This window comes from Bacteroidota bacterium, assembly GCA_016715425.1.
Lineage (GTDB): Bacteria > Bacteroidota > Bacteroidia > Chitinophagales > BACL12 > JADKAC01.
Map to the genome: position 1 here is coordinate 634,388 of JADKAC010000005.1, position 57,671 is coordinate 692,058.

General features: G+C 33.6%; 49 protein-coding genes, 1 tRNA gene and 1 pseudogene (2 of these 51 running past the window's edge). 28 read left to right on the forward strand and 23 right to left on the reverse strand.

Annotated features, from left to right (window positions below):
• Nucleotides 1-1,115, reverse strand: a pseudogene (locus IPN31_08595) (arginine--tRNA ligase) (it extends 657 nt beyond the left edge of the window).
• Nucleotides 1,115-2,068: an arginase gene (locus IPN31_08600; protein MBK8681947.1), complete on the reverse strand. Its 954-nt coding sequence runs from the start codon at nt 2,066-2,068 to the stop codon at nt 1,115-1,117. Before IPN31_08600 ends, IPN31_08595 begins: the two are co-directional and overlap by 1 nt.
• A 74-nt stretch (nt 2,069-2,142) precedes the next feature.
• Here IPN31_08600 and IPN31_08605 point away from each other — a divergent pair, with 74 nt between their 5' ends.
• Nucleotides 2,143-3,543, forward strand: coding sequence for an arginine decarboxylase (locus tag IPN31_08605; protein MBK8681948.1), 1,401 nt, complete (start codon nt 2,143-2,145; stop codon nt 3,541-3,543).
• A gap of 8 nt (nt 3,544-3,551) precedes the next feature.
• Here IPN31_08605 and IPN31_08610 read toward each other — a convergent pair whose 3' ends face one another.
• Entirely contained in the window at nt 3,552-4,871 is a 1,320-nt protein-coding gene (locus IPN31_08610) for an amino acid ABC transporter substrate-binding protein (protein ID MBK8681949.1), read from the reverse strand.
• The gene (guaA, locus tag IPN31_08615; protein ID MBK8681950.1) at nt 4,858-6,399 is read right to left on the reverse strand and encodes a glutamine-hydrolyzing GMP synthase; all 1,542 of its coding nucleotides are present in this window, start codon (nt 6,397-6,399) and stop codon (nt 4,858-4,860) included. Before guaA ends, IPN31_08610 begins: the two co-directional genes overlap by 14 nt.
• Before the next feature lie 521 nt (nt 6,400-6,920).
• Between guaA and IPN31_08620 the strand changes: the two genes are divergently transcribed.
• Nucleotides 6,921-7,946: a cytochrome c gene (locus IPN31_08620; GenBank protein ID MBK8681951.1), complete on the forward strand. Its 1,026-nt coding sequence runs from the start codon at nt 6,921-6,923 to the stop codon at nt 7,944-7,946.
• A gap of 4 nt (nt 7,947-7,950) precedes the next feature.
• On the opposite strand, the gene IPN31_08625 is transcribed toward IPN31_08620, so the two are convergent.
• The gene (locus tag IPN31_08625; protein MBK8681952.1) at nt 7,951-10,944 is read right to left on the reverse strand and encodes a gliding motility-associated C-terminal domain-containing protein; all 2,994 of its coding nucleotides are present in this window, start codon (nt 10,942-10,944) and stop codon (nt 7,951-7,953) included.
• Between the two features lie 61 nt (nt 10,945-11,005).
• Between IPN31_08625 and IPN31_08630 the strand changes: the two genes are divergently transcribed.
• The gene (locus IPN31_08630; GenBank protein MBK8681953.1) at nt 11,006-11,632 is read left to right on the forward strand and encodes a CoA pyrophosphatase; all 627 of its coding nucleotides are present in this window, start codon (nt 11,006-11,008) and stop codon (nt 11,630-11,632) included.
• On the opposite strand, the gene IPN31_08635 is transcribed toward IPN31_08630, so the two are convergent.
• The gene (locus tag IPN31_08635) at nt 11,633-12,607 is read right to left on the reverse strand and encodes a polyprenyl synthetase family protein (protein MBK8681954.1); all 975 of its coding nucleotides are present in this window, start codon (nt 12,605-12,607) and stop codon (nt 11,633-11,635) included.
• 85 nt (nt 12,608-12,692) lie between these two features.
• On the opposite strand from IPN31_08635, the gene IPN31_08640 reads away from it, so the two are divergent.
• The 9 genes from IPN31_08640 to IPN31_08680 all read left to right on the forward strand — a co-directional run bounded on the left by IPN31_08640 (nt 12,693) and on the right by IPN31_08680 (nt 21,665).
• Nucleotides 12,693-14,720, forward strand: coding sequence for a response regulator (locus IPN31_08640; GenBank protein MBK8681955.1), 2,028 nt, complete (start codon nt 12,693-12,695; stop codon nt 14,718-14,720).
• A 15-nt stretch (nt 14,721-14,735) separates the two neighbouring features.
• The gene (locus IPN31_08645) at nt 14,736-15,266 is read left to right on the forward strand and encodes a response regulator (GenBank protein MBK8681956.1); all 531 of its coding nucleotides are present in this window, start codon (nt 14,736-14,738) and stop codon (nt 15,264-15,266) included.
• A gap of 119 nt (nt 15,267-15,385) precedes the next feature.
• On the forward strand, nt 15,386-15,967 hold the full coding sequence (locus IPN31_08650; GenBank protein MBK8681957.1) for an RNA methyltransferase: 582 nt from the start codon (nt 15,386-15,388) through the stop codon (nt 15,965-15,967).
• A gap of 266 nt (nt 15,968-16,233) precedes the next feature.
• Nucleotides 16,234-17,847 (forward strand): phosphoenolpyruvate carboxykinase (ATP), encoded by a 1,614-nt coding sequence (gene pckA, locus IPN31_08655; protein ID MBK8681958.1) that lies wholly within the window; start codon nt 16,234-16,236, stop codon nt 17,845-17,847.
• 141 nt (nt 17,848-17,988) lie between these two features.
• A complete protein-coding gene (locus IPN31_08660) occupies nt 17,989-18,780 on the forward strand; it encodes an SUMF1/EgtB/PvdO family nonheme iron enzyme (GenBank protein MBK8681959.1) in 792 nt (263 codons plus the stop codon).
• 22 nt (nt 18,781-18,802) lie between these two features.
• A complete protein-coding gene (locus tag IPN31_08665; protein ID MBK8681960.1) occupies nt 18,803-19,516 on the forward strand; it encodes a 16S rRNA (uracil(1498)-N(3))-methyltransferase in 714 nt (237 codons plus the stop codon).
• Complete coding sequence (locus tag IPN31_08670; GenBank protein MBK8681961.1) at nt 19,513-20,175, forward strand: DUF4159 domain-containing protein; 663 nt, start codon at nt 19,513-19,515, stop codon at nt 20,173-20,175. Before IPN31_08665 ends, IPN31_08670 begins: the two co-directional genes overlap by 4 nt.
• Nucleotides 20,176-20,271: 96 nt before the next feature.
• Nucleotides 20,272-20,730, forward strand: a complete 459-nt coding sequence (locus tag IPN31_08675; GenBank protein ID MBK8681962.1) for a response regulator — start codon at nt 20,272-20,274, stop codon at nt 20,728-20,730.
• Nucleotides 20,731-20,732: 2 nt separating this feature from the next.
• Nucleotides 20,733-21,665 (forward strand): response regulator, encoded by a 933-nt coding sequence (locus tag IPN31_08680; GenBank protein ID MBK8681963.1) that lies wholly within the window; start codon nt 20,733-20,735, stop codon nt 21,663-21,665.
• 104 nt (nt 21,666-21,769) lie between these two features.
• On the opposite strand, the gene IPN31_08685 is transcribed toward IPN31_08680, so the two are convergent.
• Nucleotides 21,770-23,278 carry a hypothetical protein gene (locus tag IPN31_08685; protein ID MBK8681964.1) on the reverse strand — a complete coding sequence of 503 codons (1,509 nt, stop codon included), beginning with the start codon at nt 23,276-23,278 and terminating at the stop codon, nt 21,770-21,772.
• 589 nt (nt 23,279-23,867) lie between these two features.
• Complete coding sequence (locus tag IPN31_08690; GenBank protein MBK8681965.1) at nt 23,868-24,824, reverse strand: hypothetical protein; 957 nt, start codon at nt 24,822-24,824, stop codon at nt 23,868-23,870.
• Nucleotides 24,825-24,833: 9 nt separating this feature from the next.
• Between IPN31_08690 and mtnA the strand changes: the two genes are divergently transcribed.
• Both mtnA and IPN31_08700 read left to right on the forward strand, forming a co-directional pair.
• Nucleotides 24,834-25,937, forward strand: a complete 1,104-nt coding sequence (gene mtnA, locus IPN31_08695) for an S-methyl-5-thioribose-1-phosphate isomerase (GenBank protein MBK8681966.1) — start codon at nt 24,834-24,836, stop codon at nt 25,935-25,937.
• 4 nt (nt 25,938-25,941) lie between these two features.
• A complete protein-coding gene (locus IPN31_08700; GenBank protein MBK8681967.1) occupies nt 25,942-26,553 on the forward strand; it encodes a class II aldolase/adducin family protein in 612 nt (203 codons plus the stop codon).
• Between the two features lie 12 nt (nt 26,554-26,565).
• Here the strand turns inward: IPN31_08700 and IPN31_08705 are convergent, their stop codons facing one another.
• The 4 genes from IPN31_08705 to IPN31_08720 form a co-directional block, all read right to left on the reverse strand.
• Nucleotides 26,566-27,393 carry a 1,4-dihydroxy-6-naphthoate synthase gene (locus tag IPN31_08705; GenBank protein ID MBK8681968.1) on the reverse strand — a complete coding sequence of 276 codons (828 nt, stop codon included), beginning with the start codon at nt 27,391-27,393 and terminating at the stop codon, nt 26,566-26,568.
• Nucleotides 27,393-28,082 (reverse strand): futalosine hydrolase, encoded by a 690-nt coding sequence (mqnB, locus tag IPN31_08710; protein ID MBK8681969.1) that lies wholly within the window; start codon nt 28,080-28,082, stop codon nt 27,393-27,395. Before mqnB ends, IPN31_08705 begins: the two co-directional genes overlap by 1 nt.
• A gap of 47 nt (nt 28,083-28,129) precedes the next feature.
• A tRNA-Cys gene (locus IPN31_08715) sits at nt 28,130-28,200 on the reverse strand.
• A 41-nt stretch (nt 28,201-28,241) separates the two neighbouring features.
• Entirely contained in the window at nt 28,242-28,610 is a 369-nt protein-coding gene (locus tag IPN31_08720) for a dihydroneopterin aldolase (protein MBK8681970.1), read from the reverse strand.
• Between the two features lie 95 nt (nt 28,611-28,705).
• Here IPN31_08720 and IPN31_08725 point away from each other — a divergent pair, with 95 nt between their 5' ends.
• Nucleotides 28,706-29,884: an acyl-CoA dehydrogenase family protein gene (locus IPN31_08725; GenBank protein MBK8681971.1), complete on the forward strand. Its 1,179-nt coding sequence runs from the start codon at nt 28,706-28,708 to the stop codon at nt 29,882-29,884.
• 323 nt (nt 29,885-30,207) lie between these two features.
• Entirely contained in the window at nt 30,208-31,737 is a 1,530-nt protein-coding gene (gene dnaB, locus IPN31_08730; protein ID MBK8681972.1) for a replicative DNA helicase, read from the forward strand.
• A gap of 6 nt (nt 31,738-31,743) precedes the next feature.
• Here the strand turns inward: dnaB and IPN31_08735 are convergent, their stop codons facing one another.
• Both IPN31_08735 and tgt read right to left on the reverse strand, forming a co-directional pair.
• Nucleotides 31,744-32,877: an LptF/LptG family permease gene (locus IPN31_08735; protein MBK8681973.1), complete on the reverse strand. Its 1,134-nt coding sequence runs from the start codon at nt 32,875-32,877 to the stop codon at nt 31,744-31,746.
• A complete protein-coding gene (gene tgt, locus IPN31_08740; GenBank protein ID MBK8681974.1) occupies nt 32,874-34,004 on the reverse strand; it encodes a tRNA guanosine(34) transglycosylase Tgt in 1,131 nt (376 codons plus the stop codon). The genes IPN31_08735 and tgt overlap by 4 nt, the downstream gene beginning before the upstream one ends.
• Nucleotides 34,005-34,098: 94 nt before the next feature.
• Here tgt and IPN31_08745 point away from each other — a divergent pair, with 94 nt between their 5' ends.
• From IPN31_08745 to IPN31_08760, 4 genes are all read left to right on the forward strand, one after another.
• A complete protein-coding gene (locus IPN31_08745; GenBank protein ID MBK8681975.1) occupies nt 34,099-35,217 on the forward strand; it encodes a glycosyltransferase in 1,119 nt (372 codons plus the stop codon).
• Entirely contained in the window at nt 35,208-35,807 is a 600-nt protein-coding gene (locus IPN31_08750; protein MBK8681976.1) for a sigma-70 family RNA polymerase sigma factor, read from the forward strand. The genes IPN31_08745 and IPN31_08750 overlap by 10 nt, the downstream gene beginning before the upstream one ends.
• A 277-nt stretch (nt 35,808-36,084) precedes the next feature.
• Nucleotides 36,085-36,978, forward strand: coding sequence for a TIGR01777 family protein (locus IPN31_08755; protein MBK8681977.1), 894 nt, complete (start codon nt 36,085-36,087; stop codon nt 36,976-36,978).
• A 93-nt stretch (nt 36,979-37,071) separates the two neighbouring features.
• Complete coding sequence (locus IPN31_08760) at nt 37,072-37,572, forward strand: VOC family protein (protein MBK8681978.1); 501 nt, start codon at nt 37,072-37,074, stop codon at nt 37,570-37,572.
• A 367-nt stretch (nt 37,573-37,939) separates the two neighbouring features.
• On the opposite strand, the gene IPN31_08765 is transcribed toward IPN31_08760, so the two are convergent.
• Nucleotides 37,940-39,139 (reverse strand): alanine dehydrogenase, encoded by a 1,200-nt coding sequence (locus tag IPN31_08765; GenBank protein ID MBK8681979.1) that lies wholly within the window; start codon nt 39,137-39,139, stop codon nt 37,940-37,942.
• Nucleotides 39,140-39,253: 114 nt separating this feature from the next.
• Between IPN31_08765 and IPN31_08770 the strand changes: the two genes are divergently transcribed.
• From IPN31_08770 to IPN31_08800, 7 genes are all read left to right on the forward strand, one after another.
• On the forward strand, nt 39,254-41,860 hold the full coding sequence (locus tag IPN31_08770; GenBank protein MBK8681980.1) for a valine--tRNA ligase: 2,607 nt from the start codon (nt 39,254-39,256) through the stop codon (nt 41,858-41,860).
• Nucleotides 41,861-41,936: 76 nt separating this feature from the next.
• Nucleotides 41,937-42,488: a hypothetical protein gene (locus tag IPN31_08775; GenBank protein MBK8681981.1), complete on the forward strand. Its 552-nt coding sequence runs from the start codon at nt 41,937-41,939 to the stop codon at nt 42,486-42,488.
• 89 nt (nt 42,489-42,577) lie between these two features.
• Nucleotides 42,578-43,357 carry an enoyl-CoA hydratase/isomerase family protein gene (locus IPN31_08780; GenBank protein MBK8681982.1) on the forward strand — a complete coding sequence of 260 codons (780 nt, stop codon included), beginning with the start codon at nt 42,578-42,580 and terminating at the stop codon, nt 43,355-43,357.
• A gap of 268 nt (nt 43,358-43,625) precedes the next feature.
• Entirely contained in the window at nt 43,626-44,417 is a 792-nt protein-coding gene (locus IPN31_08785; GenBank protein MBK8681983.1) for an ABC transporter permease, read from the forward strand.
• A gap of 1 nt (nt 44,418) precedes the next feature.
• Nucleotides 44,419-45,192: an ABC transporter ATP-binding protein gene (locus IPN31_08790; GenBank protein MBK8681984.1), complete on the forward strand. Its 774-nt coding sequence runs from the start codon at nt 44,419-44,421 to the stop codon at nt 45,190-45,192.
• A gap of 4 nt (nt 45,193-45,196) precedes the next feature.
• Nucleotides 45,197-46,150, forward strand: coding sequence for an MCE family protein (locus IPN31_08795; protein ID MBK8681985.1), 954 nt, complete (start codon nt 45,197-45,199; stop codon nt 46,148-46,150).
• Between the two features lie 38 nt (nt 46,151-46,188).
• Nucleotides 46,189-46,893 carry a hypothetical protein gene (locus tag IPN31_08800; protein MBK8681986.1) on the forward strand — a complete coding sequence of 235 codons (705 nt, stop codon included), beginning with the start codon at nt 46,189-46,191 and terminating at the stop codon, nt 46,891-46,893.
• Between the two features lie 27 nt (nt 46,894-46,920).
• Here IPN31_08800 and IPN31_08805 read toward each other — a convergent pair whose 3' ends face one another.
• The 7 genes from IPN31_08805 to IPN31_08835 form a co-directional block, all read right to left on the reverse strand.
• Nucleotides 46,921-48,006: an AI-2E family transporter gene (locus IPN31_08805; protein ID MBK8681987.1), complete on the reverse strand. Its 1,086-nt coding sequence runs from the start codon at nt 48,004-48,006 to the stop codon at nt 46,921-46,923.
• Nucleotides 48,007-48,522: 516 nt separating this feature from the next.
• Complete coding sequence (locus IPN31_08810; protein ID MBK8681988.1) at nt 48,523-50,040, reverse strand: T9SS type A sorting domain-containing protein; 1,518 nt, start codon at nt 50,038-50,040, stop codon at nt 48,523-48,525.
• A gap of 394 nt (nt 50,041-50,434) precedes the next feature.
• The gene (bioA, locus tag IPN31_08815; protein MBK8681989.1) at nt 50,435-51,709 is read right to left on the reverse strand and encodes an adenosylmethionine--8-amino-7-oxononanoate transaminase; all 1,275 of its coding nucleotides are present in this window, start codon (nt 51,707-51,709) and stop codon (nt 50,435-50,437) included.
• Nucleotides 51,688-52,308, reverse strand: coding sequence for a dethiobiotin synthase (gene bioD / locus IPN31_08820; GenBank protein ID MBK8681990.1), 621 nt, complete (start codon nt 52,306-52,308; stop codon nt 51,688-51,690). The genes bioA and bioD overlap by 22 nt, the downstream gene beginning before the upstream one ends.
• Nucleotides 52,309-52,320: 12 nt before the next feature.
• The gene (locus tag IPN31_08825; protein ID MBK8681991.1) at nt 52,321-53,244 is read right to left on the reverse strand and encodes an amidinotransferase; all 924 of its coding nucleotides are present in this window, start codon (nt 53,242-53,244) and stop codon (nt 52,321-52,323) included.
• Nucleotides 53,245-53,251: 7 nt separating this feature from the next.
• Complete coding sequence (locus tag IPN31_08830) at nt 53,252-54,139, reverse strand: 3-hydroxybutyryl-CoA dehydrogenase (GenBank protein ID MBK8681992.1); 888 nt, start codon at nt 54,137-54,139, stop codon at nt 53,252-53,254.
• Between the two features lie 22 nt (nt 54,140-54,161).
• Complete coding sequence (locus tag IPN31_08835; GenBank protein ID MBK8681993.1) at nt 54,162-56,570, reverse strand: T9SS type A sorting domain-containing protein; 2,409 nt, start codon at nt 56,568-56,570, stop codon at nt 54,162-54,164.
• Nucleotides 56,571-56,591: 21 nt separating this feature from the next.
• On the opposite strand from IPN31_08835, the gene IPN31_08840 reads away from it, so the two are divergent.
• Nucleotides 56,592-57,515, forward strand: coding sequence for a hypothetical protein (locus IPN31_08840; GenBank protein ID MBK8681994.1), 924 nt, complete (start codon nt 56,592-56,594; stop codon nt 57,513-57,515).
• On the opposite strand, the gene panB is transcribed toward IPN31_08840, so the two are convergent.
• Nucleotides 57,516-57,671, reverse strand: partial view of a 3-methyl-2-oxobutanoate hydroxymethyltransferase gene (gene panB, locus IPN31_08845; GenBank protein MBK8681995.1) — the 3' end only. Its footprint extends 672 nt past the window's final position; 156 of the gene's 828 nt are visible here — the last part of the coding sequence; its start codon lies beyond the right edge, outside the window; its stop codon occupies nt 57,516-57,518.

A 57,671-nucleotide genomic window follows, 5' to 3' on the forward strand; every position in this document is an offset into this window, starting at 1 on the left:
TTGTAATTTTTGTAATACAAGTTTTAATACTTTAAAATGATAATCCTGTTCATTGGCAACCACATATACCGAAGTATCCATTTCAAAATCTGAATAGCGTTGTTTTGCAACACCGATATCTTGTGTAATATAAACCGAAGTACCATCGCTGCGCAACAATACTTTTTCATCCAAACCATCCTCAGTTAGATCTACCCAAACAGAACCATCAGGTTTTTTATAAAAAATATTTTTTTCTAATCCTTCTAAAACAAGATCACGTCCTTTCGAAAAATTTTCTGACTCTAAATAATCTTTTTCAAATGCAACTCCTATTTTTTTGTAGGTGATATTAAAGCCTGCATACACCCAACTATTCATTGTATTCCAAAGTGCCAATACATCTTTATCTCCCGCTTCCCATTTGCGCAGCATATCTGTTGCTTCTAAATAAATGGGTGCAATCTTTTCTGCTTCTTCTTTTGTTTTACCACTTGCAATTAATGCGGTGATTTCTTTTCTAAAATTCTAGAATATTCCACATAAAATTTTCCAACAAAATGATCGCCTTTAGTATTTGTGCTTTCAGGAGTGCTGCTATTTCCTTTACGCAAATAGGCTACCATGCTTTTGCAAATTGCAATTCCTCGATCATTATAAATATTTACATGATGCACTTCATTACCTGCAGCTTGAAGAATATTTGCAGTAGAATATCCGAGCAACATATTTCTAACATGACCAAGATGCAGTGGTTTATTTGTATTTGGTCCGCAATATTCAACCACAATTTTTTTAGGGTTGAAAATGGTAATATTCCAATTGCTGATACCAGTATTTTGTTGAAGAATTGTTATCCAGAAATTATTTGAAAGTGTAATATTTAAAAATCCTTTTACAACATTAAATGAGACAACCTGATCGTAATTCGCTTTTAATGCATTGCCAATTGTATTCGCAGTGAGTTCAGGATTTTGTCTTGAAATTTTTGTGAATGGAAAAACCACAAGAGTATAATCTCCATCAAATTCGGGCGGTGTAATATCTAATCGGATATTATTTGTTTGATCACCTGCATCATAAAGTTGATTGAGTGTAGCAACAATTTTATTACGCAAAATTTCTACTGCGTGCATCACAATCTTTTTTCAATTTCCATTGTAGCTTGTTCTAATATTTCTAATGCTACCTCTGCCATCATATTTTTCTTGTTGTCCAATGTTGGATTTACTTCTGTGATTTCGATACAACATACTTTCGGATTGCGCACCAGTCCGGTCATTAATTGGAATGCTTCACTTTCATATAGGCCACTTTTTACCGGTGTGCCTGTTCCTCTCGAAACATTTGAATCCATACTGTCCACATCAAAAGAAATATAAATATGTGTGCAATGCTCCAAACGTTTCATTGCATCATCCACTACATATTGAATTCCGGTTTCACGCATTTTTTGCACAGAATAGACTTTTGCACTATTTTTTTTCAATAAAAATTTTTCTGCCTTTTCTGTATCTCTGAGTGCGATAAATACGATTTCTTTAAAAGTAACTTTTGGTGTGATGCCTCCTACTTTTTTCAATTTCTCCCAGGCTTCAATAGTTTGCTTTTCCGGTTGGTTTATTTGACATACTTTATTATCAATTGCAACAGCAGTTGCTAAAGGCATACCGTGTAAATTTCCGGAAGGTGTTGTATAAGGTGAATGTAAATCCGCATGCGCATCTACCCAGATAATTCCAATTTTTTCTTTGGGATACGCCATTTTAATTCCTGCAATTGTACCACCTGCATTGCTGTGATCGCCGGAAATTATTATTGGAAACTCACCTGCCAGTAAAGAATTTTTCACTTCATCGGAAATACGGTGATACATATCTAATATGTATTGAATTTTAATAGAGTAAGAAGTTTCAATATCGTCCAGCACTTCATCATTATTGCTGGGAACAATGGTGGGAGGATGTTCTTTAAAATATTTGCTGCCTTTTGTCCACGCCGCTACACGAATAGCATCGAAACCTAATCCTGAGCCTCGTGTGCCTGCACCTAATTCTGAATTTACTGAAATTATTTTTGCCTTCTTCATATAACTGCAAAGTTATTATTTTTACCCTGCTAAAAATATTGAACGTTTAAAACAAAAAACATCAACAACAAGAAGTGAAAAATACCTATCTTGATCTTATCCAACAAACATTTTATTTTCCACAGGATGGCTTTGAAGTAAAAGATAACTATCTGCATTTTAACGGCATTCCTTTAAAAGAACTAATTGAACGGTTTGGTACACCATTGCGTCTTACCTATTTGCCGAAAATAAGTCAGCAAATACAAAAGGCAAAGAGACTGTTCAGCAGCTCTATTGAAAAGCATGATTATAAAGGCAAATATTATTATTGCTATTGCACTAAGAGTTCGCATTTTGCGCATGTGTTGGATGAAGCCTTGAAAAATGATATTCACTTAGAAACTTCTTCTGCATTTGATATTGATATTGTCGAAAAATTATATCTCAATAAACGCATTACAAAAAATACATTTATCATTTGCAATGGATTTAAAACCAGAGAATATACACAGCGCATATGTAAATTGGCAAACCTGGATTTTAAAATAATTCCTGTACTGGATAATATTTATGAGTTACAGGAATATGAGGATATGATTATTAATGAGTGTGAATTGGGAATCAGAATTGCCGCTGAAGAGCAACCAGAATTTCAATTATATACTTCACGTCTTGGAATAAGATATTCGCAAATAAAAGATTTTTATCTGGATAAAATAAAACCTAATCCGAAATTTAAATTGCGAATGTTGCATTTCTTTATTAATAGTGGGATTCAAGATAAAATTTATTACTGGAATGAATTGGGTAAATCACTGAAAGTGTATTGTGAATTAAAGAAAGTGTGCCCTGAGCTTACGGCATTAAATATCGGTGGTGGTTTTCCAGTTCGCAATTCATTGGGGTTTGATTATGACTTTCAATATATGATTGATGAAATCATCAATAAAGTAAAACTGACTTGTGAGCAGGAGGGGGTTTCAGTGCCGGACATATTTACGGAGTTCGGCAGTTTTACTGTTGCTGAAAGTGGTGCATTAATTTTTCAAGTGCTTGCAGAAAAACAACAAAATGATAGTGAGCGGTGGTACATGATTGATAATTCATTGATGACTACAATGCCGGATGCATGGGGAATAAATCAAAGATTTATTTTATTACCAATAAATAAATGGGGCAATGAGGTACAACGTGCGAATGTGGGTGGATTAAGTTGTGATCAGATGGATTATTATAATTCTGAGATACATGCCAATGAAGTGTATTTGCCAGTGATGGATAAAAATGAACCATTGTATATTGGATTTTTTCATACGGGTGCTTATCAGGAATCAATATCCGGTTATGGTGGAATTAAGCATTGCCTTATTCCTTCACCACAACATATTCTTATTGATAAAAATGCAGATGGTTCGCTGCGTTATTCTATGTTTGCAGATCAACAAAAGGTGGAAAGTATGATGCATATTCTGGGTTACGACGGAATGCAATAATCAATAAATTAATCAGCTATTTTTTCAAACCGATAATTACTCAATCTCAATAATGTAACACCATTGTTTTCAAAATATTCAATAGAGTCAGCAGCATTTTTTACTTCTGCAAAATGCAATGGACCTAATAAATATTGAGTGGGTTTTGCTGAATTAAATCCTTTGCGAATATCCGGTCCATGTGCATTTAATAAAAATCCGGTGTATAGAGTGATATCAAATCCACGAGCTGCATAATCGTCGGGGGCTGCATTGTACTTTGCAATAAAATCATTTTTAAATCGTAATGTTCTCGGTGCCAATGGATCTATATAATAACTTTCCGGATATTGAAAATGTAATGACTCCAAATAATCCAGAGAAATAGTTTCAAAATTTAGAATACCACTCAATCCTATAACAGAAATATTTTCATTCCGGGATGCCAAAGAAATACTGCGCAACAATTTACTTATAAAAAGTTCATCGAGTGAAGCGATGAAAATAAAATTCTCCATTCCAGATTTAATACTGTCTTGTAATTCACTTATAGTTGTTGCAAGAGTTATACTTCCTGAATAGGATTTTTTCATATTTCCCTTCAATGCACTTTTAAAATCTTCTGCAAGTTTCTGTTCCAAAGCCATTCCCTCCTGATAAATTATAATGGTATTTGTTACAATTCTTTTGTTTTGTAAATAGGATGCTGTTTTTTGAAGTTGTGTGGACAATGTAGGATTCATCAACACATAAAAAGGATTTTTTTCTGTAATACTTGAAGAAGGAGAGAGCGGCGAAATAAGAAAAATTTCTTTTTCCTTTGCAAACTGTGCTGCCGGTATCAAACACTCATTAAATAGTGGACCAATTAAAACATCCATAGCATCCAATGATCCACTATTAATTAATTGCTGCATCTTGCTGCTGTCCTTAGCTATATCAAATGTAAACACTTCAAGATTCACATGCATCTTGCGCAAAGTATCTAAAGCTTGTAATGCACCTTCATAAAAAGTGATAGCCGCTAATGGTTGATAGGTGGTAACATTTTCGTTATCCATTAAATAATATAACTCTTCAGCATCAATGCTAAAGGGAAGTATAAATGCAATTTTATAACTGTCTTTTTTTGCCCATTTAGTTTTTTCTAAATCTTCTAATTTTTTAGCGATTGCAATAGAATCTTTCATTGCCTGTGTAGTATCAGGAACAATCGTTATTTCTTTTTGTACTTCTACTTTTTTTTCCTCTTCAACTACGGGCGCAGGTTTTCTTGCCTGTTGAAAAATATTACATGCACTGAATAAAATACTTATCCAAATGATGATTATGAATTTATTCCCACTCAATTGTTGCAGGTGGTTTTGAAGATATGTCGTAAACAACTCGGTTAATTCCTTTCACGTGATTAATTATATCTGATGAAATTATTGATAATAATTCGTGTGGTAAATGACTCCAGTCTGCTGTCATTCCATCGCTCGAATTTACACAACGTAAAGCAACCACATTTTCATATGTGCGTTCATCACCCATAACGCCAACTGTTTTTACAGGAAGTAATATTGCACCGGCTTGCCACACTTTATCATACCATCCTGATTTTTTAAGATGATCAATAAAAATAAAATCTGCATCCTGTGTCATACGCACTCGTTCAGGTGTGATATCGTCAATAATTCGAATAGCCAATCCTGGTCCCGGAAACGGATGCCTGTTTAAAATTTCTTTTTTAATATTTAATGCAGTACCCACTTTGCGCACTTCATCTTTAAATAAAGATCGCAAAGGCTCTATCACTTTTAAATGTAAAATATCGGGTAGTCCTCCTACATTGTGATGTGATTTAATTGTTGCCGACGGGCCGTGGACTGAAATAGATTCAATTACATCCGGATAAATTGTTCCCTGACCAAGCCACTGCACACCATCAATTTTTTTTGCCTCCTGTTGAAATACTTCAATGAAAACACGGCCAATCGCTTTACGTTTTTTTTCTGGATCAATAATATTTTCAAGTGCAGTTAAAAATTGATTGGATGAATCTATACCTACTATATTTAATCCCATATCCTTGTAGCTTGCCAGTACTTCATCAAATTCATTTTTTCGAAGCAGACCATTATTTACAAAAATGCAAGTAAGATTTTTTCCAATTGCATTATGTAATAATATTGCGGCAACAGATGAGTCAACACCACCGGATAACCCCAATACTACTTTATCATTTCCGATAATTGTTTTTAAATTCTTTACTGTTTCTTCAACAAATGATTCAGGTGTCCAACTTTTATCGCAACCACAAATAGTTACCACAAAATTTTCCAATATCTGCATACCTGAAATGGAATGTGTTACTTCCGGATGAAATTGAATTCCGAACATCGGAAATTTAAATTGATCAGGTTTACTTTGGAAAGCGGCGATATCAATACTTGCTGTACGAGCAGTAATAAAAAATCCATCCGGCACTTTGGTAACAGTATCACTATGACTCATCCATACCTGCTCTTCATTATTTACATTAAAAAATAAACTGCTTTCTTTTTCCATAATATGGAGAAAGGCCCGGCCATATTCTCTCTTGGCAGAAGACTGCACATCTCCATTAAAATGCTTCGCCATAAATTGAGCACCATAACATACACCGAGAATTGGTTTTTTATTAAACACTTTATTATAATCAAATGCAGGTAGATCTTTATTTGATACAGAAAAAGGACTACCGGAAAGAATAATTCCTTTTATGTCTTTCGTTATTTCAGGGATTTTTGTGCAGGGAGCAATTTCACAATACACATTTAATTCCCGGATTCTTCTTGCAATAAGTTGGGTATATTGAGATCCGAAATCAAGAATTAATATTTTTTCATTCATGCTCAAAGATAACCACCGGGATATTTTTTCGTGGGGAAAGTTTTGTGGGGAGACTTTCTACATTTCCACAATTTCAATTCCTCAATCTCAATACTATTCCCCAAATAAATTTTGAGGATTTTAAATTATTACTTGGCTAAAAGGAAAGGATAATTTTTAAAGGTACTTGCCAGTAAAGGACTTCATCATTTAGTAAGAATAAAATCAGGCAAAAAAAAAGCAGAGCGAATCAAAAGACTCTCTCTGCTATCCCCATGAAAACACACACGATAACATAAGATGCAAATGAAATGCCATTGAAATAAAATGGAGAAAATAAAAAAAGCAGAGTTCACGGTAGGACACCGATCCCTCTGCTATCCCCATGAAAACACAATATTTTGATGGTTATATACCAATATTTTTCAGAACTATATGGCAAATTTAAATGTCAAATAAATTAAAACAAAATATTTTACAATAATTCTTTTATTATTTGCATTATTATTTTTAAAATTATTCCATTAAACATTATTTCGATTATGCATAAGATTAAATTTGTGACTTTTTTTATTTTATTGGTAACTGCAATTGCGATGTTTAATAGTTTCAAAAGTAATACGTTAAGCATCTGGACAACCGAAACAAAAGTGTTTGATGCACTTAGAGAAATTGGGGAACCAGTTCCGATTTGGAATTTAGCACAATTTACTCCTGAAATGGTAAAGCAAGGTTATGATATGATTCATCATGGAAGAACTACAACTGCAGAGGGAAAAAAATCAGAGTACATCAGTTTATATTATATGTGTACTAATTGCCATAATAGTGGACCAGAAGATCCAATATTAAGTGTAAGTGATCCGGCATCAAGATTGAAATTTGCTTCGGAGATTCAAATTCCTTTTTTGCAAGGAACTACATTTTATGGAATTGTGAATAGGGAAAGCTGGTACAATGATGATTATTATAAAAAATATGGCGACTTAGTTATACCAGCACAAAATAATATCAGAGAAGCAATTCAACTTTGTGCAACAGAATGTTCGCAAGGTCGCCGCATAGAAAATTGGGAAATAGAATCCATACTTGCTTATTATTACAGCATCGGATATACATTTTATGATTTGGGATTTTCAGAAACCGATATTGATGCAATGAATAATGAAAAGCAAAATCCTGCAATGCATGCAAGCCTTATTGAAAAAATAAAAAAGCGCTATAGTTTAAAATCACCGGCAACATTTATTGAACCACCCTACGACAGAAATTGGGAAACAACACCAAAAGGAAATCCGGAGATTGGTAAACAGGTGTATGAACTCAGTTGTCAATCATGTCATACTTTCATGGGAGTATCAGATGTAATTTTCGATGATTCAAAAACGAATTTCAAATACATGAATAGAAAATTTGGAAAGAATTATTGGTGGTTATTTGAAATTGTGCGACATGGTACTCATCCCGAATCCGGCCATCGTGCTTATATGCCTTTATATACTGCAGAAAGAATGAGTGATACTCAAGTGGATGATTTGAAAGCGTATATTGAGAAGATGGCGGAATAAAATGTTAGCGCACTAAAGTAAGATTGCCTTGTCTGTAATATTCTGTATTATCTTTTCCTTTGCCTAAAACTACATATGCATAAGTGCCAACTTCTTGTTCCACTCCATTAAAATATCCATCCCAACCGATAGAGGAATCATTGCTTTGGAAAACTAATTGACCCCAACGATTATAAATGCGAAATTCAAAATCAGACAAGCCATAATTTACAGGCAGAAAAATATCATTAAAGCCATCACCGTTCGGGCTAAAAGCATTCGGTACATCAAGGATAGAAATTTCAAAAACTTCAATTTGTTTACAAATAGAATCTGTGCATCCATCTGCATTTGTTACAGTTTGACACACAGTGTAATTTCCAGCAGCCGGATATGCATGTGTAGGATTTTGCAGAGTAGAATTTGTGCCATCGCCAAATGTCCAATACCATGATGATGCATTAGTACTTTGATCAATAAAATTTGCGAAACCAAATACTGAAACAGAATCAGGTGTAAAAGAAAAACCTGCCTCCGGTAAATCAAATACATTTATAGTGAGATATGCTGTATCATTTGGAATACATGCATCGGAATCAATAGCTATAAGTGTAATAAAATAAGTGCCGGGAGTTTCATACACATGATTGGGTTCGGATTCTGTACTTGTTGATCCGTCACCAAAATCCCAAAGAAAATTTTCTGTTTGTGTACTTGTATTAGAAAAGATAACTGTAGAAGGAGCGCATCCGGATAATGGTATTGCACTTATTGATGCTGAAGGTCCTGTGAAGCTGAATTCAAATTTGAATACACCCAGATTACAATTAAAACTATTGTTTGTAGTGGACCATGCATCATCCGTTGTAGGGAAATCATCAAAGCCTCCACAACCTGCACACACTGCCTGATAGATAATACCTTTTTTATCGAATCTACTTGTTCCTCCATCCACATGATCTGCTGCCGAAGGACTACCAAAATAAGTGGCATAAATTAATTCATCGGCATCATTACCCAAAACGATAAAATAAAAATCACTACCATTAGAAACTGCATCATATGCATCATCAGTGATTGGCATACCCAATACATTTCCAGTAAGTGGATTAAAACTACTGTTGACTGTGCCACCCCATCCGCTTACATATAACTGATAACATTCATCTACCAAAAAAGCAGTTGGAGAAATATTCACGATAGATGAACCTGAGCCAAATACCGTGGAGAAAATTATTTCCGATAAATCTGAATTCAATTTTGTTATAAATTGTGAACTTCCCGGATTGGAATATACACTGGCAGTTACAGGATATGCACCACTTGTTTGCCCAACTATATACACATTGTTTTCATCATCTTTATCTAATAAAAAAATCTGATCATAATTATCAGTGCCTATATAAGTAGCGTTTAAAATTGCGGTAGCATCGTTATTAATTCTGGCAACAAAACCATCCATACTTCCACCCTGAAAAGTTTCTTGCAGTGCATCTGCTGTTGTAGGTAAATCTGTACTCCCTGTTCCTCCACTAATAAGAATTGTTTCATCAGGTGCAAGCTTCATAGAATAGGGGCCATCATCGGCAGCACCACCTATATAACTACACCAAATTAATGCAGTTAAATCCGCATTAAATTTTGCAACAAACCCATCTTGATTACCAGCTATTGCCGATTGAAAAACTCCGGCAGTTGTTGGGAAATCTGAAGAGGTTGTACTCGATGCTATATAACAATTCATATCATTGTCAGTTACTACTTCACCTCTAGAATGATCGCCATAATTGAAAGCTGTAGAGCCACTATTTTGTCCGTCGTTTCCAGAGCCTCCCAAATATGTTGAGCCTATTAATGCAGAGCCATCCACATTAAATTTGGTAACAAATGCATCCACACCAAGTGGAAAATAAATTACATAAGTAACTGTATCATTATAACCGCCATTAAATGTATTATCATAAGCATCAGCAGTAACCGGAAAATCATCAGAACCTGTTGTTCCAAATACTACTAATTCATTATTGTCGTCAACCACCAAACTATGCGGCAATTCATTTTGCGAACCACCGAGATAAGTACTATAAATTAAATCTGTACCTATAGCATTAAATTTTGAAATAGCTACATCACATGGAAAAAAAGAAAATCCACCCTGAAACGTTTCTTCAAAAGCGCCCAGTGTTACCGGATAGCCATCGTCGAAAACTATTCCGGCTCCATATAAATTTCCATCGTCATCATAGGTGGCGCTGTAACCCCAGTTATCTGCAGTAGATCCGGAATAAGATGAAAATATTAAAGTAGTGGGATCAATAACAATAGTTTCCATTGTATTGTATCCTTCAGGGAAATGAAATTGAACCGTATTGTTTTTTAAAATATAGTTGCAGGGAATTGTTTGTTTTATTTTTTCTGAATTAGAATAAGTATAAGGTGTTTGTTCAACAAGAGTATTCACTGAATTATATAAATACAATTTTGTGCTGCGTAATTGAATTGAATCTAAACCTTCATAGCGAATTTTTATTTGTTCGGGATTTGCACCTGGATGAATAATAAAATCATATTTCAGATTACCGGCCTCGCTATACACTTCTAAATCAATACCGTTATACAAGTTTTTATAAATCACACTGTTATAAGCAGGCACTTCACCTTGCCATTCATCTGGATTATTACCTTGGAAAAAATTATAATATTCCGGGCGCACATTATTTCCACTTACAAAAACATCAGGATTTGAGTTGTCAAAAAATATTTTAAAGGCATGTTTTTTAATGATTGGGTTTGATTGGGAAAGCGAATGATCTGCATTTAATAATTGTGTAGCATTTGAAAAATACCAGGTGAATGCATTTTTCTCTAAAAATAAATTGCCATCCATAACTGTTGCTTTAAAAAGTATTTGTTCACTCCATTGACCGTTGTTTTCAATGAATGGCAAATAGTTACCCGAGAAGACATTTAAGATGGATGTACCGGTAATAATTATTACGATCAGAAATTTTTTATACATATTCAATTTTCGAATTTACACAAAACCTGTTACTTTAATACCGCATAAAATTAAAATAGTATTGATTGACGATTTCATTACAAAACTCAAAAAAAGAATAGACTCCGGTTTACCCGGCCCGGCAGCGCATAAACACATGTCTCCGTCCGGCCGAACTACGGGGCCATTTCGGGCGAATGATTATGCGGAATCTAAGAAAGCAAGTGTGCTGATATTAATGTATAGGGAAGATAATGTTGTGAAATTTGTGATGATACAACGTCCGGTTTATAATGGAACACATGGTGGGCAGGTGAGTTTTCCGGGTGGGAAAATTGAAGATTATGATGCTTCACCCTGGAATGCCGCATTGCGTGAATCAGAAGAAGAAATCGGAATTAATCCTGATGAAGTAAAGTTTGTTGCAGAATTATCCTCATTATATATTCCACCAAGTAATTTTTTTGTGTATGTATTTATAGGATATATGTTAGAGAAGCCTGTTTTTATTCCGGATAGGAAAGAAGTGGAATCTGTGATTGAAGTGCCTGTTCAAATTTTGCTTGATAGTACAATAAAAACTATAATGGATTACAAAAGAGATAAATTACAAATTACAGTTCCGTGTTATCGCATTCAAAATAAAAATGTGTGGGGAGCCACTGCAATTATTTTAAGTGAGGTGGAAGAATTATTGCGCACACTTTAATCAATAATTACGATAAAAAATTTCTTTTGCAAAAGTTTCTAACACTATTTTTCTTGAGGGCTCAACTTGCACATCATTTAAATTTTGCAAAGCATACAGATAATATTTTTCCATTTCTTTTTCTGCAAGTAATCGCACTCCCTTTTTTTCATAAAATGCAGTTACATCTTTCACTTTTTGTTCAGGTAATAATTTCGCATCCGATAATAAATTCATGAAATAAGTGTGCTCTTCCTCCTCTGATGTCTCCATTGTTTTCAGCATCAGATATGTTTTTTTATTGCGGATTATATCACCACCAGTTTGTTTTCCAAATACTTTTGCATCACCCCAAGTATCTAAAATATCATCCTGTAATTGAAAACTTATTCCAAGTGATTCTCCAAAGGCATATAATTTTTCAGCATCACTTTTTGAAGCTCCCCCCGCAATAGCACCGATATAACAACAGCAACCAAGCAGCACAGATGTTTTTAATCGAATCATTTCAATATATGCATCTGTGGTGATGTATTCTGATGTTTCAAAATCCATATCCAATCGCTGACCTTCACACACTTCCCGGGCAGTGTTGTTAAACATATTTAATAAATGAGGAAGCACTTCAACATTGCATTTAGCCAACAACTCATACGCTTTAATTAGCATCACATCGCCGGATAAAATAGCTGTTGACAAATCCCACTTATGATGCACAGTTGCGGCACCTCTGCGCAAATTCGCTTCATCCATTATATCATCATGCACTAAAGTAAAGTTGTGAAATACTTCCATTGCCATTGCCGGACCTGCAACATTTTCGATTGTTTCATTAAAAAGATTTTCAGACATCATGGTCAGGAATGGCCTGATGCGTTTGCCTCCCAATTGTAAAATATAATTTACCGGATTATAGAGTCCCGGAAATCCTTCGGGCAATTGTAATTCTGATAACTGCCGATCAATGATAGTTTTAATTTCTTCTGCTGAATACATAACTCACTTTGAAGGGTAAAAATAATTAGTGAAATGTTTATTTATTGCAGGCATATCAGAAAACTCGTAATTTGGGGCACTGCTTATGATCGAAGACAATCAATTAATTATCCAATTGCGAGAGTTAATCGCCTCCAGTTCTGTATATCGCAAACGGATAGAAGTAGATTTATTTAGAAGTGAAGAAAAATATCGATTGCTACTCGATCAACTAAGTGATGCAATTTATTTAAGTACAATTTCAGGCAAATTCGAAACATTTAATAAAGCTACTTCTGACTTGCTTGGATATAGTTCCGAGGAATTAAAAACATTGGATGTATTAAAAATTTATGCAAATCCTTCTGACAGGGAAGTATTTACAAAACATATTCGTAATAAGAAAGAAGTAAGAGATTATGAAGTGCAATTGCGACATAAAGACGGTCATTTAATTGATTGCTTGGTTTCTTCTTCTGTAAAATATGGTGATGAAGGAGTGGTTTTGGGTTTTCAAGGAATTATCCGTGATATCACATTGCATAAAAAAACAGAGGAATTGGAGCGTGCTAAATTATTGGCTGAACGGGCAAATAAATTTAAAGCAGAATTTTTGGCAAATATGAGTCATGAAATTCGTACACCCTTAAATGCAATTGTGGGTATGGTGCATTTGCTGGATCAAACCAGTTTAAATGAAAAGCAAAAAGAATTTCTTCGAGCAATTAAAACTTCTAGTGGATCTTTATTAGAAATTATTAATGATATTCTTGATTTTTCAAAAATAGAATCCGGAAAAATTGAGCTTGAAGAAAAATCATTTTCTATTCGCAATTCCGTAAAAGAATTAATAAGTACCATACGATATAAAGCAGATGAAAAGGGACTAGAATTATTGATAAATATTGATGATAAAATACCTTCCACTGTTGCCGGCGATCCTTTGCGTTTGAATCAGATTTTATTAAACCTGCTGAGTAATGCGATTAAATTTACTCAACGAGGTGAAGTTCGGCTTACCATTAAATTGATAGAAATATTAGGTGATAAAGCACGTATCTTTTTTTCTGTGAGAGATACAGGTATTGGTATTGCCGCTGAAAAATTATCCACTATTTTCGAAAGCTTTACACAAGCAACTACAGATACTACACGACTGTATGGCGGCACCGGACTTGGACTTGCAATAGTGAAGAAATTAATTGATATGTTGAATGGTGCAATTATGGTGAAAAGTAAAATTGATGAAGGCTCGGAATTTATTTTTGAAATTGATTTTAAAATGGTAGGAGAGATTACATCTACTGAAGAAAGAAACCAATTTGATATTGTTGAAGAACTGGAACTTCAAAATTGCAGATTTCTGCTTGCCGAGGATCATCCGCTCAATCAGTTAGTTACTTCCGAAATGATAAAATCTCACTGGCCTACTTGCGAAGTTGAAATTGCAGCCAATGGAAAAATTGCTTTGGAAATGTTAGAAAAAAATGATTACGATCTGATATTGATGGATGTGCAAATGCCGGAAATGAATGGTCATGAAGCAACACGTTTAATTCGCAGTACATTTAAAGAACCTAAAGCAAGTATTCCTATTCTGGCTTTTACAGCCTATGCCACAACCGGAGAAGCTGAAAAATGTTTGGAAGCGGGCATGGATGATTTTGTTTCTAAACCTGTGGAGCCGAATGTACTGATGCGCAAGGTGTTAAAATTATTACGTCAAAGCCCCGGATTCTCCAATGATAATTTTAATCCCACTTTAAAGGAAGATATTGAAATTTTTAAACCTATAAATCTTGACTATTTTAATACGGTAACAGAAGAAGACAATGAATTGCGCATAAAAATGTTGCGGATTATGTTAGATGAAACACCTGTTGAATTACAAAAATTACAACAATATTTTTTTGAGTCAAACTGGGAAGGAGTGAGAGCTATTGCACATAAAATGAAATCAACAATGCAATTTATTGGACTGCCCGACACATTGCAGTTAGTGAAGCAGATTGAAAATAATGCAAGGGAAGGCAAATACTTAGATACTTTAAATGAAAAAATAAAAAATGTTGTTTTAGAAGCAAACTCAGCTATGAAACAGTTGGAGATTGAATTGGAAAGAATATCTTCGTAAGATAAATAAAACACTATGGTGAATAAGATTAATCAAAAGGACAAGCGGTATAAAATTTTTTTAGTGGATGATGATACCAAGCATTTAGTAATGCTAAAAAATCATTTGGAAAAAAAATCGGAGTATATGCTCGATATTCAGATTTTTTCTAATGGCGAAAGCTGTATGGAAAAACTGCATGAGAAACCCGATATTTTTATTCTGGATTATTATCTTGATGGAATTAAAACAGATGCCGCTAATGGGTTGGAAATTATGAAAAGAATATTGGTAAAATTGCCCGATGCAAAAATTATTATGATGAGCGGGCAAGACAATCTTCAAGTGGCAATTGATACAATTGATCATGGCGCTTACGACTATATAATTAAAGGTGAAAGTGCATATTTAAGAGCGCAAATGATATTAGATCATATTATCCGCAATATTAATATGGAGAAATATTTTGTAGATCAGGGGAAGAAAGAAAATTACATGATAGCTACTATTATAATCCTGTTTGCACTATTAATCATTTTTGCCATTCTCAATCGTGGCTTTATCTGAAACTAAATTGGAAGGTTAAAAATCAGTCGAATGATTTCAACTTTAATTTTTAATTCGTTTCAGTTAAAACTAATTTTTAAACACTTGAGTTACTACTTATTAATGAAAGAAAAATTTTAATGCAAAAAACACCAAATGAAAATCTTCCGAGATTGAATGTGGAAGAATTCAGAAAATCAGAAAAAACACCGGTTGTTATAGTTATGGACAATGTGCGCAGTTTAAATAATATTGGTTCTGTATTTCGTACAGCAGATGCATTTTTACTTCAGGGAATATGTCTTTGTGGAATTTCACCGGTGCCACCACATCGTGATATTGAAAAAACTGCGTTGGGTGCAACAGAAAGTGTAGAATGGGAATACTTTGATAATACTACGGATGCGATAGATAAACTTCGTGAAAATGGTTATCGCATTGTAGCGGTTGAACAAACAGATAAAAGTATAATGCTGCATGAATATCAACCACAAAAGAATGGAAAAACAGCCTTAATTTTTGGTCATGAAATAATGGGTATAAGCGAAGAGGTTTTAGCTGTGTGTGATGAAAGTATTGAGATACCACAGTTTGGTACAAAACATAGTTTGAATATTGCAATCAGCACTGGTGTTGTGCTTTGGGACTTTGTATATAAGTTGCGCTTAAAATATTTATTAAACCAGGAAAATAAATCTGCATTTCCCGGTATGGTCGGTTAAATTCATTTTTACTTCTATATTCAGTTTCAGTAGATTTTTTACAAACTTTTTTTATCCATTGCAATACTCTGCAACTTAGCAAAAAAAATGTAATGCACACATTTGTATGCTGAAGTTATGCCTTAGAAATATCTGCATTCAGCAATAGTTCAATTGCTAATTTGTAAAAATTTCAATATGAATGATATAAATCAATTATAATCAAAAAGGTGTTTTTGTAACTTTGCTCACTTCAAACAGAATAGTATTTACTAAAAAAACATGTAATGAAAATAACAGGTAATAAAAATCCGCAGGCCAATCTGAGCGATTACGGTTTGCAACACCAGGCTGAAAGTTTCTGGAATTGTACACCGGCAGTGTTAGTGGAGCATACCATTCAAAGAGGAATGGGTGAATTAGCAGATAGTGGAGCATTGGTAGTTGATACAGGTAAATTTAAAGGTAGAGCACCAAAGGATAAATTTGTTGTAAAAGATTCTACCACTGAAAATACAATTGATTGGGGAAATGTGAATATTCCAATTGAAGGTGAAAAATTCAACAACCTATATAAGAAGGTAATGGATTATTTAAAGGATAAAGAACTTTGGGTGCGTGATTGTCAAGCATGTGCTGATCATAATTATAATATCAATATCCGTGTTATAAATGAATATCCATGGGGAAACATGTTTTGCTATAATATGTTTATTCGCCCTGATGAAAAAACTATTCAATCCTTTAAACCCGAATGGTTGATAGTGAATGCACCCGGTTTTTATGCAGATCCTGAAAAAGATGGAGTACGTTCTGCCAATTTTGCAATCTTAGATTTTACAAAAAAGATAATTCTTATTGGTGGCAGCGGTTATACAGGTGAAATCAAAAAGGGAATTTTCTCAGTATTGAATTATGTATTACCGCAAGAGGAAGGTGTTTTGAGTATGCATTGCAGTGCGAATGTTGGCAAAGATGGAGATACTGCTGTTTTCTTTGGCTTGAGTGGAACAGGTAAAACTACATTAAGTGCCGATCCAACAAGAAAATTAATTGGCGATGATGAACATGGCTGGACAGAAAATACAGTATTCAATTTTGAAGGGGGCTGTTATGCAAAATGTGTAAACCTTACAAAGGAACATGAGCCACAGATTTTTAATGCAATTAAGTTTGGTTCTATTTTGGAAAACATTGAATATTTCCCGGGAACAAGAACTGTGAATTATGAAGATGTAACCAAAACTGAAAATACAAGAGTAAGTTATCCTATTGATTATATTGATAATATTATGGAGCCGAGTGTGGGTGGTATTCCGAAAAATATTTTCTTTCTCACTTGTGATGCATTTGGTGTTTTGCCTCCAATCAGTAAGCTTACTCCAGGTCAGGCAATGTATCAATTTTTAAGTGGATATACAGCAAAAGTTGCAGGAACAGAAGCAGGTATTACAGAGCCTCAATTAACTTTTTCTACATGTTTTGGCGCACCGTTTTTACCGCTGCATCCTACTAAATATGCGGAGATGCTTGGCGATAAAATACGGAAGCATAAGGTAAATGTTTGGTTAATAAATACTGGTTGGACAGGTGGTCCTTATGGGACTGGAAATCGCATGAAACTCAGCTATACTCGTGCAATGATTACAGCAGCTTTGGAAGGTAAATTAGATTCAGTGACATTTGTAAAACATGAAGTGTTTGGTTTAGAAATGCCTATGCATTGTCCGAATGTGCCTGATGAAGTGTTGAATCCACGTAATACATGGTCAGATAAAAACGTGTATGACGAAAAAGCCAATAATCTTGCAAAACAATTTATCAGCAATTTTGAAAAATATGCAGATAAAGCCAATGCCGAGATTATGGCAGCAGCTCCTAAAGCAACAGCTAAAGCCTAATACTTTTTATTAATTAAGAATATTAGCCTGCGGATATTTCCGCAGGCTTTTTTGTATAGTATGGTTTGCATTGTAACAAAAGGTGTGAATATGCTTCTGCATTTAAATATTATATGAAATAATTTGCAGAAAATTTATTAGATGAAAAACACACCTGTTCTCGTAATGGTATTAGTCGCATTTTTACTTTTGGGATTTAATAATAAAGGCAAAGAAAAATATATTGAAAATTTAGGATTTGCTTATATTCCTTCCGGAACAATGCAATACAAAGGCGACTATGTTTCAATAAATGGATTCTACATTTTTGAAACAGAGATTACCAATAAACAATATCAGGAATTTTTATTTAATTTAAATAAACAAAAAAATTGGGAAGCATTGAAAGTATGTGCAATTGATTCTGCTAATTGGAATGTAGCATTATCATTTGAAAATAGTTATGCAAAAGAGTATCACCTCACTTCTCAATTTGCGGAATATCCAGTTGTAAATATTTCTTATGAAGCAGCTATGTTGTTTTGCCATTGGCTGCAACAAAAAATTAATAATAAAGTAGATGGTGCAATTGTGCGGTTACCCTCTAAATCTGAATGGGTTTATGCTGCTAAAGGTGGCAGTGCAGACGCAAAATACCCATGGGATAATCAGCAATCGAAAAATAAAAAGGATATAGAATTTTGTAACTATAATTCCCCTGATGACGGTACTTGTCTTGCCACAAATTTTTCCAGATCTTATTATCCCAACAGCTATGGCCTTTATAATATGAGTGGCAATGTTTCTGAATGGACAAATGAACCCGGAGAAACAATTGGCGGAAGTTGGGATAGCGATGCTTTGCACATGCAATTGGAAGCAGATGATTTACACTCAGGTAGTAGTAGCCCATCATCATATATAGGATTGCGCCCTGTAGTTATCTTCAATTAATTTTAGCTGTTAACTTCGCCGAGTGCAAAATTTTTTCGCTCCCGATCTTTTAGAAAATTCCTTTCACGCTTTATCTGAAAGTGAATCACATCATGCCATCCATGTTTTACGATTAAAAGTAAACGATGTATTATCAATCACAAATGGAAAAGGTGCAATAGCCACAGCAAAAATTATCGGTATTTCAAAAAAAAATTGCAGTGTATCAATAATCGAAGTAAAGCATGTAGCTAAAGAATTTATTTGCAAAATTCATATAGCGATTGCTCCTGTAAAATCAATGGATAGATTTGAATGGTTTTTAGAAAAAGCATGTGAATGGGGAGTGGATGAAATTACTCCTGTGATTACAAAAAACAGTGAAAGGCAGAAATTAAACTTAGAAAAAAGTAATCTAAAAATCATTGCTGCAATTAAACAAAGTGGAAGAGCATGGTTGCCTGAATTAAATACCGTTATTTATCTGGATCAGTTTATTAATATGAAATCAGAATCTGAACAAAAGTTTATTGCATATTGTGGTGTTTTTGATAAAACATTGTTGATTCAGGAGATTAAAAAAGGAATTGATACAGAAATATTAATTGGTCCGGAAGGAGATTTTACAAATGAGGAGATGCTATTTGCAATTTCAAATAACTGGATACCGGTTACGTTAGGAAATTACAGATTGCGAACTGAAACAGCAGCACTTGAAACATTGGTTCAATATAATTTAATTAACAGATTGAAATGAAAAAATACTTTTTAAGCGTATGTCTTTTGTGGTTTATGGTTAATCAAATCCAAGCACAAGCATCTGCACTTTCAATTGCATTATTAAAATATAATGGAGGAGGAGATTGGTATGCAAACCCCACTTCATTACCAAATCTGGTTTCATTTTGTAATCAGAATTTAAATGTTCATATCAATCCCGAGCCTGCTACAGTGGAGGTGGGGAGCCCCGAAATATTTAATTATCCCTTTGTGCACATGACAGGACATGGCAATGTGATTTTTTCAAATGATGAAGCGGTGAATTTGCGCAATTATTTAATATCCGGAGGTTTCCTGCATATTGATGATAACTATGGAATGGATCCTTATATAAAACCGGCAATGCAGAAAGTGTTTCCGGAATTGGAATTTATTGAGTTGCCATTTGATCATGCAATATTTCGCCAAAAGTTTGAATTTAAAAATGGACTACCAAAAATTCATGAGCATGATGGAGGGCCTGCACAGGCATTTGGATTGTTTTGGGAAGGCAGGTTGGTGTGTCTGTATACATATGAATGTGATTTGGGAGATGGTTGGGAGGATCAGGAAGTACACAATGATCCAGATGCAATTAGATTAAAAGCACTTCAGATGGGAGCAAATATTATTCAGTATGTTTTTATGTCAATATAAAAATGACAACAATTCATAAATATTTTTTCCTTTATTATACATTTCAGCTAACTTTCCGCTTTAATTTAAAATATAACCCCCAATTAAATACCACAAATGCCAAATAGCCAGAATGGAGTCATGCAAATTCTGCTAGTTGAGGATAATCCCGGGGATATTCGCTTAACACAAGAAGCACTGAAAGAAGGAGACATTCAAAATGTATTACATGTAGTAAAGGATGGCGTTGAAGCAATGGAATTTCTCCGAAAGAAAGATAAATATTCTGAAATGCCGACACCGGATATAATTCTACTTGATCTGAACTTGCCACGAAAGGATGGAAGAGAGGTTTTGGCAGATATCAAGACAGATGAAAATTTGAAAATGATACCAGTAATTGTTTTAACAACTTCGGATACGGACCAAGATATTATCAAAAGTTATAAACTACATGCAAACTGTTTCATAACTAAGCCTGTTGATCTAGAGTTGTTCATTTTTATAATTCAACAAATTCAAACTTTTTGGTTTAAGGTGATTAAATTGCCTCCGAAAAATAATAACCATTTTTAATTATGGAAGAGAAAAATCCAATGAATATTTTACTCGTAGAAGACAATCCAGCAGATGCAAGGTTGGTAGAAATCTATTTGAGTGAATCAACCATGATCGAACCCATGATTATGAAAACTGCTGAATTAGGCAAGGGTTTATTGATGCTTGAAGAACATGATTTTGATGTGGTATTACTTGATTTAACACTTCCTGATAGTTCTGGTTTTTCTACTATTAAAACTATGTTGGATGAGTTTCCCGAACAAACTGTAATAGTAATGACAGGTTTGGAAGATGAAACTGTAGCATTAAATTCTGTAAAAGCGGGTGCTCAGGATTTTATAGTAAAGGGTCAGTTTGATAGCAATCTTCTTTCACGTACAATAACTTATGCAATTGAGCGCCATCAACTTCAACGTCGTTTAGAAGATTATGCGAAAGCAATTAAGCTGAATGAACAAAGATTATTAGAAGCCCAAAAAATGGCCCGTATCGGTAACTGGGAGATGGATATTGTAACTAATGGCATGTTTTGGAGTGAAGAAGTATTTAGGATTCTGGGTGTAAAAGAAAATTCTATTGAACCAACACTTAATGATTTTATGAAACTTGTGGTTATCGATGACAGGGATACATTAAAGACATCAATTAATCGAGCAATGGAAAAAGGGCAATCCTTTTTAGTAGAATATTCTATTAATCAAAAAGATGGAAGTTCAAAAAGATTGGCATGTCAGGGACAAGTTCAAATGAGTAAAAAAACGAGTGGTCTTTGTCTGGTAGGAACTATACAGGATATTTCCTCATTTGGCAATAGAAGTAATACATCTACACCGGTTACTATTGTAAAAAATAAATTAGATGAAGCAATTTCTAAATTGAGAAATGGTAATGCAACATCTGAAACACTTGCCTTATTAGATGAAGCAGTTAATATCTTAAAACAGATTTAATTCAACCATTTCAACTCGAAGTACTCAGAGAATTTTAATTATAACAAAATTCACTACCTAAGATGAAAATTATATTAGGTAGTGAATGAAATTATAGTCTGTTTTTATGCACGCATATTGTTGACACGATTCTTCAGTCTGTTAAGTACTTTTTCCCAAAGAATTTCATAAGGCACTATTTCCCATTCATACACTATGTTCTGACCATCGTCATTTCCCTCAGTTAGTTTCCTGTAATATTTCATCGCAAGCTGTTTAGAACGCTCGTATCGGAAGTCCTCTTTTTCCATAGTAAGCAACATTTTGATGAAACAATTACTTCTATAGCTTTCATCCTTTCGAAGGTATCTGCTACAATACACATTTAAAGCTTCTGATCTGTTGATGATACCTGTATAATCACCTTTTTCCAGCATATATAAAATCTGGATGATAAGGATTGCAATATTAAACCCTCTTTTATCTTTACTATAATTAGGCACCTCATTTAAAAACTTCAGAATTCTGAATTTTCGCTTTCCATCATTCAGAAAATCCCGGTTTAAATTTTCTGTCTCGAAAATATAATTCAGATATGCTTCAAAGATTTTCCATTTTTCTTGACGCTCCATCGCCGTGAATTCATAGCGAGGATGGTTCACTACTTTTAAATAGATACCAGCAGCGTTAATGTAGTTTTCAGTGTGTATAGCAAGAAGGAAATAGTATTCAAGAAATACGAACCAGTTGTTTGTTCCTTCGGTAAATAATTCCAAACATTTTTCGGCATTTTTTCGTCCGTTTTCATAGTCCCTTAATTGGAGATAGCAGGAAATTTTCTGTAAAGCAAGGCTGGCAAGTTTTACTTCTTGGCGGAAAGGGGGATTATCCACCAGAAATTTTTCAGCTAAATCGCAAATCTCAATCATCTTTTCATAATTCCCCATAAACTGATACATCAGTATCCAAATCTGATACATATTATAGTGCACGTTATAAGAATCACTTTCAGCACATAATATTTTAGATTTCTCTAAGGATTCAGCACCCAATTCAGCCAGATCAGTATTTACCATTGCAGCCGATGAAGAAAAATGTATGGTTAATCGTTGATATAATTCTTCAGATTTTATTTCCGCATCCATATCCTGCATAGCCTTATGGCAAATCTCAGAATAGATCTCATATTCCTTATGATTGCCACTGAGGCTGCAACTGGTCATTAGAATTCTGGAGCAATTGAAAAGAACATCGGCGAAGCGATAATTCTGAGCTACAGTAATTGTTTTTGAAGCTAATTTGGTAGCCGCTGATCTAGCTCCACTACTTAAAAGAATTCTAATTAATGCCCAATTCTTATTACACGTATAATAGGAGCTATGGTAATTTGAAAAGGAGGGGTCATTAGAATCCAGAAAGAAAAGGGTGTTTAATAACCTTTTAGTGAATCGGGATTTTAATTGCCTATACTTATCATCTAAAGGATTGGTACCATATAGGTAATCGGCAGCTTCATCATCAGTTCTAAACTTGTTGTTTACAAGCCCATCATAGAACTCATTGAATTTGCTGTCTTTTTTGTTAAGCAAGCTTTTATCGAAAATTTCAATCTTGGAAATTCTCTTTTTGGTCACAATCTTGCTGATCTCAATAAGGTTTTTCATACTTTTTTTGTTTAATCAATTGAATTTCATTTGTTTAGATCGGGTCAGTTTGGTTTGTTTCAATTGATTTTTTCACTTAGCTGTCACAAATATATTTCTTATTTGCATTCTTGCAAATTTTTTTTTTGAATCAATTTTCCGCTAAATGTTTACATAGTATAGCTTTAATAGAATTCGGCTTATTTTTTTTTTAAAAAATAAGATAAGGTCACACATAACCAAAAGTAATTGTATTTTTGCCTAGTATAAATATCAATAAAATCAATCCATTTGAAATCAATTGTTTTAATTATCCAAAAAAATATAAGTCACACAAGCTTCGATGGTGTAAATGCTAGTTATTTAGGAGGGTATAATTTAGCCTTATCAAATCACAAATTGCTTAACCAAACAAATTGCTACTAAAATGAAAATGATTACTAAAACACCAGTGTCTATAATAGTTATAATAGACCCGGACGAACTTTAACAGTTGGTTTGTTTCATAAATTAGGTTCACGACCAGAAAAGACCCATCCGGGTCTTTTCTGTTTTATAAAGGTTTCACAATCAATTTTTATTAAGGCCTGTCGGCAATACCAAGGATAATCATCGCTATTACCGGCAAAGGGACTTCTCCAATAATCTCCCATTCGGCATTTGGATTATAATTCCACATTGGTCGGATTACATTTTCATCCAGAACCCAGGTTTTATTAGGTTCAGGTGCCCAATATTTGCGCAATGTATTATTCTCCCAGTACCATTGAGTCTCGGGATTGCTATCCCAGCTTGGTTTTAGAATGTTATTTTCCCACACCCATTCATTCTGGGGATCTAAGTTCCAGACTTGTCGAAAGTATTTTCCATCAAATTTCCATTCGTCCTCAGGCCTGTTTCCATTAATTGGTTGCAAAGTTTTACCATCCCATTTCCATTCAAAATAATAATTAGAATTATTTAATAGGCGAATTATTCCACCTTGAGTTGATTCATTAGATTCAGAAAACTCTTGAATTTGATGAATCACTTGTTGATCTAATCCAAAATGCATTATATAAATGTGTGCTGCTATAACCAGTTTGGCGGTATTAAAACCTTTTCCTCGAATTGACCCTAACATGCTATCATTAACACCACTTTTAATAAGAATAATAGAATCGTTTAATTTTTCCATGGTAAGTAGTTTATCTAATTCTTCCTCAATAGGATAATCTCCAAAATAAAAATTCCCTTTAATTGAAATGTATTGAACAGTTTTAGAATCATTTTGATAAATGATACCCGCTTTTTTACCAAACACATCTTTGCCGTTTACAACAAATAGTATATCTGTTGTTTGCTTACTTTCGCCCTTAAAGATGATATTACCTTGGAGTGTATAATCAATTGAATTTTCCGAAATCTGAACAGTATGGCCACTAATCTTTCCAATAATGGTACTATCATCAATAAATAAAAATATATCATTGGAAGTTTGACCAATTGATTGACAGCAGGAGGAGATAAATATTATAATGAAAAAACTTTTCAGCACTTTTTTTAGATGAAAATTAAAGATACATACTATACAAGTATTTGGTTAAACCCCAATGATCCAACTTGTGTTCAGATAATTGACCAACGGCAATTGCCACATATGTTCGAAATAAAAAATTTAAGAACAGTGGAAGATGCTTGCAAAGCAATTAGTGAAATGTGGGTAAGAGGCGCTCCATTAATTGGAGCCACTGCCGCATGGGGGATGTATTTAGGTATTTTGGAATCGCCGGCACATTGTACTTTACAATTTTATTTTCAGGAATTATATTCCAAATTATTAAATACTAGACCAACGGCGGTTAATCTGCGATGGGCTATAGATAAAATGATGTTGGTGTTAAGTGATGTAAATACTATTGATGAAGCTAAAGCACATTCCAAATTATTAGCAAAATCAATAATGCAGGATGATATAAAAACGAATTCCCGGATTGGCGAATTTGGTTTGGAAATTATTCTGGATTTAAAAACACAATTGAATCGCACTATAAATATTCTCACGCATTGCAATGCAGGTTGGTTGGCAACTGTAGATTGGGGAACAGCAACTGCACCTATTTATAAAGCTATTGAAGCAGGAATTGATATACATGTTTGGGTAGATGAAACCAGACCAAGAAATCAAGGTGCTTCTTTAACTGCCTGGGAGTTGTTGATGCAAAATATTCCACACACTTTAATTACTGATAATGCCGGTGGTCATTTAATGCAAAACGGTTTAGTGGATTTAGTGATAGTAGGAACAGATCGTACCAGTAATACAGGTGATGTTTGTAATAAAATCGGTACGTATTTAAAAGCCTTGGCTGCTTATGATAATCATATTCCATTTTATGTTGCGGCGCCTTCATCAAGTATTGATTGGAATATGCATGATGCATTTTCCGAATTGGAGATTGAGGAACGAGATACACACGAAGTGAAATATATCAAAGGAAAGTTTCAAAATAAAATTGTTGAAGTATTAATTTGTCCGGAGGATACTCCTGCTTCTAATTTTAGTTTTGATATTACACCTGCAAAATATATTACAGGCTTAATTACTGAAAGAGGAATTTGCGAATCAAGTAATCAAGGGTTAAAAGAATTATTTCCTGAAAAATTTTAATTGAATGCCATTAATTGACGAGGGATATATTAAGTATAAAATTGATTGGAAGAATGTAATTCTGGAGGCAGATGATTTTCTTTTACACTTAATGCATTATAGAGATAAACTAAAATATCAAAATTTAATTGGAGTGTATCCTGATGGAATTGGCTTTGGAAATATCAGTCAGCGTATTTATAATAGTACTGAATTTTATATTTCAGGTACACAAACCGGAGCCATAGAAAATTCTGCAATAAAAGATTATTCTAAGGTTACTGATTTTTCATTTTCTCAAAATTCTCTGCATTGTGAAGGTGAAGTAAAAGCGTCTTCTGAATCGCTTACACATGGTGCATTTTATATTTTTGGTTATAAGATCAACGCTGTAATTCATGTGCATCATAAAAATTTATGGAACACATTGCTTGGAATTGTTCCTACTACACCGACACATATTAAATATGGAACTCCTGAAATGGCTTTTGAAATTCAACGTTTGATTACGCACTATGAATTATCGGAAAAGCAAATTCTTGTAATGGCAGGTCATGAAGAAGGTATTTTTACTTTTGGTGAATCTTTAGAAGAGGCTTATGATGTATTAATGCAATACATGGATTTATATATTTGATTTGAATCTATTTCAAATAAAAATTGGTAACTCCAACTCGGGAATGATATTGTTTTCTTTTCCAATTTCAAATAATTTCTCTACCGCATCAATTCCCTCAAAACCAAAATCAACCGTAAATTTATTTACATATAATTCGATATGCTGGCGAATCACTGCAACTTCCATTTCCTGTGCATATTGTTTTACATATTGCATAGTTTGATTTGGATTTTCAAGTGCATGTTCAACACTTTTTCGCAGAAGATTATTTATTCGGATTTGTTTTTCCTTCGGCATATTTCTGGCAATTGCAATTGCTCCCAATGGAATAGGAACATGATAAGTAGTTTCCCAATATTCACCGAGGTCAATTATTTTTTTTAATCCTTTTGCCTGATAAGTAAATCGATTTTCATGAATAATTACACCGGCATCCACCGTATTTTTTAAAATAGCAGCTTCTATTTCTGAGAATAGCATTTCTTGTTTTTTTTTCAAGTCAGGAAATGCAATGCTCAATAAGAAATTTGCTGTGGTGAGTTTACCCGGAATTGCAATATCTTTTTGTGATAACTTATCTATTGGAATATCATTTTTTGAAATAAGAATTGGTCCACAACCATTGCCCAAAGCTGCACCTGAGTAAAGTAATTGATAATGTTTACTTACATAGGCAAATGCATGAAAACTGAGTTTTGTAATTGTATATTTCCCCAGCAATGCATTTTGATTTAGTGTTTCTACATCCTCATATACAGGTATAAATGTAAAATCTTCTGTATCAATTTTTTTATGAATCAATGCATCAAAAATGAAAGTATCATTAGGGCAAGGTGAAAATGCAATTGTTATTTCCATTATACAGATAATTCTTTTATTGCATTAATTAAAACACTATTTAAATTCTCAACTGCAAGAGGAATATTCCAATTCGATTTATTCCTTGGTTCTACAAAATTTGAAACAGTTCTTATTTGATAAAAAGGGATATTAAAAAATCGGCATGCATAAAAAAATGCAAAACCTTCCATACTTTCCGTATCCGGATTTAATCTGCGTTTTATTGCATTAATTGATTCTGCTTTTCCATGCACTGTATTCACCGTAATGCTTTTTACTTTTTGCAATGCATTCCACACTTGCAATGGTTGTGAATTATTTTCAATGAAATCTTGAGTAATTATTTTTTCTAATTCACTATATAAATTTAATTGAGATGCAGGTAAAAATCGGGAGTTTTTTTCTGCTCCAAAATCAGCCATATTATCAAGTAGCACTTCTACTGTTGTGCCAATACGAATTTTCTTTTTAAAGGATCCACATATACCTGCATTGATTGCCAGATCATATTTATTTTTCTGTAAAATTCTACCAAGATGAAATGCAGTGTGATTAATTCCCGCACCTGTAATCAATACATCCAGATTAATTCCTTTTTGAAGTTTTATTTGAAATAAATTTAAATCCCCGGAATTTTCAGTTGTATTAAATTCCTGAAGCAAAGGCATTATTTCAAAAGATGTAGCTGCAACAATTAATATTCGCATTGCCTATATATTGAGAAAAAAAAACCACCATAATTTATGGTGGCGTGAGGTCGGAAGCGGATTCGAACCGCTGTATGAGCTTTTGCAGAGCTCTGCCTAGCCACTCGGCCATCCGACCATTGTGCAAAGATATAGGAATTTATGCAGCTAAAAAATTATCTATAAAAGCATATCAGCATCCCAATTAATTTCAACACCCGAAGATTCCACTACGCCATCCAATGGTGGATTTATTTTTTTTATTTGAACATTAATAGTTTCTAATTTATTTCCAAACTCTTTTTTTATTTCATTGATAATGTTGTTTGCAACATATTCCATTAAATTGGCAGGTTGCATTACGCATTTCTTTACGATGGAATATATTATAGAGTAATCAATTGTGTCTGCTAAATAATCATTTTGTCCATTAATACCTTTTCCGGAAACAATTACATTTATCATAAGACGGCTTCCGAATAATTTTTCTTTTTGCAAAACACCTACAGGTGCCCGGAATTCCATCCCTTCTAACAATAACTTACCCATGAACTATGTTTTCTGCGAATGTAAATATTTTGATTTGTACGGATTCAATTTTTACAAGAATTGTAGTACTTATCTTTGCAACTAAATAATAAAATATGCCAAACGATTTATTTGAAGGAGTGGATTATTTTAATGTGGACGATTTACTTACCACAGAACAAAAATTAGTGCGTGATGCTGTAAGACAATTTGTAAAAAAGGAGATTTCTCCTATTATAGAAGATTATGCGCAGAAGGCAGAAACACCAATGCAATTAATTAAAGGACTTGCAGAGGTGGGTGCATTCGGCCCATCTATTCCCGCAGAATATGGCGGTGGTGGATTAGACGATATTAGTTATGGACTTATTATGCAGGAAATTGAAAGAGGCGACAGTGGAATTCGTTCTTTGGTTTCTGTGCAAGGTTCTTTAGTAATGTATCCTATTTATGCTTTTGGATCAGAAGAACAAAAAAGAAAATATTTACCAAAATTAGGTGCAGGTGAAATTATTGGATGTTTTGGATTAACAGAACCTGATCATGGTTCTAATCCGGGTGGAATGATTAGCACTATAAAAGATAAAGGCGATTATTATTTATTGAATGGTGCAAAAATGTGGATCTCCAATGCACCGTTTGCAGACATTGCGGTTGTATGGGCTAAAGATGATGAGGGAAAAATTCGTGGGATAATTGTAGAACGTGGAATGGAAGGATTTACTACACCGGAAACACATGGTAAATGGTCGTTACGTGCATCCGCCACAGGCGAATTAGTTTTTGATAATGTGAAAGTGCCGAAAGAAAATATATTGCCAGGAGTAAAAGGTTTGAAAGGACCACTCTCATGTTTATCCACTGCTCGTTATGGAATTGCATGGGGTGCTATTGGTGCAGCGATGGATTGTTATGATACTGCATTGCGCTATTCAAAAGAGCGAATTCAATTCGGAAAACCTATTGCAGGATTTCAATTGCAACAAAAAAAATTAGCAGAGATGATTACTGAAATTACCAAAGCGCAATTATTAGCATGGCGTCTTGGAACTTTAAAAATTGAAGGAAAAGTTACACCTGCTCAAATTTCACTCGCCAAAAGAAATAATGTAGATATGGCATTGCATATTGCCAGAGAAGCACGTCAAATGTTGGGAGGCATGGGCATTACAGGAGAATATCCGATAATGCGTCATATGATGAATCTGGAAAGTGTAATTACTTATGAGGGAACTCACGATGTACATTTACTAATTACCGGTGCAGATATTACCGGTATTGAAGCATTTAAATAATTGCAGTAATTGCATTTATTTAATTACATGTAAAGTATTCCTAATAATAATTTTTATTTTCTCACTTCTAATTCACAGTAACATTTTATTGTGGACAATTCGTTTATAAATTTTGTTGATTGTATCTAAATTGTACTCCTGTAAGCAAAGTGTATTGTGCGTATTTATTTATCTTAAAATCCTTGCATTCATGTCGTGTTTCATTCTATTTTTGATCCTCCTATTTATAGTAAAACTCAGAAATATTTTTGCAGAGTTGAGAGGTACACAATTTTTGTGTGGGCGGAGCTTTATTGTTGTAACTGTACAAACCAAAACAAACAATGACTATTAACGAAGGGAATACATCCGATGTAAACAGAACAGGAAAACGTATTAGCAAACAAACTGATGCTACAAGTTTTGCATTAGGGAAAGTGCCGCCTCAGGCTGTTGATTTGGAAGAAGCTGTATTGGGTGCATTTATGATTGATAGAGATGCTGTAACTAACGCTATTGAATTATTGCGTATTGATAGTTTTTATGATGACAGACACAAACTTATTTTTGAAGCAATCAGAAAATTGTTTGAAAAAACACAACCTATTGATTTATTAACTGTAACAGAAATGTTGCGCAGTATGGGTAAGTTGGAAGAATGTGGTGGACCGTATTATATTACTAGTTTAACAAATAGAGTGGCTTCAGCCGCACACGTTGAACATCATGCACGTATTGTTACACAAAAATTTATTCAGCGTGAATTAATTCGCATCAGCACCGAGATAGTAAAAGATTCTTACGAAGACACAACAGATGTTTTCGAATTATTAGATAAAGCAGAACAATCGTTATTTCAAATTGCAGATAATAATTTACGTACAAGTTTTACTGATATCAGAAATTTAATCAGTAATACAATTGCAGAAATTGATGAAGCTCGTAAACATGAAGATTCACTTACCGGATGTCCTACAGGTTTTACAAGATTGGATCGACTGACAGGTGGTTGGCAAAAAAGTGATTTAATAATTGTAGCTGCAAGACCATCTATGGGTAAAACAGCTTTTACGCTTTCTATCGCAAGAAATGCTGCAGTAGATTTTAATAAACCGGTTGCAATATTTTCATTAGAGATGTCTTCTCAGCAGTTAGTAAAAAGATTAATTAGTGCGGAAACAGAATTGCCTGCCGAAAAAATTATTAAAGGTCAACTTGCAGAACATGAGATGGTGCAATTGATGAAAAAAAGTGGAGCGTTAGGTGATGCGCCAATTTTTATTGATGATACTCCTGCAATAAATATTTTTGAATTACGTGCAAAATGTCGTCGATTAAAAATGCAACACGATATTCAATTAGTGGTAATTGATTATTTGCAATTAATGACATCATCAGAAAATGGAAAAGCAGGTAATAGAGAGCAAGAGATAAGTTCAATCAGCCGTGCATTAAAAAGTATCGCTAAAGAATTAAATATTCCCATCATAGCACTTTCACAGTTGAGTAGAAAAGTGGAAGACAGAGGTGGAAATAAACGACCAATACTTTCCGATTTGCGTGAGTCGGGAGCCATTGAACAGGATGCGGATTTAGTTTGCTTTTTATACAGACCGGAATATTATGGATTTGATGAAGATGATGAAGGCAACTCAACAAAAGGTGTGGCAGAAGTAATTATTGCAAAACATAGAAATGGTGCTTTGGACAGAGTGCGGGTTCGATTTATTGATCAGTATATCAAGTTTGTGGATATGGAAGAATTTCCTCGTCAGAATTTATCTCCACTTTCTGATCATTTAAAAGAATCGAAAGTTACCGTAACCCGCAAATCCAAAATGGATGATATGCCGGATGATGATGTTCCATTCTGATTTTAATTATTTATTCGTTAGCCGAATTAAATAAAGTGTAATTAAAAGATAAATGATGTTTGGAATATTTGCACCGATTATTGGGGGCAAACTTCCATTCACAGAAAATGAAGAAGAGAATTGCAGAAATACTACATACAAAGATGCAAGAGCAAGCGCTGCAACAATATTTAATCCCATACCGCCACGCACTTTCCATGAACCAATTGCAGCTCCCATCACAATCATAATTATTACAGAGATTGCTGCTGCCGTTCGCCTATTATTTTCCACCTGAAAATATTCTATTCCACTTGCACCTTTCAATTTTTCAGATTCCATAAAATCATTTATCTCCTTAAAATTTAATGCCTCTTTTATAATTACATCCACATCAAAACTTTCAGGACTCATATTTAAAGTGGTATCCATTTGTTTACCCTGAATAAACCCTTCACTCGTATTATTTATTTTCCAATATTTATAATTAACTAATCGCCAGTTTTTTATTCCAGGCATAAATTTCACACGATCAGCATTGATTTTATAAACTAATCTTTTATTATTTCCACTTCCCTCAAATCGCTCTAATGCAAAGTTGGTCCCTTCACCGGTAGAATATTTAAATCGCTCTAAGGATACAAGCGTATTATTATCTAATCGCAAGTGAATATTATTGCCATAACCTTTTGGTGCTCGTGTATATTTATCTTCAAATGCAATGCGTGTTTTATTTGCAACAGGTACTAACCAATGATTGGCAAACAGCAATAATAAGCCGGAGAAAACACCACAAATAATATATGGTCTTAAATAGCGAAGCATCGTAATACCACTGTTGCGCAGCGCAATTAATTCACTGTTGTACGCCATGCGGCTTGTAAAAAAAATAACCGCAAGAAAAATTAATAAGGGCGCCAGCAATGCTGCAATATGAGGAATGAAATTGAAATAATAATCAAAGATTATTTGATGTGCAGTTGGTTTATATTTTACAAAATTTTCGGTCTTTTCTGAATAATCAATAATTAATGCAATGGCGATTATTATAAAAAAAGTAAAGAGCGTAGTGGTAAAATATTTTCGAATAATATATCTGTCGTAAATAGAAAGCCATTTGCGAAAGGGAAATAAAAATGCATTCCAGATTTTATTCATCATAATCGGCTACTTACTTTTTTTACCATAGTATTTTTCCAATTGGTAAAAGTACCTGCAATAATTTGTTCCCGTGCGGTATGTACTAACCATAAATAAAATGCAAGATTATGAATGCTTGCCAATTGAGGTCCCAACATTTCACCACTGATAAATAAATGTCGTAAATATGCTTTTGAATGCAGTTGACTTGTTGGTGCAGTGGAAGCAATATCAACAGGAGAAAAATCTTCTTCCCATTTTTTATTGCGAATATTTATTATTCCTTCTACTGTAAACAACATACCATTTCTTCCGTTGCGGGTAGGCATCACACAATCAAACATATCTATTCCCAATGCAATACATTCTAAAATATTTGCCGGAGTGCCAACACCCATCAGGTAACGTGGCTTTTCAAAAGGGAGTATGTTTGTTACCAACTCCGTCATTGCATACATATCATCTACCGGTTCGCCCACACTTAATCCACCGATTGCATTTCCTGAGCAGTTTGTTGCAGCAATAAATTCTGCAGATTGTTTTCGCAATTCAGGATACACACTTCCCTGCACAATCGGAAATAAATATTGCGCATAATCGTATTTCGATTCTGTAGTTTCAAATTGTGTAATACATCTTTTCAGCCAGCGATGTGTGAGCCCCATAGATTGCTTTGCATATTTTTCATCGCAAGGGTAGGGAGTACATTCATCAAATGCCATGATGATATCAGCACCGATACTGCGTTGAATATCTATTGCAGATTCCGGAGTAAAATAATGTGTGGATCCATCAATATGCGATCGGAATTTTACACCTTCTTCAGTAATCTTTCGCATTTGCGCTAATGAATACACCTGATAGCCACCACTATCTGTAAGCATCGGTTTTTTCCATGCAGTAAATTGTTGTAAGCCTCCGGCCTTTTCTATTTTCTGAATACCCGGACGCAAATACAAATGATAAGTATTGCCTAAAATTATTTCTGCTTGTATTGCATTATTCAATTCGTTGAAGTGTACACCTTTCACAGTTCCTGCCGTGCCCACCGGCATAAATATAGGAGTGCGAATATTGCCATGTGCAGTTTGCAATGTACCTGCTCTTGCTTTGGATTGTGTGTCTGTAGATTCTATTTTAAAAAACATTGCGCACAAAAGTAAAGAAATGTGTACAGCATGTGGATATGGCGATAAGTTGTAAAATATCATTGTAAAGCATTCTTCTAACTTTGGCGTTGCAATGAATCCTAATATTTTGTTTATTCTTTTTCTGGTATTTTGTTCGGCAACCGGAATTCAAATTTTATACTTTTTATGCTTTCATCTCAGGCTTGCACTATATAAAAAGCAAGCAGATGTTAATAAAGAATTCCCTCCCGTATCTGTAATTATTTGCGCTCGCAATGAGGATGTAAATCTTAAAAATAATCTTCCTAAAATTTTAGCACAAGATTTTCCGCAGTTTGAAGTGATAGTGGTGGACGATAATTCCGAAGATGGCACTTTGGAATATTTGCATTACTTAGCGCATAAAGAACCACGATTAAAAAAAGTAAGAGTAGGAGAGGTAAACAGATTAATGGCAGGTAAAAAATTCCCATTAACTCTTGGAATAAAAGCAGCTACTTATGATACACTGGTTTTGACAGATGCGGATTGTATTCCGGCAAGTGATCAGTGGTTGAAAATTACTATTGCAAGTTATCGTGATAGTGATTCTATTATACTTGGTTATGGGCCTTATGAAAAGGAAAAAGGTTTTTTAAATAAGCTGATTCGTTTTGAAACAGTGGCTTCAGCAATGCAATATTTTTCTTATGCATTGGCCGGTTTACCTTATATGGGCGTGGGCAGAAATTTATCCTACAAAAAAGAATTGTTTTTTAAATATGGTGGTTTTGCCGATCATAGAAATATTCCTTCCGGTGATGATGATTTGTTTATTAATAAAGTAGCAAATAAAAAAAATTGCGGTATTAATATTCAAAAAGATGCATTCACTTATTCTGCACCCAAGCAAACGTATCCTGATTGGAAAGAACAAAAGAAGCGACATCTTTCCACTGCAAAGTTTTATAAAGCAAAACATAAATTTTTGTTGAGTTTATTTCCCATGACTCAAATAATAAGTTGGATTTTATTCCCTGTATTAATGCTGTTTTTATTTCAATGGTATTATGTCTTGGGATTATTTGTATTGCGATTAATCTTGCAACGCATTCTATATACTTCCTGCATGAAAAAATTAGATGAAAAAGATCTTATTTCTTCAATAGAAGTTTTTGATGTATTGCAAGTTTTTTATTATTTCGTATTTGCCCGTGCGGCAATGGTGAAGACAAAATACAGATGGAATTAAATCCTAATTTATCGCAACGAGCCAGGGAAGACCTGAAGTTATTGGAACGTGCTCGTAACGGCGATCAAAAAGCATTTGCAGAATTACTTTCTAAATACCGTGACTCCATAAATTATATGGTATTGAAAATGGTGCACAATCGTGATGATGCGGATGATATTACTATAGAAGCATTTGGAAAAGCATTCAGTAACTTAGATAAATACACACCTGATTATGCATTCAGTACATGGTTGTATAAAATTGCAACGAATAACACTATTGATTTTATTCGCCGTAAACGTTTTCAAACTCTAAGTCTGGATTATGAAAATGAAGACAACCTGAATTTATCAGAAATTGTAAAAGCGGATATTGCAGATCCGGAAGAAAAATTTATAAAACATCAACGGGCAATTATACTACGGGAAATAATTGAAAAGCTTAATCCCAAATATGGTAAACTTATTCAACTGCGCTACTTTGATGAACTCTCTTATGAAGAAATTGCACAAGAACTAAATATACCGTTGGGCACGGTTAAAGCACAACTATTCAGAGCTAAAAATTTGCTGTATAACATTTTGAAGAATACGAAGGGAAGGTATTGAGTATCGGGTATTTTAGTGAGTAGTGAGTGGTGAGTAGTGAGTAAAAAAATCAGTGATGAGTTATGAGTTTTTTTCATTGCAAACTGTCCAATTTCAACTGTCAATAGTTTAAGTTTTTTTATCAATGTCAATGGTCAAAGTTAATAGTCAATAATATAGGTCAATGGTCTAAGTCAATAGTTAAAGTTTTTTCGCCAATGGCTAAAAGCCAACAGCTAAAAGCCAATAGCCAAGATATCTACAACAATTAAATCAGTAAAAATTTTAAAACTATTTCATGAATAAAAAAATTGTAATAGCTGGTGGAACTGGATTTGTTGGGAAATATTTTACAAAACATTTTTGCAATTTAAATTATGAGCTTATAATTATTTCACGTCAGGAACAAAGTATTAAATGGAACGACGAAGTTGGAATTATTAATGCACTTGAAAATTCTGATATGCTTATAAATCTTGCAGGTAAATCAGTTGATTGCAGATATAATAAAAAGAATAAAGAAGAAATTTTAAAATCAAGAACAGAAACTACAAAGGTGCTGGGAGAAGCAATCTTGAGATGCAAAAATCCACCGGAACTTTGGATTAATTCGAGCACTGCAACTATTTATCGCCATGCAGAAGATTTTCCAATGACTGAAAGTAAAGGTGAAATTGGAAATGGTTTTTCAGTGGATGTGGCTACAAGTTGGGAGCAATCTTTTTTTCAATTTAAGCTTCCCAATACCAGGCAAGTCGCATTGCGTATGGCTATTATTTTAGGAAAAAATGGTGGGGTAATGGAGCCGTTGAAAAATCTTGTTCGTTTCGGATTGGGAGGAAAACAAGGCAAAGGAAATCAAATGTTTAGTTGGATACATATTGAAGATTTGTACAACATCATTTTATTTTTACAATCACACACAGAGTTGAAAGGTGTTTTCAATTGCTCATCTCCAAATCCCATTAATAACAAAACATTAATGCAATCTTTAAGACAAGAAATGCATATAAAAATCGGGTTGCCTACTCCTGAATTATTACTAAAAATAGGAGCTGCTGTAATTAAAACAGAACCCGAACTCGTTTTAAAAAGTCGTTGGGTTATTCCCGAAAAACTTATTCAGAACGGTTACCATTTTAAATTTCCTACAATTGAAACTGCACTGAAAAATCTTTTAGAAACTAAGTAAACTTATTTTCACACGAAAAACATTTCAAATAAACTCATTGGAACTCACTCAAAATAAATGCAATTATAATTTTATTAAAACTGATTTTTAAGAATGAATAATGAATATACAATTCCTGAACAAACACGAATAGGTCATGTGCATCTCAAAGTAGCTGACCTTGAAAGATCACTTACGTTTTATCATGACTTATTAGGTTTTGAAGTAACTATGAAATATGGGACTCAGGCAGCATTTATTTCTGCCGGTGGTTATCATCATCATATTGGTTTAAATACATGGCATAGTAAAGATTTACCGCCTGCGCCTGTGAATAGTGTTGGCTTATATCACACTGCAATTTTATATCCGACAAGAAAAGATCTTGCAATAATTTATCAGCGATTAATAAAAGTAAATTATCCACTAACAGGTGCAAGTGATCATGGTGTTTCAGAAGCAATTTATCTTGATGATCCGGATGGTAATGGTGTGGAATTATATTGGGATCGCCCTCAGGAACTTTGGCCAAAAAATTCAGTCGGCAGTTTAGATATGTTTACAAAAGCACTCGATCTGGAAAATTTATTGAAAGAGATGGATTTTGAACTTTGACCATTGACTTTTAAAATTGACAATTGACAATGAAAAAACTCATCACTGATTACTGATCACTGATTTTTTTATTCACCATTCACTAAAAAAAACTCATCACTTAATTAATGGCTATTAGCAATTAGCTGTTGGCTGTTGGCGAAAAAAACTTTGACTATTGATTTTGACAGTGGACAATTGACAATGAAAAAATTGAGAACATTGACTAAATAGTTTCGAGTTTAAAAATCAATCACTGATTTTTTCATTCACCATTTATAATTTATAATTTACAATTGACTTTTGCCTTTTGCTTATTGCTTATTGCTGATTATTTTTTCACCATTCACCATTCACCATTCACCATTCACCATTCACCATTCAATACTCATTCCTCCCCCGCATAATCTTTCAAATACAAATACGGTGTATTCAATTTTCCATCCGCACAAATAGTTGCTTCGTAAATCATACGACTATCAGTTTTCAATAATTCAGCAATTACATTATTGATTAATAAATTTCCAAATTCTTCCGACGCATCTCTTGGTAATTCATTAGGTAAATTATCAATTGCCATAATATCAATTGTATCCGTTTCATAAGGTGCAGTTGCTTTATCGGTGTGCATATTATATCCAAACACAGGATCATTAATCGTGGTGTTATTTAATGTTGCCGGAACACCACCATTCACATCGCAAGAAATATCTGCAATTACCTGCATATTAAAATCAGGATGATGCATATCTGTTTTTTCAAATAATCTTGCTGCCTTTGGATTCCAATAGATTGCATTGATCATAATATCACATTGTTTTGCATACGGCAGAAAAATGCTTTTATATAATTCGGGTTTTGTATGAAATTCTTTTCTTTCATATCCACCATCACTAATTCTATCGTAAATAGCATTGGTATCTAACACAGTAAAAACAGGATGCGGATATTTTGTTGTTAAAAAATCAGAATTAGAAACTTGTTGAATTTTCAATGCATTTAATACTTCCATACTTCCCTGAGCAACACGACCTGTTCCTGTAAGAACAATTTTTATTGGAGGAAGAATAATTTTAGTATAAGAATGTTTCAATGCTTTATAATCTTTATAATCCTTTGCTCTTTTTAAATTAAAATCTCCGGTGCGTTTTCCCCAAGTATAAAATGCATTATACGCACCTACAATACCTGCCCATCTGCCGAATGCAATTACACGATTTCCATCTGCATCACGCAAACATTCATAATCTATCAATCGTATTTTTTTATCTAACAAAGCACGAATTAATGGTTTGTTATGCGCTTGTTTTTTTATAACATGCGCAAAGAATAAATACGTTTTACCCGGGATTAATAATTCTATCGGCACTTCTTTTACTCCGATAAGTACATCACAATCGCTGATATCTTCTTGCACCGGGAAACCGGCAGCCTTAAATTCAGAATCATTGAAACAACGACCATGACTGTGCTGAACAGTGATTTCTATTTCGGGAAAACGTTGTTGAATTAATTTACATTGTTCAGGTGTGATCGCCACTCTGGAGTCCGGCGGAAATTTTCCTTCACGGATTATACCCAGCTTCAATTTCTTTTCCATACCGGGTAAAGATAGCAAGTGCATTCAGCAATCGGATTGAAGAATATAAAAACATCAAAAAATGTATTAGTGCTTATGTTTTATTTTTGCCTATACTACACTATGGAAATTTCTAAAACATATAATCCCGCCGAGACAGAGAGTAAATGGTATGCACATTGGCTTTCTAAAAAATATTTTCATTCACAACCGGATGATCGCACTCCTTTTACAATTGTGATTCCACCACCCAATGTTACAGGCATGTTACACATGGGCCATGTATTGAATAATACATTGCAGGATGTGTTTGTACGCAGAGCAAGAATGATGGGAAAAAATGCATGTTGGGTGCCGGGGACCGATCATGCATCTATTGCCACCGAAGCAAAAGTAGTTGCGATGTTGCGTGAACGTGGAATTAAAAAAAGTGATCTCAGCAGAGATAAATTTTTAGAATATGCATGGGAATGGAAAGAAAAATATGGTGGAATTATTTTAAAACAATTGCAGGAATTAGGTTGTAGTTGCGATTGGGATCGTACACGGTTTACAATGGATAAAAATTACTATGAAGATGTAATCAACGTATTTATTGATCTCTATAAAAAAGGATTAATCTATCGTGGTTTGCGTATGATTAATTGGGATCCGGAAGCAAAAACTGCATTGAGTAATGAGGAAGTAATTTATAAAGAAGTAAAATCAAAACTGTATTACGTTAAGTATCGCATTAAAAATGAAGATGCATTTATTACAATCGCAACTACAAGACCTGAAACAATTTTAGGTGATACTGCTATATGTGTTCACCCTGATGATGAACGCTATAAAAATTTTGTTGGAAAAACTGCTTTGGTACCTGCAATACATCGTGAGATACCAATTATTGCTGATACTTATGTGGATGCAACATTTGGAACAGGCGCTTTAAAAATTACTCCTGCGCATGATTTGAATGATTATGAATTGGGTTTGAAACACAACTTGAAGGTTATAAATATCATGCATGAAAATGGTACTTTAAACGAGCATGCAGAATTATTAATTGGTGAAGATAGATTTACTGCAAGAAAAAAAATACTTGCTATTTTGGAAGAAACTGGTCAGCTAATTAAAGTAGAAGAATTAATAAATAATGTAGGTTATTCCGAACGTACTGATGCAGTTGTGGAACCGAGATTAAGTGAGCAATGGTTTTTAAATATGCAGGAAATTTCAAAACCTGCTTTGCAATCTGTGATGGATGGAGAAATAAAATTGCATCCGGATAAATTTATAAATACCTATCGCCACTGGATGGAAAATGTAAGAGATTGGTGTATCAGTCGGCAGCTTTGGTGGGGACATAGAATTCCTGCCTGGTATAATGAAAATAGAGATTTTGTTGTTTGTAAAACTGCGGAAGAAGCAAAGGAATTATTATCAAAAAATGGTTTAAGTACCGAAGGCATTTATCAGGATGAAGATGTGCTGGATACATGGGCAAGCAGTTGGTTGTGGCCGATATCTGTATTCAATGGAATTGAAGATTCTAAGAATAAAGAAATTCAATATTATTATCCAACAGATGTATTAGTAACAGCACCTGAAATTTTATTTTTCTGGGTAGCAAGAATGATAATTGCCGGATATTTTTATCGGGATGAAAAACCATTCAGCGATGTATATCTCACGGGAATTGTTAGAGATAAACAACGCAGAAAAATGTCGAAGTCTTTAGGAAATTCCCCCGACCCACTCGACCTGATTACTAAATACGGAGCCGATGGTGTGCGCATGGGAATGTTGATGATGTCACCTGCGGGAAATGATATTTTGTTTGATGAAAAACAAGTAGAGCAGGGAAGAAATTTTAGTAATAAAATCTGGAATGCTTTCCGATTAGTAAATGGTTGGGAACAAAAGTCCGGTAAAAATTCTGATAATGATGCAGCCATTGAATGGTTTCAGGCAAAATTGAATAACACCATTGAAATAGTGCAACAACATTTTGAATCTTTTAGAGTAAGTGATGCGCTGATGCATCTCTACAATTTTGTATGGGATGATTTCTGTGCATGGTATCTTGAATTTGTAAAACCTGTTTTTGGTGAAGCAATTGATAATGCTACTTATGAAAAAACAATTGCATTTTTTGAAGACATTTTGAAATTGTTGCATCCGATAATGCCTTTTATTACCGAAGAATTATATCATAGTTTAAAAGAAAGAAAAGAAGGGGATGATATAATAATTGCAAAATATCCTCAAGCAGAAAAAAGTAGTTTAGAAAAAATAGATGCAGGAGAATTTGCTAAACAACTTATTTCTGCAATCAGAGATATCCGTTCTAAGAATCAAATGAGTCCTAAAGTAGCATTGCCATTATTTTATCCTGTAGAAAATTTACATCTGCAAAAATTTGCACCATTGATTTCCAAGCTTGCAAACCTTTCAGAAATAACTATCCAAACAATGGAGCCTGAGAATGCAATTACCTTCCTAATAGGAAAGGAAAAGTTTTTTGTGGTAGTGAATAAAGAGGTAGATGCAAGACAAGAGAGAGTGAGTCTTACGGAACAGATAAAATATCAGCAGGGATTTCTGCGTAGTGTAGAAGCGAAGATGAGCAATAAAAAATTCGTTGCAAATGCCCCTGAATCGGTTGTGGCAGTAGAAAAGCAGAAAATGGAAGATGCTATGGAAAAAATAAGACTATTGGAACAAGCATTGAACAAGTTAAAATAAATGCTGTTAAAAATAACCTAGTACAGAAAAAACATTTCTACTTTTGCTGTCTAATTCAAAATCAAAAAATCAAAGAATGAAAATCAAAGTTTTATTATTTACGGCTGTAATAGGTGCAACCGTATTAGTTTCATGTGGTGAAAAAGGCTTAAGTGCAGAAACAAAAACCAAAATGACCGCATTTGAAACAGACTGGAAAGCTACCGGTGAAGCTTTAAAAGGCTGGGAAGCTACAATGAATACTACATTAACCGACATGCACGGTATGATGGAAAAAGCAATGCCAATGGATGGCGGGGATGTAAAAGCCGATAAAAAAGCGGTTGTGAATCCAAAAATGGATTCATTAAATACTGTTTGTACTAATATTTTTGCTAAAGCAGATGAATTGAAAGCTACTTATTCAAATACACTTACAAGCTGGAATGCTGACGAAAAAGCGTATGCAGATTGGAAAGCTAACAACAAGAATATACCTGAAGAAGAGGTAGTTGCGGGTATTGATGAGTACAATACAAAACTAGCTTCTTACAAAGCTCAAATGGATGGTTGGAATACAACATTGATGGCACTACAAGCTGATTGTAAAAACACTTGTGATATGATGACAGCGCACATGGCGATGTAATTTTTTTTGCATGCACATTATTTAAAACCTCTCAGCAATGAGAGGTTTTTTTTTAACTGTATTTTTTTGAATGATTAATTTTAAAGCCTATGTATCAATCTATTTTATATTCAGTTATAGAAAAAAAATGTTCGATTACAATTAATCGTGCAGAAAAAAGAAATGCATTTAATGCAGAATTAGTAGAAGAATTGAAAGCAGCATTTCGGAAAGCAGAATCCGATGAAAAAGTAAAAGTTATAATACTGACTGGTGCAGGGGATGTGTTTTCTGCAGGTGCTGATCTTGCATATTTGCAATCATTACAAAACAATTCTTTGGAGGAAAATACGGATGATTCAAAAAGACTTACTGAACTATATATGTTGATTTATACATTACAGAAACCGGTGATTGCAAAAATTAATGGACATGCAATTGCTGGTGGATGTGGTTTGGCAACAGTGTGTGATTTTGCAATTAGTGTGAGTCATGCACAGTTTGGATATACGGAAGTAAAAATTGGTTTTGTCCCTGCCATTGTTATGGTGTTTTTATTGCGCAAAATTTCTGAAACACATGCAAAAGAATTATTGCTAACAGGAAAATTAATTGATGCAAATACCGCATTGCAATATAACATGATTAATAAAGTAGTTTCTGCTGCTGAATTGGATGATGCTGTAAATGTATTGGCAGAAGAATTAATTCAAAATACAAGCAGAAGTGCGGTGCAGATAACTAAGTTGATGATTGCACAGGTGCAGGAATTAAGTTTGGATGATGCAATTATATTGGCTGCGCAAATAAATGCAAAAGCAAGAGCAACTAAAGATTGCAAATATGGAATTCAAAGTTTCTTAGAAAAGAAAAAACCGATATGGGAATAAAATTTATTATTAATAAATTAGAAATTTAATTACATAATATATAATCATCACCCTCGGTTAAAACCGAGGGAAATAAATTCATAGAAAATTACAACAGTACACTATCCATTGCCCTCGGTTTTAACCGAGGGATGGAAAATAAATTAAAATCAACAATTTGAAAAGAATTCTGTTACTTACAAATGCAGTTTAAGGATAATAAAGACTTACTATATTTGATGTTATCATTATTCCCAATTTTTTATAATTATAATTACTTTACTTAAACATGAAATTTACGAGAAGACCACATGTAATATCAAAAAATCTGGATGCAGTATTTGGTGGACTCACGCATACAATGCAATTTATGGGGCAGTATTTCCGTCAGTTATTCAATGGTCCGTTTGAGTGGCGAGAATTTATAAAGCAATGTTATAATATCGGTGTCAGATCATTATTATTAATTACATTAACTGGTTTCGTTACCGGTATTGTATTCACAAAACAATCCAGGCCATCATTAATTGAATTTGGTGCAGCAAGCTGGCTGCCATCATTAATTGCAATTGCTGTTGTGAGAGCACTAGCACCATTAGTTACTGCATTAATTGGATCGGGAAAAATAGGATCTAATATCGGAGCAGAACTAGGCTCAATGCGAGTAACTGAACAAATAGATGCGATGGAAGTTTCAGGTACTAATCCATTTAAATTTTTAGTAGTAACAAGAGTAACTGCCACCACTGTTATGATTCCTATTTTGATGATGTATTTTGGTTTTGTTGCTTTGATGGGATCATTTTTAAATGTACATCAAAATGAAGCAACGAGTTTTGTAACATTTTTTCAGGACGCATTTTCTCCAATTACGTTTCTAGATATTTTTACCGGTTTGTTTAAAGCAATTTTCTATGGATTTACTATCGGAATGGTGGGATGTTATAGTGGTTATCATGCAGAAAAGGGTACTGAAGGGGTAGGTATGGCAGCAAACAGAGCAGTTATTATAAGTATGTTTTTAGTTTTCATTGAAGAGATAGTTATTGTACAAATATCTAATTGGATTAGACTAGCTTAATATGAAACACGAACCTGTTATTACAGATACAAATAATGTAGCCATATCTATTGAGAATTTGCATAAATCATTTGGCGATTTGCATATTTTACAAGGAATTACTATTGATATTTACAAAGGAGAAAATCTTGTTGTGCTAGGTCGATCCGGAACTGGTAAATCTGTATTGATAAAAATTATCGCCGGATTATTAAAACCCGATAAAGGAAAAGTAGTTGTTTTAGGAAATGATATTTCAACGCTTTCAGAAAAAGAATTGCAACAACTCAGATTGAAACTTGGCTTTTCTTTTCAAAGTAGTGCATTATATGATAGCATGACGGTGAAAGAAAATCTTGAATTCCCGCTTGTTCGCAATAACAGGAAATTAGCTCAATCTCAAATTGATGAAAGTGTGAATGAAGCATTGGAAGCAGTTGGTCTTATTAAAGCAATTCATCAGATGCCATCAGAATTATCGGGTGGTCAACGCAAAAGAATTGGCATTGCAAGAACACTGATGTTAAAACCTGAAGTGATGTTGTATGATGAACCAACAGCCGGATTGGATCCAATCACTTGCATCGAAATAAATAATCTTATTAATAAAGTGCAGCAGGTATATCATACCACAAGTATTATTATCACACATGATCTTACGTGTGCCAAAGCAACAGGAGATAGAATTGCCATGTTGATTGATGGCAGATTTTTAAGACGTGGCACATTCGATGAAATATTTTCAACAGAAGATGAAACAGTTAAAAAGTTTTTCGACTATAATTTTATAAATTAAATCTATGACCGCTGAAAAAAATAAAAAATCTGTAAGGGTTGGAATATTTACCGCTATTGGACTTGTATTTTTTGTGGTAGGTGTGCTGGCTATAGGAAATATTAATAAAACCTTTACAAAATCATTTCTTGTATCCACAGTATTTGATGATGTGAATGGATTAAAGCTGGGAAATAATATCTGGTTTTCAGGAGTGAAAATCGGCACTGTGAAAGAGATTAGTTTCTATGGTACTTCACAAGTAAAAGTAATTATGGATATTGAGGAGAAATCAAGAGCATATGTCAAGAAAGATGCATTAGTAAAACTTGGTTCTGATGGCTTAATTGGTAATAAAATTCTAATCATTTTTGGAGGTACAGAAAACTCACCGCAAGTGGAAACTGGTGATGTATTATCATCCACAAAACTTAACAGCACTGAGGAAATGATGACAACATTGCAAGAAAATAATGTAAACATACTTGCAATCACTACAGATTTTAAAGAGATACTTTCAAAAATAAATCGAGGAGAAGGCACTGTTGGAAAACTGCTAACGGATGATAGGATTTATAATGATTTACACACTTCTATAGCAACTTTACAAAGTGCTATTCAGAATGTAAATAAACTAACGGCAAACATTAATCAATTTTCTGATCAATTGGATGATGAAGGATTTTTAGTGAATGATGTTTTGACAGATACTGCTATTTATCCCTCAATTAAAAATTCTGTAATGCAAATAGAAGAACTTACTAAAAGTGCAAATGCAATGGTAGATAATTTAAATACAATTACAGAAAAATTAAGCACTGATACTACAAGTCCTGCAGGTGTAATATTGAATGACCCACAAGTAGCAGCTCAGCTAAAAGAAACCATTACCAATCTGCAAGCTGCTTCAAAAAAATTAGATGAAAACATGGAAGCCCTGCAGCACAATTTTTTGTTCCGTGGATTTTTTAAAGATTAGCAATTCTAAAATTATTTAAGCTTAAAAAATTGGTTTCAATGATAAAATTTATCACCTTATTCAGCATAATAATTTTATGCATAAATTGCTCTAATGCCATTGCACAAAGTGAAGACAAATTGAGTAATCTGGGTTTAGTGGGGGAGATGGCCTATAATAAAAGAACTGCTGAAACGCATGCCATTCGGATTTTTAATCATTATGCTTTAAGCGATGCAGAGAAAAGTATGATGATTACTAAATACAATGATTTGCGTATTAAGGAAGATCAATTAATTATGCAAATGATTTCGGATTTATTGAAGAAAAAAAGTATATCGAACTTTAAAAAAGTAGATAAGTATTTTTTAGAAGGCAAGAAAAAGAATAATAAATATGTGCAATCATTTCTGCAAAACTGGAATGAGGTTACCGCTTCTTATGATGCGATGATTCAATATCCGACTCAAATTTATTTGGATAGTATGGTTGCGGAATACACCGAAAGACAAAATGAAGAATTGGAATTTGAAAACCCTACCGATAATGTGAACCCGGATAATGTAAAAGTAAATCCTGCTGATCCAATGGGTTCGATAGGCTCGCTATTCGGGGTTTATAAAACTTTGAAAATAAATAGTGCACAAAAAGCGATGAATATTACTGAACTTTTAAATGCAATGCGATTAAGAGATGCAAGTGAATTAGTGGCTGATGAAGGCGAATTAATTCAAACGAAATTGGAGCCGGAGAAAAAGGAATAATTATATTTATTAATAGTGAATTATAAATTATTTATTCTTTTTAAAAAATCCTTTTATTCTTTCCACAAAAGTATCATCGTTTTCTTCCTCTCCATTGCCGAGCATTTCACCAATGGGTTTTAGTGCTTCTACATGATCACAAATAATTTTAATAATCGCAGTTATAGGAATACAAATCGCCATACCTGCTATACCCCAGATGAAACCTCCTAATATTAATGTTGCTATTATAAAAAATGGATTGATGTTTACTGCCTTTCCAATAATGATTGGCTGCAATAAATAATTTTGTAATAATTGAATAGACATATATGAACCCGCTACCCATAATGCCATTGAAATTCCACCACCTTGCACCAATGCCATCACTGCTGTTAATGTGTTGCCGGTAATGTTTCCGACAAACGGAATTATTTCTAATGTACCGGATAACACAGCAAAAAATATCGCATGTTTAACACCGATGATTGAAAAAGCTATGGAATACAATATCCATAAACAAACAATCATAACCATCATACCGGCTAGATATTGAAATGACACTTTTTGAATCTTCTTCAACACAAGTTTTGCTTCTTCTTTATGCTTTTCTTCAAACAGCATTATTATTCCTTCTTTAAATCTGCTGCGCAATAACAGAAATAATAAATTATAAATAAGTACCAGTATTGTACTTGTAATTAATGTAGAAAACGAACCCAGAATAGACTTCACTACATTTCCACTTCCTTCAGATTGCTTTTTAATTAATTCCTCCTGTTGTTCCCGTGAAAAATTTAATTTTTCGGTAATAAAATTTCTGGCATTATTAATAAATGTTCTTATCTGTTGTTCTACGTTCGCCATGTCCTGAGATATACCTGTAATCTGCCATGTTACTACCGTTACTAAGGTTGCAATAACAATTAAAATTATTAAGGAACAAATTGCAGCAGCAAGCCCCCGGTGTAATCCCCACTTTTCTAATCGTTGGCATAAAGGCAGAAATAACATGGACAACAACATAGCGATAACAATCGGTTTGAAAAAATTTTCACCCAGAATAAGTGCAGTGAAAATTAAAGCAGTAAAAAATAATAGTTTAATAATATTGGTGAGATTAAGATATTTCATTGCGCTTGTATTTCTTTCTATTGAGTAATATTATTTAAATGAAATGTAATGCTCTAAAATATGTTTAATAAATCCAAATGATACGCTGCACAGATTTTAAAAAATTTGTTTACGAATTACACGAATATATTTGAAACACGAACTTGCCTTTGGTAGGCAGGTGCACGAATAAAAGAAAATCTATTCGTGCATTCGTCCTTTTTTTCGTGTAATTCGTGGCTGATTTTTTTTTATTTCTGTAATTTCTATATAAAAAATATATAATTCTGCAATACATAGAGCCAACTTATTTATTCCGATGGGATAAGATGTTTTTAGAAAAAATTACAACCAAAACACATGCGATACTGGCGGGGTCATACAAATTCATTTAATTTATTTTGCTATAAACATGAGATGCCATTGGTATCTTTAGAAACCGTAATAAATAGTTTTTAAATTGTTATTTAGAAAGTACAATATTTATTTAGAAAAAAAAGCCATCGCTTTTTGCAATGGCTTTATCACTTTTAAAAATTATTCTGTTATCACCAGCTTTTCAGAAAATTGTTTACCAGAACTTGTTGTAATTACTGCGAGATACACACCGTAATTTAATTTTGGTAATTGAATTGTTTCATTTACAAAAACTTTCTCATACCTGCTTACAAGTGTGCCTGTAGAATTATATAACTCCAATAGACATTTTTCATTCTTATATGTTTCAGATGAAATATAAATATATTCATTTGCAGGGTTTGGATAAATCTGAATTGCACTCGATGCTTGTATATTATTTATTTCTGTGCTTATAGTATCGCAACCACTATGATATAAAACTCCCAAATCAAAATCTATTATATTAGGAAAACCACCGGTAAAAATTCTATCGCCAAGATCAATAGTAAGAGTGTCAACATCACATAATAAACCTTCATTATTTGGTTCATTTATTACACTTAGATGTGTATTAATAAAAGATTTGGTCTCTATAGGTGATCCCTCTTTATATTCATATCCAAAATATATTTTATTATCAATACCTAATTGGAGATTTGAAAATTCATAATTAGAGTAAGTATTTTTATATATCTCCGTTTTGGTTTCTTGAACATCAATACCGCATGTAAAACAAAATTGAAAAATCCTTATTGTTGTATAAGTATTTCCATTTGCAATTATATAGAGTTTAGAGCCATCAGAAGAAAAGATTACATCTATCGCATTTAAACTCCCACAATCTAAGGAGTATAAATATTTAACACTTCCTTCACATCTGTCAAATTGAAATAAATCTACTTTATTACCAACAGAATATGCCAAAATATCTCCACTTGGGGAGATTGCAGTTTGATTTAACGAACCATAATAAATTGGGTCAATAACATAGTCTGGCAATTCCACCTGAAACTTGGGTAAGGCTATACCTTCAGGCGTAATTAAAATAAAAATAAATTTTGCGGGATCAATTGATTCAATATTTTTTGCAAATGATATGAGCCACCAATCTCTACCATTCGCATGGCGAACTGCATTAACCCATCCAGATGAAGTTGTACAGTCTTCACTAAAAAAATCATAACATATTAGAATGTGGTTGTTTTTAGAAACTACCATTCCTAATCCATCATCGGTATTTAAATCAACTACACTATAATCCAAAGAAGCACTATCTGGATTTCCTACCACGTGAAATATATAAAATGTATTGAAGTTATTCGGCTTAGGAATTATTAGAACTGGTTGCTTGTATTGAGAATATGGATATTCAGAATTTCCTGAAGCTGCAATATTTAGACCATCACCATTGGTCATTAATTCATGATTTTTATTGAAAACGGATTGTCCGTTTGTATAAAAGAGTAATTGCCCAGCCGAGTCCGAAATTGTTGCGCTTGCATGCCAACATCCTAATTTGCTGTTAAATGTAAAAATTGAATCATCACTGAATGATAGCCCTACACTATCGCCAAAAACCCAATTAGCATTTTGTAATTGAGAATAACCATGATTGCAAAAAGCAATCATGGTTATCAGTAAAAAATAATTTTTCATAATTTTTTATTTATTGGAAATAATTGAAATTATATCCGATTGAGATGTTCCGTCCAAAAATCTAATTGATGAAGTAAAATTTTCAGTAGAATAAGTGAGTGTGCAAGTTTCCTTTGTAAGTGTACATTGTGAAAGTACCGGAAATGAAATCATGAGGCATAAGATACAGAAAACAAGTACTTTAAGCTTTCCTGCTTTGCGGCGAAGCGGCGAAGCGGCGAAGCGGCGAAGCGGCGAAATAAGATTTGGGAGTAGAAAGTTAAGGTGTTCATGATAAAATATTTAGTAGTTAAATAAATAATTATCTACATAGTTAATCAAATTTTTTTAGATAAACAATTATAAGATGGAATTTTTACTGAGAATTATAACTCAAAAAAATAAAAGAATACAATCAACCAATTACCTTCTCAATCACATCATATACTTTTTGCAATTGCTGTTCGGTGATGCAATACGGTGGCATGATGTAAATTGTATTTCCAAGTGGTCGCAATAATACACCTGCTTTTAAAAAAGCGGGATACAATGTTTTTTTTATAGTGCTGAAATAATCGCTGTTACTTGATTCAATTTCAAACGCAAGGATGGTTCCTGCACGTCTTGCATTTTTTACTTTGGTATGGTGTTGCAATGTGGTAATAAAATCACCGTGCATTTGTAAAATGGTTTCAATTTGTTTTTTAAATGCAGGTAGTTCACATAAATCCAAACTTGCATTTGCAGCAGCACAAGCTAAGGGATTTCCTGTATAGGAATGTCCGTGATACAATGCTTTTTTTGCATCATCATCATAAAATGCATTGAATATTTCTTCAGTACATGTAGTTAATCCCAATGCCATCGTACCACCTGTTATTCCTTTGCTGATACATATTATATCCGGTTTATTAATACAGTAGTCGGAGGCAAACATTTTTCCCGTGCGATAAAAACCTGTCATCACTTCATCAGCAATACACAAGATATTTTTTGATTTACAAATACTGATAAGCATATCCAATGCATCAGGTGCATACATGTGCATACCACCTGAACCTTGTACTAAGGGTTCATAAATAATTGCAGCAATAGTATCATCAGAATTTAATAATTCCCGCAATGCGTTAGAGCATTGTTGTTCTTGTCCGGCATAAGGTGGAGCAATATGAATTACATCAAATAGCATGGTATCAAACGCATGTGTAAATGCACTTCGGGCACTTACACTCATACTGCCGAATGTATCGCCATGATAACTGTTTTCTAATGCAATAATTTTTGTTTTTTTTATTCCTTTATTAAACCAATATTGCAGCGCCATTTTAATTGCAACTTCTACTGCGGTAGAACCATTATCACTAAAAAAAACTTTCTTTTGATTTTTTGGTAAATGATTTTCAATTAATCTTTCTGCTAATGTTTCTGCGGGTGTATGCGTAAACCCTGCAAAAATTACATGCTCCAATTGCAAAAGTTGAGCATGCATTTTTTCTGCGATGTATGGGTTTGCATGTCCGTGAATATTTGTCCACCAACTTGAGATTGCATCTATATAAGTATTGTCGTTGTTATCCCATAATAAAGCACCTTCGCCTTTTACAATGTGAATAGGAACATCCGCAGTTTTCATTTGTGTAAACGGATGCCATATATAATTTTTATTGCTCAATGTAAAATTGTTTTTAATTGTAAACTGTATTTTTTTACTGTTGTGTTATCCCATTTATTTTCAGAATCTATTTTTAGCAAAACAGGAAGTTGTGTGTATTCAATAATAAAATTTTCAGTGGTAAAATTACCTGCATCATTAAATACCAAACCTGCAATAGGTATATTTTTTTGTTTTAAAATTTCATAGGAAAGAATTGTATGATTGATACTCCCTAAATAATTTCTGCTTACAAGAATTACAGGAAGATTGAGTTGTTTAAATAAATCAACAATTAAAAAAGTATCGTTGAGTGGCACCATTAAACCACCGGCTCCTTCTATAATAATTGTATTTTCTGTTTCGGGTAATTTAAAATCAGCAGGATTAATAGCTACACCATCAATTGCGGCCGCAGCATGTGGCGACATCGGTTCTTTAAGTCGAAAAGTTTCAGGATGAAAAATTGTTTTAGAATTGGTAACAAGTGATTTTACAATAAGTGTATCTGAATTATTTAAATCACCGCACTGAACAGGTTTCCAGTAATCTGCATGTAATGCTTCTGTAATGATTGTTGAAAAAATTGTTTTGCCAACACCAGTTCCTATTCCTGCAATACAATATCCTTTCGGCATTATTTTTAATTTTTAATACACCATCATTTTCATACAGAAAACACTGCCACCACTTTTCATAAATTCTGTAGTATCTAATTCGATAACATTGGAAGCGCATTGTTGTAATAAATTTAAAGTAACAGGATTACCTCTTTGAATAATTGCAGCAGATTTATTTTTTTGTGGTTGATAAATCATGTGTGCATTTGCAGCAAAACCTTCCAATGCTTCTTCCAAAGGAATTTCATAAACACCTTCAAACATTTTACGAATAATTTGCAATGCTTCAAAAGAAAATGCTTCAGGTGCAATAATTACTTCAGTATTATTCAATGGAAGAAAACAAGTATCCAAATGATAAAAATTTTCATTCACTAATTCAAGAGTAATAATCGGTGCATCCAACATTCTGCATACTTCATCATAGGCATTGCGTTCGGTGCGAAAACCATAACCGCCGTACAATAATTTTTTTCCCGGATGTGCAATTAAATCACCCATGCCTTCAAAATGATAGCGGCTTTGCATATTAAAAATTTTATAACCAAGATCCTTATAAAAATCTTCGAAATAAATTACTTCCGTCTGTCGTGATTCATGCATCATGTTACTCATCACCACAATTTTTTCTCCATTCCACATCACCCACGGAAAACTTTGATTTGCACAAAACACCATGTCTTCACATTCTTCAACACCATCTACAATTAGTACTTCATCAATGATATCTTGATCTTTCAATTTTTCGTAAGTAGCCTTTAAATTTTCCCACTGTTGTTTTGCTTTTTCCTTATTTAAAGTTTTGCCTTGCATGTGTGCATTTTTCACATCTTTAATTTCAAAATATTCCGGCGTACACATCATAACACGTCGAGGTTCATTGCGGCTATCGCAATCGTCTAATGTGAAATGCACTTCTTCAGGTCTGTATGCTTTTGCAAAAACAGGAGTCATAAAATTTTTATTTAAATCGTTCAGAAATTATCAGGTCTTTTGTTCCGCCGGTGTAGTTGTAAAATCCTTCACCACTTTTTATTCCGAGGTAACCGGCTGTTACCATATTTACTAATAGAGGACAAGGCGCATATTTAGGATTTCCAAAACCGGTATGCAATACATGTAAAATGCTGAGACACACATCCAGACCAATAAAATCTGCAAGTTGTAAAGGTCCCATCGGATGCGCCATTCCCAATTTCATAACTGTATCAATTTCATGCACACCGGCAACACCTTCATGAAAAGTGTACATTGCTTCATTAATCATCGGCATTAAAATTCGGTTTGCAACAAATCCCGGATAATCATTTACTTCAACAGGAATTTTACCGAGGTTTTTACTTACATCCATTATAAGATTTGTAGTAGCATCGCTGGTAGCATAACCACGAATTATTTCTACCAATTTCATTACCGGAACAGGATTCATAAAATGCATTCCTATTACTTTATCTGCACGTTTTGTTGCAGAAGCAATTTTTGTAATTGAAATAGAAGAAGTGTTGGAAGCAAGTATCGCATCAGCTTTACACATCTGATCTAATTCAGTAAATATTTTTAATTTGAGATCTAATCTTTCGGTAGCAGCTTCTATTACTAAATCAGAAGAACTCACACAATCCGCAAGCGTAGTATGAATTTTTAAATTATGTAAAGTGCTTTCTTTTTTGGCGGCATCAATAGTTCCTTTGGTAAGCATTCTATCTAAATTTTTTTCGATAGTTGCCATTGCTTTTTGTAATGCAGATTCGGAAACATCCACAATATTTACGGAATAGTTATTCATTGCAAACACATGTGCAATGCCATTCCCCATTGTACCTGCGCCAATTACTGTAATTTGTTTCATCTAAATTTTGCTTTGCGCAAACTTAGCGAATAATAAGCAGCTTTTGACCGGCAGATAATGCGCCATTAGTGGTTACGCACACATTATATAGCCCTTGTGGAAACTTTGATGTGTCTATTGTAAAATGTGAATCCATTCCTGAAAGTGATTGCATAAAAATTAAAATACCATTACAATCATAAATACGTAAATCACCTTGTTGATTGATATTATAATTCTCAATTGTTAATGTATTATTTGCAGGATTGGGATATAATTTCCAATTGTATGGTTGTACTGTTTCGCTAATATCTGTGGAGAGCCATGCGCAATAATTAGTATCTAATTCCGCAGTAGGTAAAGCATTATTATAAATACCAATTGCATATTCGCCGGGTAATAATTTATCCAGTTCAAATGCACCTCGTTTATCCGTACTCACTCCCCATGTATTCAATTCATAATAAGAATAAATTGACCATTCCTCTTGCGGATCTGAGCGATATAACAGTACAAGACTATCATCTGAATTGGAAATAAATTCATCATCTAAATATCCACCGGAAGTATTAGCTGTTCCATTAAATTTTAAAGTAGCTGAAATATTATCTCCATTAAATCCTCCAATAATTCTCCAGTAGCGTTGTGAGTTTACATGCAGTCCAGTAACCGGTGTTCTGAAACCATCGGCAGCTACCCAATAATGTTCAATACGCATCCATGTAGTATCTGCATCTAAAGCATTTACTTTGAAAATCATTTTTCCTAAACCAGAATCATAAATTCCGATATCTGTAAGAAAAAATTCTTCTGCTGTAACTGCATCAGCGATTTTATTTTGTCGGTCAATTATTAAATTAGCTTCTTCAAATACAGGTGTTCCTATTGATAATTCAAAGTATTCGCCGTTCATAATTATTGTTTCAGTATTTAATTCTTCACCATCGTTATTTACCCATGAAAGTTCTAAAGGCACTGCATTAAAAAATTCTGGCGCATGATTTAATTTTTGTTGAATACAAACATCAAATAAACCTATCATGTGCGAGTATCCTGTAGATTGAAATTCAAATGCAGGCATACCTGGGTTAAACACCCATCCATCAAAAAAGGGAGTCATATCTGTTCCACTGCATGTACTTAAATAATCTCTGAATTGCTCGCTTGTTACAGCTTGAAATGCATGGTCTGATAAAAAACCTGTAATACATTCAAAAAACATTTCATCACCCATATATCCTCTTAAATTATGTGCAACCATTGCACCTTTATTATAAGTGGTAAAACCATAAGTATAATCATGTGGCATTTCTGCTAACGCAAAATAATTACCACCATCATTTGCAAAACCATAATTAATTATTTCCAAATGATTTGCATCCACAACATCTCTGTATGCTTGTTCGCCATATAAATTTTCTTTGAAAAGATGTGCCGAATATTCTGCCCATCCTTCATTCAGCCACATCTCCTTTTCATCAGCACATGTAATTAAATTTCCCCACCAATGATGTGATAATTCATGCGCCATTAAATCTTCCCAAACTGTAGTTCCGGTTACTGCAAATAAGGGATACGCAATATTCATTGCATGCTCCATCGCACCTCCATTAAAAGGCACTGCTACAAATCCCACTCTATCCCATTGATATGGTCCATACGCATTTTCAAAAATAGAGAGGGCATCAATAAGGTGAATAAATGAATTTTTAAGATTAGTGGTATCCGCTGCATTCGCAGCTAATTCAATGGGAATGGTTTCCATAATTCCGTTATAAGTCATGTGCACTGTTTCATAAGTAGAAACAGCCACCGAAGCAAGATAAGATGGAATTGTTTGATTGCAATTCCATATCCATAAGGTTGTGCTATCGCCATTATCAATTTCGCTTTCTAGTACTCCACCACAAACTGCTTTGTAATCATTAGTTGTAATTATTTCATAACGAAAAGTGCACCGTTCAGTAAAATTATCGAAACATGGAAACCAGATACGTCCGAAATTATGTGGGTCAGAATCGAAACCTACACCTAATTGGAAACTGTAATTTCCTGTCCAATACCAACCTCCCCAACTGCCATCTTTATCCGGACTGCCATGATAATATACAGTGATTACTGAAGTATCACCGGTGTTGATTATTGCAGGTAAATGAACTAATAATAGTGTGTCATTATATTCAAATGTGAGAGAAGTTTCTCCTGATTTTACAGAATCAACAGTGAGTTTTTGCAGGTCTAATGGAATGGAATTTATATTATCCACTTTCGCCGTTAATTGAATTTCTGCATTTCCGGAAATTACTTTGCTTACATAGTTTGTAATATTCAAACGAATAGTGGTATGTAAAATATCAATGGAATCACTTACACTTGCCGTGCTGATTTTTGCCATACATAAAATAAATATTACTATCAGAAATTGAAAATTGCGATTTATCAGTTTACACATATCTCTTATTTTTACAACAAGATGCAAGTTAGAAAAAAATGGTTGTGGTTGATGTTTTGTCTTATACAAATGCAGGTATTATTTGCGCAAACGGATACTGTTTACATTTATCCGATAATTCATCTGGATTCTGTGGTAATTGCCGATTCTAAAAGTGGATTTGATGTTTCTGATTTTATTTTGATGGTACAAAATGATACCACCTTTTATCAATCATTTCGAACATTGCGACAAGTGCAATATTCATCTGCAGCTAATGTAAGAATGTTTGATAAACGAGGATTGACACAAGCATCTTTGAATAATAAATCATTGCAACAAACAGCAAATAATTGTAGATGGATGGTTCCTTTTTATCAAACAACTACAGGTGATTTCTTTGACAAAAAAGGAGATATGAATTACTACACTGCGAAAATGTTTTCCTACATTTTTTTATATGGTGATACTATTTGTTCGGGAAATGTATCAACGCAAACTAATGACAAAGAAATATCGCAACTTGAAAAAAGAAAAGACCAATTAAAAATTTTAATTTTTAATCCAGGAAAACCTGTAGAAGGAATTCCGTTTATTAATAATAAACTCAGCATTTTTGATGAAGGTATGATGCAGTATTATAATTATAGTATTACTTCACAACGCAATGAAGCAGGTACAGAATGTTATGTGTTTAGCATTAAAGTAAAAGAAGGAGTGAAGACGGGTGATGTTGTATTAAAAGAAATGATTACCTGGTTTAAGAAAGCAGACTTTTCAATTGTTGCAAGAGATTACAGATTGAGCACAGATAATTTGGTTTTTGATTTTGATGTAACCATGCAAGTGAAAATGATACAATTGCAAAATCGAATTATTCCCGGAATGATACATTATAGCGGAACATGGAATGCACCGGGAAAAAAAAGAGAAACAGGAAGTGTATTAATTACAATTGATATTTGATTAATACTGTTCAGAATCATTTGGGAAGTCAGCAGATTTTACATCAGCCACATATTTACTTACACCACTTTTTATTTCATCATATAAATTTAAATAACGACGTAAAAACCGTGGTTTAAATTCTTTTGTCAATCCAAGCATATCATGCATAACTAA

Bases quoted from the DNA above. Each gene is read 5' to 3' on its own strand.
- IPN31_08600 (MBK8681947.1), bottom strand. From the start codon at position 2,068: ATGAAGAAGGCAAAAATAATTTCAGTAAATTCAGAATTAGGTGCAGGC.
- guaA (MBK8681950.1), bottom strand. From the start codon at position 6,399: ATGAATGAAAAAATATTAATTCTTGATTTCGGATCTCAATATACCCAA.
- IPN31_08620 (MBK8681951.1), top strand. From the start codon at position 6,921: ATGCATAAGATTAAATTTGTGACTTTTTTTATTTTATTGGTAACTGCA.
- IPN31_08625 (MBK8681952.1), bottom strand. From the start codon at position 10,944: ATGTATAAAAAATTTCTGATCGTAATAATTATTACCGGTACATCCATC.
- IPN31_08635 (MBK8681954.1), bottom strand. From the start codon at position 12,607: ATGTATTCAGCAGAAGAAATTAAAACTATCATTGATCGGCAGTTATCA.
- IPN31_08640 (MBK8681955.1), top strand. From the start codon at position 12,693: ATGATCGAAGACAATCAATTAATTATCCAATTGCGAGAGTTAATCGCC.
- IPN31_08645 (MBK8681956.1), top strand. From the start codon at position 14,736: ATGGTGAATAAGATTAATCAAAAGGACAAGCGGTATAAAATTTTTTTA.
- IPN31_08650 (MBK8681957.1), top strand. From the start codon at position 15,386: ATGCAAAAAACACCAAATGAAAATCTTCCGAGATTGAATGTGGAAGAA.
- pckA (MBK8681958.1), top strand. From the start codon at position 16,234: ATGAAAATAACAGGTAATAAAAATCCGCAGGCCAATCTGAGCGATTAC.
- IPN31_08660 (MBK8681959.1), top strand. From the start codon at position 17,989: ATGAAAAACACACCTGTTCTCGTAATGGTATTAGTCGCATTTTTACTT.
- IPN31_08670 (MBK8681961.1), top strand. From the start codon at position 19,513: ATGAAAAAATACTTTTTAAGCGTATGTCTTTTGTGGTTTATGGTTAAT.
- IPN31_08675 (MBK8681962.1), top strand. From the start codon at position 20,272: ATGCCAAATAGCCAGAATGGAGTCATGCAAATTCTGCTAGTTGAGGAT.
- IPN31_08680 (MBK8681963.1), top strand. From the start codon at position 20,733: ATGGAAGAGAAAAATCCAATGAATATTTTACTCGTAGAAGACAATCCA.
- mtnA (MBK8681966.1), top strand. From the start codon at position 24,834: ATGAAAATTAAAGATACATACTATACAAGTATTTGGTTAAACCCCAAT.
- IPN31_08700 (MBK8681967.1), top strand. From the start codon at position 25,942: ATGCCATTAATTGACGAGGGATATATTAAGTATAAAATTGATTGGAAG.
- IPN31_08705 (MBK8681968.1), bottom strand. From the start codon at position 27,393: ATGGAAATAACAATTGCATTTTCACCTTGCCCTAATGATACTTTCATT.
- mqnB (MBK8681969.1), bottom strand. From the start codon at position 28,082: ATGCGAATATTAATTGTTGCAGCTACATCTTTTGAAATAATGCCTTTG.
- IPN31_08720 (MBK8681970.1), bottom strand. From the start codon at position 28,610: ATGGGTAAGTTATTGTTAGAAGGGATGGAATTCCGGGCACCTGTAGGT.
- IPN31_08725 (MBK8681971.1), top strand. From the start codon at position 28,706: ATGCCAAACGATTTATTTGAAGGAGTGGATTATTTTAATGTGGACGAT.
- dnaB (MBK8681972.1), top strand. From the start codon at position 30,208: ATGACTATTAACGAAGGGAATACATCCGATGTAAACAGAACAGGAAAA.
- IPN31_08735 (MBK8681973.1), bottom strand. From the start codon at position 32,877: ATGATGAATAAAATCTGGAATGCATTTTTATTTCCCTTTCGCAAATGG.
- tgt (MBK8681974.1), bottom strand. From the start codon at position 34,004: ATGTTTTTTAAAATAGAATCTACAGACACACAATCCAAAGCAAGAGCA.
- IPN31_08745 (MBK8681975.1), top strand. From the start codon at position 34,099: ATGAATCCTAATATTTTGTTTATTCTTTTTCTGGTATTTTGTTCGGCA.
- IPN31_08750 (MBK8681976.1), top strand. From the start codon at position 35,208: ATGGAATTAAATCCTAATTTATCGCAACGAGCCAGGGAAGACCTGAAG.
- IPN31_08755 (MBK8681977.1), top strand. From the start codon at position 36,085: ATGAATAAAAAAATTGTAATAGCTGGTGGAACTGGATTTGTTGGGAAA.
- IPN31_08760 (MBK8681978.1), top strand. From the start codon at position 37,072: ATGAATAATGAATATACAATTCCTGAACAAACACGAATAGGTCATGTG.
- IPN31_08770 (MBK8681980.1), top strand. From the start codon at position 39,254: ATGGAAATTTCTAAAACATATAATCCCGCCGAGACAGAGAGTAAATGG.
- IPN31_08775 (MBK8681981.1), top strand. From the start codon at position 41,937: ATGAAAATCAAAGTTTTATTATTTACGGCTGTAATAGGTGCAACCGTA.
- IPN31_08780 (MBK8681982.1), top strand. From the start codon at position 42,578: ATGTATCAATCTATTTTATATTCAGTTATAGAAAAAAAATGTTCGATT.
- IPN31_08785 (MBK8681983.1), top strand. From the start codon at position 43,626: ATGAAATTTACGAGAAGACCACATGTAATATCAAAAAATCTGGATGCA.
- IPN31_08790 (MBK8681984.1), top strand. From the start codon at position 44,419: ATGAAACACGAACCTGTTATTACAGATACAAATAATGTAGCCATATCT.
- IPN31_08795 (MBK8681985.1), top strand. From the start codon at position 45,197: ATGACCGCTGAAAAAAATAAAAAATCTGTAAGGGTTGGAATATTTACC.
- IPN31_08800 (MBK8681986.1), top strand. From the start codon at position 46,189: ATGATAAAATTTATCACCTTATTCAGCATAATAATTTTATGCATAAAT.
- IPN31_08805 (MBK8681987.1), bottom strand. From the start codon at position 48,006: ATGAAATATCTTAATCTCACCAATATTATTAAACTATTATTTTTTACT.
- IPN31_08810 (MBK8681988.1), bottom strand. From the start codon at position 50,040: ATGAAAAATTATTTTTTACTGATAACCATGATTGCTTTTTGCAATCAT.
- bioD (MBK8681990.1), bottom strand. From the start codon at position 52,308: ATGCCGAAAGGATATTGTATTGCAGGAATAGGAACTGGTGTTGGCAAA.
- IPN31_08825 (MBK8681991.1), bottom strand. From the start codon at position 53,244: ATGACTCCTGTTTTTGCAAAAGCATACAGACCTGAAGAAGTGCATTTC.
- IPN31_08830 (MBK8681992.1), bottom strand. From the start codon at position 54,139: ATGAAACAAATTACAGTAATTGGCGCAGGTACAATGGGGAATGGCATT.
- IPN31_08835 (MBK8681993.1), bottom strand. From the start codon at position 56,570: ATGTGTAAACTGATAAATCGCAATTTTCAATTTCTGATAGTAATATTT.
- IPN31_08840 (MBK8681994.1), top strand. From the start codon at position 56,592: ATGCAAGTTAGAAAAAAATGGTTGTGGTTGATGTTTTGTCTTATACAA.